The sequence below is a fragment of the Pantoea sp. LS15 genome, assembly GCF_012241585.1.
Taxonomy (GTDB): domain Bacteria; phylum Pseudomonadota; class Gammaproteobacteria; order Enterobacterales; family Enterobacteriaceae; genus Enterobacter.
Window position 1 is genome coordinate 115,344 of sequence record NZ_JAAVXA010000005.1, and the last position, 56,599, is coordinate 171,942.

The window sequence follows — 56,599 nt, forward strand, 5'->3', positions numbered from 1 at the left end:
TTTTGGTAATTTCCTGTTCACGCTTGGTATTCATCAGTCGGTGGTCAATAGCGTGGTGCTGGAGCCGTTCCTGCTGATCAACACCAACGAGAACATGCTGGCCTTTGCTAACGGTCAGCCAATACCACACATCATCAATAACATCTTCGTGCCGACGTTTGGCATGGTGGGCGGCACGGGTAGTACCATTTCCCTGTTGATAGCAATTTTTATCTTCTCGCGCCAAAAATCGGCGAAGCAGGTGGCGCGCCTGTCGCTGGCACCTGGCTTGTTCAACATCAACGAGCCGGTCATTTTTGGCTTGCCAATTGTGTTTAATTTGCCGTTGATGATCCCATTTGTACTTTTGCCTGCCATTGGCATCTACTTTGCCTGGCTCTGTACCACGCTGGGATTAATGTCGCGCTGTGTAGTGATGATCCCCTGGACAACGCCACCCATCCTGAGTGCCTGGCTGGCGACAGCAGGAGACTGGCGTGCGGTGGTGGTGCAGTTGGCAATCATTGTTTTTGGTGTATTCTTCTACCTGCCTTTCCTCAAAATTGCAGAGAGAGTGGCGCTGAAAAACAGCGGGATAGAAAACTAGCAGAAAGGAAGGACGATGGCGGCGAAGTACATCACCATAGCGCGGGAAATTAAGAAACGCATTATCAGCCAGCAATACGCCGCCAATGAACCGCTGCCGGATCAGTTTGCGCTGGCGGCGGAGTTCAACTCCAGCCGGATGACCATCCAGCAGGCGATGCGGCAGTTGATCGTGGAAGGACTTGTCTATACCCGCCAGGGACAGGGGACGTTTATTCGCAAAAATTTCCTTCAGCTTTCGCAGTGGGATCTCTCTGGCAGTGACTACTTTGGGGCGACTAAAACGTGGGAACAACTGGGAACGGTGACCAGCCAGGTGGTGCACTTTGAGCTGCGTTTCCCGAACGAGAAAGAGCAGGCATCGCTGATGATTAACGCCGATGCGCCTGTCTATGACTTTATTCGTTTACGTTTGCTCAACGGAGAACCCATGTCGCTGGATTCAACGGTGATGCCAATGAACCTGGTCCCCGGCCTGACGAAAAGCCATCTTGAGGGCTCGGTATTTCAGTACGTCCAGGAGACGTTGGGGCTGAAAATTATGGGGTCGTACCGGATTGTGCGGGCGTTAAAACCGAATGCGCTGGACAGACAACATCTGGTCTGCGAGCAGACCGACCCTGTGCTGGAAGTGGAGCAGGTTATTTATCTGGAGGATGGCACACCACTAGAGTATGCCCACTGTCACTATCGTTACGATCATGGTGGGATCGTCATCGTGAATAACGGGTAAAAAAAAGCGGGCAACGAGGCCCGCTTTTTTAATGTTTCTCTATTAGTTCAAACGCACCGGCATACCAGAGCGGTTCTGAACGGCCTGGTCAACAATCGTCGTCTCTACGTCCGGTTGAGAGGTCACTGACTGCACTGCGCTGTTCAGCGTAACCGGTACGATTTCGTTATTGTTGATCTGATCTTCGCTGGTGGACAGCGGGTTGTGCACTTCAATGTAACGGCTGCCATCTGGCTCAGACGTGGCTTTCACCGGTTCGTTGATGAACTGCACGCGCGTGCCGACCGGTACGTTTTCGAACAAGAATTTGATGTCTTCGTTACGCAGACGCACACAACCGTGGCTGACGCGCAGGCCGATACCGAAGTTAGCGTTGGTACCGTGGATCGCGTACAGACGGCCAATGTACAGTGCGTACAGACCCATTGGGTTATCCGGGCCTGCCGGAACAACGGCTGGCAGCGGTTCGCCCGCAGCGATGTATTCCGCATGCATTTTGGCAGTAGGCGTCCAGGTTGGGCCTGCTTTCTTACGTTCAACTTTGGTGGTCCAGTTCAGCGGGGTGTCTTTGCCCAGCTGGCCGATACCAATCGGCAGCACGATTACGGTGTTGGTGCCTTTCGGGTAGTAATACAGACGCATTTCCGCGCTGTTAATCACGATACCTTCATGAACGGTATCCGGCAGGATCAGTTGCTGTGGAATATTCAGCACGGTACCTGCTTTCGGCAGATACGGGTCAACGCCCGGGTTCGCTTCCAGCATGTTGGACAGGCCCAACTGGTACTGTGCAGCGAAATACTCCAGTGGCTGAGAGTTACCTTCCGGCACCGTCACCACCTGGTTTTGACCCACCAGACGGCTACCGTCGGTTGGCAGCGGATAAGTCACCGCAGACGCGGTCTTACAAAAACCTACTACGGCTAACGCCGCCGCAAAAAGCGTTGTTAATTTCATGTTCATGTTATGCGAGGTATCTGAGCCACTCTGGCGATTAGTTGAATAAGTCTGAATTCGATGGGAGCGCATTATATGTGCATTCCCGCTAACAGGGAATTCAGATGTGTACGAAATCACACTTTTTTCGATTTTGTTAAAGTTTAGTGGATTGCGGCAACAGGGGATCTCAATTCGGAATTGTGGCATAATGCCGTGTTTATCACACTTTTCGCAGGAATCTCTCCGTGTTAGTTACCAGCAACGTCACTATGCAGTTTGGCAGTAAGCCGCTGTTCGAAAACATTTCCGTCAAATTTGGCGGCGGCAACCGTTACGGCCTGATTGGTGCCAACGGTAGCGGTAAATCCACCTTTATGAAAATTCTCGGCGGTGACCTGGAGCCGACGCTCGGCAACGTATCGCTCGATCCTAATGAGCGCATCGGTAAGCTACGTCAGGATCAGTTCGCCTTCGAAGAATTCACTGTGCTCGACACGGTGATCATGGGACACGCGGAGCTGTGGGAAGTAAAACAAGAGCGCGACCGTATTTACGCGCTGGCCGAGATGAGCGAAGAAGACGGCTATAAAGTGGCCGAACTGGAAACGCAATACGGTGAGATGGACGGTTACTCTGCGGAAGCGCGTGCAGGGGAATTGCTGCTTGGCGTCGGCATTCCGGTAGAACAACACTACGGCCCGATGAGCGAAGTCGCGCCTGGCTGGAAACTGCGTGTGCTGCTGGCTCAGGCGCTGTTCTCCAACCCGGACATCCTGCTGCTCGATGAACCGACGAACAACCTGGACATCGACACCATCCGCTGGCTGGAACAGACGTTGAACGATCGCGACAGCACCATGATCATCATTTCGCACGACCGTCACTTCCTGAATATGGTGTGTACGCACATGGCGGATCTGGATTACGGTGAGCTGCGCGTTTATCCGGGCAACTACGATGAATACATGACGGCTGCAACCCAGGCGCGTGAACGTCTGCTGGCCGATAACGCCAAGAAGAAAGCGCAAATTGCTGACCTGCAGTCCTTCGTCAGCCGCTTTAGCGCTAACGCCTCTAAATCCCGTCAGGCGACCTCGCGTGCGCGCCAGATCGATAAAATTAAGCTGGAAGAAGTCAAAGCGTCCAGCCGTCAGAACCCATTCATTCGTTTCGAGCAGGATAAGAAACTGTTCCGTAACGCACTGGAAGTGGAAGCCCTTACTAAAGGTTTCGATGAAGGCCCGTTGTTCAAAAACTTCAATTTACTGCTGGAAGTGGGTGAGAAAATTGCCATTCTGGGTGCTAACGGCGTGGGTAAATCCACCATGCTCAAAACGCTGGTCGGCGAACTGCAGCCAGATAACGGTACGGTTAAATGGTCTGAAAACGCCCAGATTGGTTACTATGCACAGGACCACGAATACGAGTTCGAAAACGACCTGACCGTCTTTGACTGGATGAGCCAGTGGAAGCAGGAAGGCGACGACGAGCAGGCGGTGCGCAGTATTCTGGGGCGTCTGCTGTTCAGCCAGGACGACATCAAAAAGCCAGCTAAAGTGCTCTCCGGTGGTGAGAAGGGCCGTATGCTGTTCGGCAAGCTGATGATGGAAAAACCAAATATCCTGGTGATGGACGAACCAACCAACCACCTGGATATGGAATCTATCGAATCACTGAACATGGCGCTGGAGATGTATCAGGGCACTCTGATCTTCGTCTCTCACGACCGTGAGTTCGTCAGCTCGCTGGCGACCCGCGTGATTGAAATTACGCCAGAGCGCGTGGTGGACTTCACCGGAAACTACGAAGACTACCTGCGCAGTAAAGGTATCGACGGCTAAAAAAAGCCCGGTGGCGCTACGCTTACCGGGCCTACGTTCTATTCCCTCTCCCGGTGGGAGAGGGTTAGGGTGAGGGCATCAGGCTGCACTACACCACCCACTCACTCCCTTCAATACCATTCACCCGCAGCGTACGTTTTTCCCCCGCCGGTAATGACACCTTCAGCGCTTTCCACGCCGGACGATAGTCCCCTCGCGCATTGATCTTCAGGTTGACGGTTGCGGCGTCACACACCATTTCCCATTCCACCCACAGCGCATTGCCGTTCTGGTAACCCCAGCTTTCGCCGTCATCTTCAAACAGCAGACCAGTGCTGGTACCAACGCCTTTTACCGGGAACAGCTTCAGCTCGCGGGTGTCGTCTTTCTCAGCATTCACATGGCTGATGCGTTCACTGATCGGCAGACCGGCCCCGGCGCGCACCAACAGAGGGAGTTTTTCCAGCGGGGCGTCGAGGTCGATCCATTGTCCACCGGAGAACCACGCGTGGGTGTAAAAGTCATACCAGCCCGTTTCATTATCCGGCAGCCAGACGCGACGTTCGCGTTGACCGGCTTCGACCACGCTTGCGACCAGGATGTCGCGGCCCAGCAGGAACTCATCGCACTCTTCAAAGGTTTGCGCATCGTGTTCGTGGTCGAGGAACGTCGGGCGCAGCATCGGCTCGTCGTCAGCATGCGCCAGCCAGAGCAGAGTGTAGAGATACGGCAGCAGACGATAACGCAGCTCAATGGCGCTACGAATGGCTGGCGTGACGCCGGGATACATCCACGGCTCGTTAACGGTATGGTCGTCATTCCACGAGTGAATGGTAAAACGTGGATGCATCACGCCGTTTTGTACCCAGCGGACAAACAGTTCGGCATCCGGTTTATCGCCGGAGAAACCGCCCACGTCGTGACCGACGTTAAACAGCCCGGACAAACTCATCCCCAGGCCCATGCGAATATTAAAGCGTAGGGTGTCCCAGTTGGTGCGGTTATCGCCACTCCAGGTCTGAACGTAACGCTGCATCCCTGCACAGCCGGAACGAGAGATCAGATACGGACGTTTTTCCGGAGCAAAGCGCTGCTGCGCTTCCAGCGAAGCGCGCATCATCAAAAGCGGCATCACCGGGCGAATATGCTTGATGGCAATCTCTTTACCGAAACCATAACAGCGGGCTTCACCATCCCATACCTCATACTCGTTATTGTCGTTCCAGGTGGAGTCGATGCCCATTTCCAGCAGTTGCGTGGTCACGCCTTCCTGCCACCATTGCACCGTCTGCGGGTTGGTAAAATCGAGATGAGAACCTTCATCATCCCAGAAGCTGGAACGTTCGGGGGTATCGGTTTCTGAATCGCGAATGAACAGGCCGCTTTCCGCCACTTCGTTATAGCGCGGATGATCCTGCAGCAGGCACGGCTTGATGTTCGCGGCAAGTTTCAGCCCCGCGTCGTGGAATGCCTGGCTCATTACCTTTGGCTGCGGCACCTTGTCGTAGTTCCAGTTAAAGACGTAACGTTTGCCGTTGATCGAGGTATAGCCCGACGAGAGCTGGAACGAGTCGCATGGAATGGCGTGCTCTTCGCACAGGCGAATGAAGTTCATCAGTTGGTTCTGCGCGTCCGGTGCGTCGGTATAGTGCATGGTCGAGCCGCTGTATCCGAGGCTCCACTTCGGCCCGAACAACGTTTTCCCGGTCAGGCGTACAAACGCTTTGGTGACGTCCAGAACGCGTTTACCGGTGAAGATGTAGTAATCAATATCGCCCGCTTCCGCCTGCCAGCGGCGGTAGGCGGTGTGGTAGTTATCAATTTCGTTACCCAGATCCAGCCAGCAGCTGCTCAGGTTGTCGTAGAACAGACCATAGCTCACATCATCACGGCGGGCGATGGTGAACGGGATGTGCTTGTAGAGCGGGTCAGTGCTGGCCGCGTTATAACCCATTGCGTCGAGATTGCGCATCTCATAGCGCTTGCCGTTACGCTGTAAATCACCGGCTTTTTCACCCAGGCCGTAAAAGCGCTCGTCCTTACGACGGCTCAGGTAGTGGGCCACGCCATCGCCGTGGGCATTCAGCAGGTAAGCGCTGGTCGGACGGTCATTGACCAGCGGTTGCCATTCACCTGCGTCGTTACGGTAGTGCCATTCGAGCCACAGCGGCTGGTGTACGGTCACGCGAAGCTGTTCGGTTGCCACGGTTAACGTTTTATCCTGCTGCGTCAGCGTCCAGGCAGGACAAGTGAAACCGCTTAAATCATCGCGACGGCGACCTTCCCACGGCACGTCTTGCTCCGGGGCGATGCTCCAGGTGCGGTCCAGCGCCAGTTCGCCTTTGCGTTTGATCAGCACGCGGAACAGGTTCTCTTCCAGCACATACAGGCACAGGCGGTGCTGGTTATCGACCAGCAGTTCCAGATGGTTTGCCGACTGTGTATCAATGGTCCAGTTTTTCAGGGTTTTCATAATCACTACATCCACTATCAGGCGCGCTTGGCGCGACGTTCAGCAATAAATGCTACCAGGAAGACAGCGCCAATCAGGTCAAAGAAGCCCATGGCAATAAACAGTGGGTTAAAGCCGATTTTGTCGGCAGTCACACCAATCAAAAGTGAGAACAGGAAACTGGCGATCCATGCCGCCGAGCCACGCATGCCGTTGACGGTTGCCATCTGGCCCTTATCAAACGATTCCACCACCAGGGCGCTCAGCATGCAGGAGATGATCTGGTGCCCGAAGCCACCGATGGAGATCAGCACAATAGTGATATATGGGTCGCGGGTAATGGCGACGATGCCCAAAGAGATCATCAGGAACGCGCCCGTCACGGAGCTTGCGACCACCGAGTTAACGCGAGAGCAGCCGAACAGGCGGGTATACAGACGCGTCAGGTAACCACTCGCCACGCTGCCGAGATCCGCAGCGAGGAACGGTAACCAGGCAAACATCGCAATCTGCTTCAGGTCCATACCGTGCTCTTTGGCGAGGTACAGCGGTACCCAGAAACTCAGTACTGCCCAGGCAGGTTCTGCCATAAAGGCCGGGATGGCGATGCCGTAGAAACGTTTGTTCTTCGAGACGGTTTTCAGCGCGGTCAGGAAGGGCAGTTTCACCGCAGGCGGTTCGTTATCCTGCTTGATAAACGCCAGCTCTTCTTTGCTCAGGTTCGGGTGCTGTTCCGGGTTGTAGTAGAACGCCCACCAGAGGATCACCCACAGCAGCGCCAGCACGCCGGTAAACATAAACGCGCCCTGCCAGCCGAACGAGGCGTGCGCAAAGTAGATAATAGGCGGAGCCAGCATCGCGCCGATGGAGAAGCCCACACCCGCCCAGCCGGCGGCCACAGGACGCTCTGATTTCGGGAACCATTCGCCGATGGTTTTGGCGTTCGCCGGGGTAGCGGCGGCTTCTGAGGCCCCCATAAAGAAGCGCAGAATAGCCAGGTGCAGCCAGCTTCCGGCACCTGCATGGAAAATACACATCAGCGCCCAGATCCCGGCGCAGACCATAAAGCCAATCTTCAGGCCGATGACGTCAATCAACCAGCCGCACAGAGGCTGGAAAATGGTGTAGGCAATCTGGAATGCTCCCACGATCCAGGAGTATTGCTCGGTGGTGATCCCGAGGCTCTCTTTCAGTTCCGGGGCGAGGATCCCTAATGAGTTTCGGGTGATGTAGTTAACAGTGACGCCAAGTAAGAACAGCACCAGCACGTACCAGCGCAGGTTCTTGATGACGCGACGGGTTTTGCTTGCCGCAACAGTGTTATTGATGTCCTGACTCATTTTACTCTCCACAAGACGGACGGTAAGGGGACGGAGGTTCAGGTGTCACACAGTTTTTTATGGCTTTGATTTCTATCCGGTTATACTGCTTCAATTGGTATACAACTAGTATGGAAGTTGTGTGACAAGTTCACCTTAAGGGAGAAAATGAGTAGGCAATAGTGGATTTTGTGCAAAATTTCTCATAACTGACCTGAACCCTCTGGCATGATGGCTTTTATGTCAGTTATTGCCTGATAGATACGCTATGAAAATTTTTTCATTTCGCAAATGGAGCCAGATCACAAAATGGACAAAAGGCTAAAAATCACCGAAATCGCCGCCCGAACGCAGCTCTCAATCAGCACTGTATCGCGTGTGCTGGCGGGAAAAGCGAATACCAGCGAAAAAGCGCGTGCAAAGGTGCTGGCGTGCGCGCGAGAGCTGGGGGTGATGGACGGCATGGCGGCAGGGCGTCTGCTGCTTAACAGCCTGGTGGTTTTTGCCCCCCAACGGGCGTTTGACGAGCGGTCCGACATCTTTTACTACCGTGTGATCCAGAGTGTAGGTAAAGGACTGGCATCCCACGAAGTGCGGTTACGCTACTGTGCGCTGGAAGAGAACGACAGCGACGCGCAACTTTTTCTGGCACGGATGAACGAACCGGATACCCAGGCAGTCATTTTGCTCGGTATCGACGATCCGCATATCCACGATCTGGCGGTGGATGTGGGTAAACCCTGCATGCTGATTAACTGTCGTGACCGCCATATGCGTCTGCCAGCCGTCGCGCCGGATCATCGCGCCATTGGCGAGCGGGCGGCGGAATATCTGTTCGAGATGGGACACCGTGAGGTGATGAACGTGCTGTGTCTGCGACGCTACACCATGGAGCAGCGCCTGTCAGGGATCCGCGATGCGTGGCTGTCCCATAACCTGAAGTTCAGCGATAAACATGACCTGCTGGTGGTGCCCAGCTTCAGCGCACGCGAAACGGAACAGCTGGTCAGCAACTGGCTCGACGAAATGCAGGGGAAGGATTTACCTACCGCGTTTTTGGTGGGCGGCGACTTTATGGCGGCGGGCACCATCAGCGCGCTGCAAAACCACGGTCTTCGCGTGCCGCAGGACGTGTCGGTGATGAGTATCGACGGGTTTAATCTGGCGGCGATTCAGGATGTTCCTCTGACGGCCGTGCATGTCCCCCGTGATGAACTGGGAACGGAGGCGGTACATATGCTGCAGCAGCGGCTGATGCGCCCGGATGCGCCGGTAGGAACATTGCTGCTTAACGGCACGCTGACCGTGCGGGAATCGGTACGGCGGATACGTCAGGGAAAACGACGCACCGCCGTTGAGCGGGAAGGGCTATACGACAGTTAAACCATGCCCAGTGCACGCTTGCCGTGGATGTTGAGATCATTCACGGTAAAGCGGTCCTGCCAGCTTTTTTCATAATCTTCACGCGGGAAATCACCCGGCGACGCGCCGGTTTCCAGCGCTTGCTTGACCTTCTTCGCATAGGCGAGATTTTTCTCGCACATCGGCGCGGCAGGAATGTACATCACATTGCCCCAGCCCTGCTGATTTTCCACGGGTGCGACGGAGTGAATAACATCACAGTGCCACCATACGGAATCGCCTGCTTCCAGCGCCGGGATACTGGTTAACGCTTCGATTAACAGTGGGTGCCATTTTTCGGAAATCGGCAGTACACGCCCTGGTGCGACGCCGCACAGTTCGTCTTCCGGCACGTCATCCAGCAGCGGACGCAGCAGAATGTAAGCCATCGCTTCCGGGATCGGCACCACGTGCAGTAACCCCTGGCCCGGGATCATGTCCGACAGTGCCGTCCAGCCCTGGAAGGTGCGGAACACCGAACATTTGGTGGTGTTATCGACAGTGTACTCTTCCACTTCGGTGCGGTGCGCGGCGTTCCATGGATCATATTTATCGACGTTGCCGTCGAAGACACGGGCAAACACCTGCTGATAAGCCGGTAACAGCCAGCGCTCCAGCGCGCCGGAGTCGGTATGTGCGCCCAGTCCTTTTGAGGTGGTTCCCGGTGGACGACGACGAATACGATCCGGATAAATTACGCTCACGTCCGGGTCGAACCAGGTTTTACCGTTGCTCTCGAATGTCCATAAACGGTTCAGGAACGACTGCACCTGTGCCATCTCTTCACTCTGACGCGCCTGCATTTGTGCCTGCGACCAGTAGATCGGGTAAATTTCCGGGCGAGAGGCCGTTAAGGTGCCGAAGAAGTTATCGCCCGGGCCTTTATATACCTCGTCAAACTTGTTGAGATCGAGGTAGTCGAGCATCGACTGATCCCACGCCAGCGCTTGCTCGCGCGGGAAGTGGTTCTTAATGACTGCGCAGCCACGACGTTTAACGGCTTCGCGCTGTTCAGCACTGATCGTGCCGTTTTTTACATCGGCAAACGGGATCACCGGCCAGACGGTTTCGCCTTTGTTTTTCAGCGCGTTGATTTCCGCCACGCGGGTGGCAATTTTATCACTGAGCTTGTTGAACACCGCCTGCACGTCACCGATCTGCGCGCGTAACTCACGTTTTAACTGACGGATTGCCGCTTTGTGATCTGCTGGCAAAGTTTCACTGGTAAAGGTCATAACTGCCTCGCATCTTTCATTCGAAAGTAAAAATATCTACAAGTGATACTTTAAGTTAAAAATAAGTTAATGCAAGTTTAAAAACTTGACGTGTGCCACAGGATGGAAAAGAAGGGAAAAGCCGGAGCAAAGCCCCGGCGAGGAGAGGATTACGCGTCGAAAGGGGAATGCTCGTCGAGCACCGCCTGAATGACATTCAGTGCGCCCTGATGATTGTTATCGTCGGTGCTGTAGCGGCTGATCTCTTTGATGCTTTCTGCCGCGTTGCCCATCGCAAAGGAATATTTCACCAGTTTCAGCATTTCGGCATCGTTACCGCTGTCGCCAATAGCCACACACTCCTGCGGGGAGATCTTCCAGCGCTTCAACAGACGGCTAATGCCGTTGGCTTTGTGCAGGCCAGGGATAATCAAATCAACGAAACCAAAGCCGCTGGTGACGGGCTTCATGATGCCATCCAGCGACACATGCAGTTTGTCGATAAGATTCGGGATATCGCTGTCCGGCAGGTTCAGGGAGAACTTAAACAGCACGTCGTCGATTTCGTGGTAATCACTGATGCGTTTTAAACGGTGATAGTGTTTTGACATCAGTGCCACGAAGGCCTCCGGAGCCTGGTCGCTGACGTATGCACTTTCAAGGCCGCAGGCTACAAAATTCAGCCCTTTGTCTTTCAGCAGTTCGCCAATAACGATTTGCGATTCGTGACGCGTCAGCTCGCCATGGAAAATCTGCTCGCCGTGGTCGAACACCAGTGCGCCGTTTTCGGCCACAAAGGAGATCTGATCTTTCAGCTCCGGAAAGAAGGAGATGAGCTGGTAATACTGGTTGCCGCTGGCGACAACGAATTCAATATCTCGGGCTTTAAGCTGTTCAAACTGCGCCTGGAAGCGGTCACGATCGTACTGCTTGGCATCATTAAGGAAAGTTCCGTCCATATCGGTGACGATAACTTTTACGGTCATACATTGCGCTCCTGGATCACTGCGTTTGAAACATTCTAATAACAAGGTGACGGAGAGCACAAATTTAATTTCGAATGAAAGTAAAAAGCCGGGTGGTGGCTACGCCTTACCCGGCCTACGGGGAGACAATGTAGGCCCGGTAAGCGCAGCGCCACCGGGCGTTTTTTTACAGCGTATGTTCAGTTCGCGCAATAATATCGTCCTGCGCATCCGGCGACAGGGCGGTAAAGAACGCCGAGTAGCCTGCCACGCGTACGACCAGGTCACGATACTGGTCAGGATGTTTCTTCGCTTCCAGCAGCGTTTCACGCGAGACGATGTTGTACTGAATATGCCAGCCTTTATGCACCTCAAAGAAGGTGCGCAGCAGCACCATCAGCTTCTGGCGATCGCTGTCGTTTTCCAGCGTCGACGGGTTCAGCTTCTGGTTTAACAGCACGCCACCGAGAATCGCTTCCGTCGGCAGTTTACCCACGGAGCCGATCACCGCCGTCGGGCCAAGGTGGTCCGTACCGGAGGCCGGGCTTGCCCCTTCCGCCAGCGGGGTGTGCGCCTTACGTCCGTCCGGGGTCGCCATCGTTGCCGCACCAAACGGCACGTTTGCGGAGATGGACGACGTACCTGCGTAATAATTACCACCAATCGGGCCGCGACCATAGCGCGGGTTGTGGTACTGCTTCAGCTCTTCAATGTAGGTCTGATAGGCACGCGTCAGCAGCATGTCCACGCTGTCGTCGTCGTTGCCGTACTTCGGCGCACCGTTGATGAGACGCTGTCGCAGCTGCTCGTGGGTCAGCCCGTCGAAATCATCTGCCAGGGCGGCGGCAAGCTGCTGCTGACCAATCGTACCCTGCTCGAAGACCAGTTTCTTCACCGCCGCCAGGCTGTTGCCGAGGTTGGCGATCCCCACCTGCAGACCCGAAACCCAGTCGTATTTCGCGCCGCCTTGCTTGATGCTTTTCGCGCGCTCGATGCAGTCGTCCACCAGAGCCGAGCAGAGAATGTCGTGAACATTTTCTTCCAGCATCGTATCCACCACATACTCAATCTCAATAGATTTACGGGTGTAGTAGCGGATCTGGCTATCCCAGGCCGCCATCACTTCTTCGAAGTTATCGAAATTACCGGCAGAGAGCGCCTTCTCCTGCGGCAGGAAGACTTTGCCGCTGGTGGCATCGCGCCCGCCTTCCAGCGCGGCGAGCATCACGCGGGCAAAGTTAATGAAACTCATGCCGGTGCAGCGATAACCCCACTTGCCGCCCACCGCGGTTTCGATACAGCCGATTGCCGCATAGTCATACGCATCGTCTTTTTCCACGCCGAGCTTGATGAATTCCGGGATCACGATTTCATCGTTATTAAACGCGGGCATACCGAAGCCGCAGCGGATCACTTGTACGCAAGCGTCGAGGAAGTCGTTGCTCATACCCGCGTGGTAACGCACGCTCAGGTTTGGCTGGGTCGAGCGCAGACGACCGCAGGATTCCAGAATGGCGTAGGAGAGCGGGTTCACGGCATCCATTGGCTCGCCGTTCACCAGTTTCTGACCACCGATAGTGACGTTCTGGTACAGCGGGCTGCCGGCAGAGGCTTTAGAGTGCGAGCCGGAGCGGATCTTGTTCACTTCCAGCAATTTCAGCCAGCAGCTGTGGAGCAGTTCGATGGCGTGTTCGCGGTCAAGGCTCTGGCCCAGCTCCACGTCGCGACGGTAGTAAGGATAGAGATACTGGTCCATACGCGCGAAGGAGACGGAGTGACCGTTGGATTCAATCTGCAGGATCAGCTGAATGAAGTAGCACAACTGCAGCGCCTGCCAGAAGGTTTTTGGCGGCTCGTGAGCAATCACGTCACAGTTTTCCGCCATCGCCAGCAGTTCGTCGCGGCGGCTTTCGCGGGTTTCAGTCGCGGCCATTTCACGCGCCAGATTGGCAAAGCGCGTAATGTGCTGGCTTACCGCTTCCAGCACGATATCAATCGCCTTCAGGAACTGGTCACCGTGCAGGTCTTCCAGCACCGTCAGGTTGATACGCGAGCGGCGCTCAGCCACTTTGGCACGCAGACCATCAAGACCTTTCTCCAGTACCAGCGGGAAGTTAACAGCCAGGTGTGCATCACCTGACGTCATGTTGCCTTCCGCCTTGATAATGCCCGTTTCCAGCAAACCTTTTTGCTCGTCGGTGAACATACCGTAGCAGCGATCCTGCACCGTCTGGCCGCGCCACCACGGGCAGATCTCATGCAGCACGCGTTTGTTCTCTTCGCTTACCGCAAAGCCCGCGCCCGGGCGGTCTGCCAAATCGTCGATCTCTTTTTCAATCCAGGAGACGGTATATTCCGGGAAGATCGGCGCGGCGCGCACTTCGCTTGCCTGATTACCGATGATCAGCTCATCGTGTTTGATCCAGATGGTACGTTCAGCCAGGTGATGTGCCAGCGCCAGGGCGCGACGCACCGGGATCGGTTTGTCCATATGCTGCTGGTACATCTCGGTGTAATGCTGTGCGCGCTCGGTACAGACCGGCGGCTTCACAATATGCACCAGGGCCATTTTATGCGCTTTAATGCGCTCGCTGAGGGTGTTGAGATTCAGGGTGGTCATAAGTTTATCCTCGTAAGGTCGCGGTTAACCCTTTCTGGCAGGCGTACTGCTGCGCGAAGTCCAGCAGGGCAGGGTTATCCAGCGGTTTGTCAGGGGCAGAGTAAGGTTGGCCGAGCAGGGTGTATTTGTTCATGCCCAGCGTGTGATACGGCAGGAAATGGATATCATCGACACCGAGTTCGTCGGCGGCGAAGTTGGTAATGGCGGTAATAGAGGCTTCATCGGCGTTGAAGCCCTGAATTAGCGGCACACGAATGGTCATTTTTTTCCCGGCAGCCGCGAGGCGCTTCAGGTTATCCAGGATCCGTTTGGCTGACCCATCCGTCCATTGTTTGAATACCTCGCTATCCACATGCTTAAGGTCGGCGAGGAACAGATCGACATACGGTAATGACGGCTCGATATAGTGCCACGGCACGTGAAGGCAGGTTTCAACGGCGGTGTGGATACCCTGTTCGTGGCTGGCCTTAAACAGGGCATGCGCCAGTTGCGGGTTCATAAATGGCTCGCCGCCGGAGAGGGTGATCCCGCCGCCGCTGCGATCATAAAATGGTTTATCGCGCAGCACGGTTGCCATAATGTCTGCGACCTGCTTTTCTTCACCACACACGGTTAGAGCCTGTGTAGGGCAACAGTCGGTGAGGGCATTAAGCGTCTCTTCACTCAGCTTCTCGCGGTGGATGACCAGGCCATTCAGCGCACGTTCGATACAACCCGGGGCCGCCTGTTGACACAGATCGCAGCCGTCCAGACACAGGCGCGCATCAAACAGCACATCCCGGGTGCGGGCGCGGCTTTCCGGGTTCTGGCACCAGCGACAGCCCAGCGAGCAGCCTTTCAGGAACACCACGGTACGAATACCGGGGCCATCGTGGGTGGAGTAACGCTGAATATTGAAGATCATGTTTTCGCCTCTCGTATTGCATATGAAGATTAAATTACTTTCGAATGAAAGTTATCTTGATGCAGGTCAACTACTGAGCAGGTTTTGCTGTGATAGGGTAAGTGCAGGCTAATTTTGAGGGTTACATCATGGAACTTTATCTCGACACATCTGACGTTGCGGCAGTCAAAAAACTGGCGCGTATCTTCCCACTGGCGGGCGTGACCACGAATCCAAGTATTGTTGCGGCGGGTAAAACGCCGCTGGATGTTTTGCTCCCGGAACTGCATGACGCACTGGGTGGGAAGGGGCGTCTGTTTGCACAAGTCATGGCAACGACCGCAGACGGGATGGTTGAGGATGCACGTAAGCTACGTGCCATTATTAATGATCTGGTCGTGAAAGTACCGGTGACGGCGGAAGGGCTGGCGGCAATCAAAATGCTGAAAGCGGAAGGGATCCCGACGCTGGGTACGGCGGTGTACGGCGCTGCGCAGGGGATGCTGTCCGCACTGGCGGGGGCTGAATATGTGGCCCCTTACGTTAACCGCGTGGATGCGCAGGGCGGGGACGGGATCCAGACGGTTGTGGAATTACAGCAGTTGCTGACGCTGCACGCACCGCAGTCAAAGGTGCTGGCCGCGAGCTTTAAAACGCCGCGTCAGGCGCTGGACTGTCTGCTGGCAGGCTGCGAGTCCATCACGCTGCCGCTGGATGTGGCGCAGCAGTTTATTACGTCTCCGGCCGTGGATGCGGCGATTGTGAAGTTTGAGCAGGACTGGCAGGGGGCGTTTGGCCGGACGTCTATCTGATTCTGTTGCCGGGTGGCGCTTACGCTTACCCGGCCTATGTTTTATTTGCTACAAACCTCACACCCCGGATTGCGCATCAGCTTCATCTCGCGAAACTGACAGGTCATCGCATCATACATCACGATTTTCCCTGCCGCAGGCGTGCCGTAGTGCGTCAGCACTTTGATCGCTTCCATTGCCTGCAATGACCCGATAACACCAACTAACGGTGCCATCACACCCGCTTCGACGCAGGTTAGCGCGTTCTCGCCAAACAAACGGCTCAGGCAACGGTAGCAGGGTTCCCCTTCCGCGTAGGTGAAGACGCTGATTTGCCCCTCCATGCGGATCGCCGCGCCGGAAACCAGAGGGGTTTTATGGGCAAAACAGCCCGCGTTTAGCTGGTTACGGACGGCGACGTTATCAGTGCAGTCCAGCACGAGGTCGTGCCGGGCAATCTGCGCGGAGAGCGCGTCGTCATCCAGCATGGCGTCAATTAGGGTAAACTGAACGTGGGGGTTGATGCGCGCCAGCGCCGTGCGGGCAGATTCCACTTTTGACTGGTCAATTGTCGCATCGCTGTGCAGCGTCTGGCGCTGCAGGTTGGACACCGATACGGTATCGAAATCCAGAAGCGTCATCCTGCCCACGCCTGCCGCCGCAAGATATTGCGCAGCGGCGCAGCCCAGACCGCCAAGACCGACGACCAGCACACTGGCCGCCTTGAGCGCTTCCTGGCCCTCGAAATCAAAACCACGCAGTACAATCTGGCGGTTGTAGCGCATCATCTCCTGGTCGGTCAGTTCCACCGTCATCTTAGCCTCCGAACAGGTGGTTAAAGCTCTCAACCTCAACCCATTCACCGGCTTCCACATTGCCACGTTCGCGTTCCAGCACGACAAAGCAGTTGCCCTGACTGAAGGAACTGAAGATATGCGAACCCTGGTGTCCGGTGGTGCTCACTTCCAGTTCGCCATCCGCGTTGCGCGCCAGAATACCGCGCTGGAAATCGAGACGACCCGGTGATTTTTTCAGGCGCGTGGCGGCACGTACGCGCTGGCGTACCGGTAGCGGGCTGGCGTGGTTGCCTGAAAGTTTTGCCAGCAGCGGGATCACCAACTGGTAGAAAGTCAGTGCGGCAGAGACCGGGTTACCCGGCAGGCCGCAGAACCAGCTGTGCTTGAGCTTGCCAAACGCGAACGGTTTGCCCGGTTTGATAGCCAGTTTCCAGAAGGCGATTTCACCCAGCTCTTCAAGAATGGTTTTGGTGTAATCCGCTTCGCCCACGGAGACGCCGCCGGAGCTGATGACCACATCAGCGGATTTGTCCGCCTCGATAAACGCCGCACGCAGTTTTTCCGGGTCATCAGGAATGATACCGAGGTTAATCACCTCGCAGCCCAGTTGCTCAAGCATCAGGTGTACCGCCAGACGGTTGGTGTCATAAATCTGGCCGTCCTGCAGCGGCTGGCCCGGAAGCTGCAGCTCGTCACCAGTGGAGAATACAGCGACGCGCACCTTGCGAACGACGTCGATTTCCGCGATGCCGAGTGATGCCAGTATGGGCAGCTCGCCCACGGTCAATTTCTGCCCCGCAGCAAAGACTGTCGCGCCGAGTGTGATGTCTTCCCCTGTGCGGCGGATGTTCTGACCCGCTTTAACGCCAGCGGTAAAGCGCACACCGTCGTCCGTCTGTTCAGTCTCTTCCTGCATCACTACCGCCTCGCAGCCTGCCGGAACAGGTGCTCCGGTCATGATGCGTACGCAGGTGCCCGCAGGCCATTCACCGCTAAACGGCTGACCCGCAAAGGCTTTACCCGCCACTGGCAGAGCCTGACCTGTCTGAATATCCGCCAGGCGCACCGCGTAACCGTCCATCGCGGAGTTATCGAACCCCGGCACGTTAAGCGGAGAGACGATATCGCGAGCGGCAATACGGCCAAAACAGCGCACGAGGGGCAGCGTCTCAACGTCATGCAGCGGGGAAAGTCGGTCAAGCATCTGCGTGAGTGCCGTCTCAAGCGGCATCAGTCCGGCGGTAAAATCCATGGTGGGCTCCAGCACAGTAACAACGAAAGCGCTCATTATGGCAGAAAAGTGCGGCTAACTGTATGACCCGATGGGTGTACGCTTTACATCACAGTTACGTCTTTCTATATTCAAAAATCATCTGAAGTTTCATCGACGATAATGATATTTATAGAAAAAGCCGCAAATCAGGCTAACGGGTGATGCGAATGGGTAATGCGGTAATCGCAATTCATGGCGGCGCCGGGGCAATCACCCGTGCACAACTCAGCCCTGAACAGGAAAAGCGTTATATTGACGCGCTGTACTCCATTGTGGAAACGGGCCAGAAAATGCTGGAAGCGGGCGAAAGCGCGCTGGATGTGGTCACCGAGGCGGTTCGTCTGCTGGAAGAGTGCCCGTTATTTAACGCGGGGATCGGTTCAGTCTTTACCCGGGATGAAACGCACGAACTGGATGCCTGCGTGATGGACGGTATTACCCTGAAAGCAGGGGCCGTGGCAGGTGTCAGCCATCTACGGAACCCGGTGCTGGCGGCGCGTCTGGTCATGGAAGAGAGTCCGCATGTGCTGCTGACGGGCGCAGGAGCGGAAAAATTTGCCCGTGAACACGGAATGGAATCTGTTTCTCCTGACCTGTTTTCAACGCCGGAGCGTTATCAGCAACTGCTGGAAGCCCGTTCGGCGGGCATGACGCAGCTTGACCATACTGCACCGCTCGATGAAACCACCAAAATGGGCACGGTCGGCGCGGTGGCACTCGATAAAGCCGGGAACCTCGCGGCAGCCACCTCCACGGGTGGGATGACCAACAAATTGCCTGGACGTGTCGGAGACAGTCCATTGCCCGGTGCCGGCTGCTATGCCAATAACGCGACGGCGGCCGTGTCGTGCACGGGAACCGGAGAAGTGTTTATTCGCGCGCTTGCAGCCTATGACATCACCGCGCTGATGGATTACGGTGGTTTGAGTCTGGCTGAGGCCTGCGAGCGGGTAGTCATGGAAAAACTGCCTGCGCTCGGCGGCGTCGGTGGGCTCATTGCGGTGGATCATGAGGGGAATGTGGCATTGCCGTTCAACAGCGAAGGCATGTACCGCGCATGGGGATATGCCGGTGATGAACCCAGTACCGGGATCTATCGTGAATAAGGGGGCAACACGTGCCGCACAGTGAAGAGCTGGACAACCGCGAAGTGCTGGCTGTCCATCAACTGAATATTGCGTTTCAGGAAGAGCGGCAGTTCATCCCCGCAGTACAGAATTTATCGTTCTCGCTCAGGCGCGGCGAAACGCTGGCGATTGTCGGTGAATCCGGTTCCGGAAAATCGGTCACCGCGCTGGCATTGATGCGCCTGCTGGAACAGACAGGTGGGCAAATCAGCAGCGAGAAAATGCTCCTGCGCCGTCGCAACCGCCAGGTGATAGATTTAAACACGCTGAGCGCCGCCCAGATGCAGGGCGTGCGCGGGGCAGATATTGCGATGATCTTTCAGGAGCCGATGACCTCCCTGAACCCGGTCTTCCCGGTCGGGGAGCAGATTGCCGAATCCATCCGGTTACATCAGGGGTTGAGCGGCGATGAAGCACTCAAAGAAGCCAGACGGATGCTGGAACTGGTGCGCATTCCGGAGGCGAAAGCCATTCTGGCACGTTATCCGCATCAACTTTCAGGCGGCATGCGCCAGAGGGTGATGATTGCGATGGCGCTCTCCTGTCGCCCGGCAGTGCTGATCGCCGATGAACCGACCACGGCACTGGACGTGACGATCCAGGCGCAGATCCTGCAGCTCATCAAGGTACTGCAGCAGGAGATGGAAATGGGGGTGATTTTCATCACCCACGATATGGGCGTGGTCGCCGATATTGCCGATCGCGTTCTGGTGATGCACAAGGGCAACGCGGTGGAAACCGGTACGGTTGAGCAAATCTTCCACGCGCCCGTTCACCCTTACACCAAAGCGCTGCTGGCGGCGGTTCCGCGTCTTGGGGCCATGAACGGCAGTGATTTACCGCGCCGCTTCCCGTTGATTTCCCCTGAAGCGACAGGGCCGGAAGTGGAGGAACGCGAGCAGGACACAGTGGTGCCAGGCAAACCTATTCTGGAGGTGCGCAATCTGGTCACCCGTTTTCCGCTGCGCAGCGGCATTCTTAATCGCGTGAAGCGCGAAGTGCATGCGGTGGAAAACGTCAGTTTTGATTTATGGCCAGGCGAAACGCTGGCGCTGGTGGGAGAGTCCGGTTGCGGGAAATCCACTACCGGGCGCGCGTTGCTCCGGCTGGTGGAATCTCAGGAAGGTAGCATTACCTTTAACGGCGAACGCATTGATACGTTGCCAGACAGTAAGCTGCAGACGATAAGGCGGGACATCCAGTTTATATTCCAGGATCCGTATGCCTCCCTCGATCCACGTCATACGGTGGGGTACTCGATTATGGAGCCGCTGCGCGTACATAACCTGCTCGATGGCGACGCGGCACAGCGTCGCGTGGCCTGGCTGCTGGAGCGCGTCGGTCTGAAGCCGGAACATGCCTGGCGTTATCCGCACGAGTTTTCCGGCGGTCAGCGGCAACGTATTTGTATTGCCCGTGCGCTGGCGTTAAACCCAAAAGTGGTGATTGCCGATGAGTCCGTCTCGGCGCTGGATGTCTCTATCCGTGCGCAAATCATCAATTTATTGCTCGATTTACAGCGAGATATGGGCATCGCTTTCCTGTTTATCTCACACGATATGGCGGTGGTCGAACGCATCAGCCATCGCGTGGCGGTGATGTTGATGGGGCAAATCGTGGAGATTGGTCCGCGAAGGGCGGTGTTCGAGAACCCACAACATCCGTACACGCGCAAGCTCATTGCTGCTGTACCGGTTGCCGATCCGGCGCATCGTCACGGCCAGCGTGTGCTGCTGCAGGATGAAATGCCGGGCAATATTCGTAAACGCGGCGAGGCCGTAGAGCGAGTCACGCTGCGTGAAGTCGGTCCGGGCCATTTTGTGGCCCCCCCGCGTCAGGACAACGCCTTTTCGCGGCTATAACTTTCAACAGGCAGGAGAACACAATGGTTAAATTTGTCGCGCGTAGATGGGTGTTAGCTGCGAGCGTGACGGCAGCCCTGGCTGCTGGCCCCGCGTTCGCTGCCAAAGATGTGGTGGTGGCCGTCGGCTCCAATTTCACCACGCTTGATCCGTATGATGCCAACGACACGCTCTCTCAGGCGGTGGCGAAATCGTTCTATCAGGGTCTCTTTGGTCTGGATAAAGAGATGAAGCTCAAAAACGTTCTGGCTGAAGGGTACACCGTATCCGACGACGGGCTGGTGTATACCATTACGCTCAGAACCGGCGTGAAATTCCAGGATGGTACAGATTTCAATGCGGAGGCGGTAAAGGTTAACCTCGACCGCGCCAGTAATCCGGAAAATAGCCTCAAGCGCTACAACCTGTATAAAAACATCGCCAGCACCGAGGTGGTCAACCCGACAACGGTAAAAATCACCCTGAAAGAGCCGTTCTCTGCGTTTATCAACATCCTGGCGCATCCGGCGACGGTAATGATTTCCCCTGCCGCACTGAAAAAATACGGTAAAGAGATCGGCTTCCATCCGGTAGGGACCGGCCCGTACGAACTGCTCACCTGGAACCAGACCGATTTTGTGAAGGTGAAAAAATTCGCTGGATACTGGCAGCAGGGGTTGCCGAAGCTGGACACCATTACCTGGCGCCCGGTGGTGGACAACAACACCCGCGCGGCGATGCTGCAAACCGGCGAGGCGCAGTTTGCTTTCCCGATCCCGTATGAGCAGGCCGCCATTTTGCAGAAAAACAGTAAGCTGGAGCTGGTGGCCAGCCCGTCCATCATGCAGCGCTACATCAGTATGAACGTAACGCAAAAGCCGTTCGATAACCCGAAGGTACGTGAGGCCATCAACTATGCCATTAACCGTCAGGCGCTGGTGAAAGTCGCTTTTTCCGGCTATGCCATTCCGGCGACCGGCGTGCTGCCACCGGCTATCGCGTATGCGCAAAGCTATCAGCCGTGGCCGTACGATCCGGCCAAAGCGCGCGAGCTGCTGAAAGAGGCGGGTTTCCCGAATGGGTTTAGCACCACGCTGTGGTCGTCGCACAACCACAGTACCGCACAGAAGGTGCTGCAGTTCACCCAGCAGCAACTGGCACAGGTCGGGATTAAGGTGCAGGTTACCGCGATGGATGCCGGACAGCGTGCGGCTGAAGTGGAAGGTAAAGGGCAAAAAGAGAGCGGCGTGCGGATGTTCTACACCGGCTGGACGGCCTCGACCGGTGAAGCCGACTGGGCGTTATCACCGTTGTTCGCTTCGCAGAACTGGCCGCCAACCCTGTTCAATACCGCGTTCTACAGTAACCCGCAGGTGGACAAAGACCTGGCCGATGCACTGAAAACCACCAAACCAGATGAGAAAGCGCGTCTCTACAAAGACGCTCAGGATATTATCTGGACAGAGTCACCGTGGGTGCCGCTGGTGGTCGAGAAACTGGTGTCAGCCCATAACAAAGCGTTGACCGGTTTCTACATCATGCCGGACACCGGCTTTAGCTTTGACGATGCGGATATAAAATAACACTCATGCTGAATTATGTTTGTAAACGCTTGCTGGGGCTTATCCCGACGCTGCTGATTGTGGCGGTGCTGGTGTTTTTGTTTGTCCATATGCTGCCGGGCGATCCGGCGCGTCTGGTTGCGGGGCCTGAAGCGGATGCCACCGTCATTGACCTGGTGCGTAAACAGTTGGGTCTCGACCAGCCTATGTATATGCAGTTTCTTCATTATATCTGCAACGTTCTGCAGGGCGACTTTGGCACCTCGATGGTGTCGCGCCGCCCGGTGTCGGAAGAGATTGCCAGCCGTTTTATGCCAACATTCTGGTTAACGATTGCCAGTATGAGCTGGGCGGTACTGTTTGGGCTGGGTGCCGGAATTGTCGCGGCCGTCTGGCGCAACCGCTGGCCGGATAAGCTCGGTATGGCGCTGGCCGTGACCGGTATCTCTTTCCCTGCGTTCGCGCTGGGGATGCTGTTGATGCAGATCTTCTCGGTCGAACTGGGCTGGTTACCAACCGTCGGAGCGGATACCTGGCAGCACTATATTCTGCCCTCAATGACGCTGGGGGCTGCTGTTGCGGCGGTGATGGCCCGCTTTACTCGCGCCTCGTTCGTAGACGTGCTTAGCGAAGATTATATCCGCACCGCGCGGGCGAAAGGGGTGAGCGAGAAGTGGGTCGTTCTCAAGCACGGGTTCCGCAATGCGATGATCCCGGTGGTGACGATGATGGGGCTACAGTTTGGCTTCCTGTTGGGCGGTTCTATTGTGGTGGAAAAGGTCTTCAACTGGCCGGGGCTGGGACGCCTTCTTGTCGATTCGGTCGAGATGCGAGACTACCCGGTGATTCAGGCGGAGGTCCTGCTTTTTTCGCTGGAGTTTATTCTTATCAACTTAGTGGTGGACGTGCTCTACGCCGCCATTAACCCGGCCATCAGGTATAAGTGAGATGCGATTGTTGAACTGGCGACGTCAGGCCGTTTTAAACGCTATGCCGGGGCTCAAACCGGATCATATCCGCACGCCATGGTCTGAATTCTGGCGACGTTTTCGCCGTCAGCCGGTTGCCATGACCGCGGGGTTATTTGTGCTGCTGCTCATTGTCCTGGCGATCGTTGCGCCGTGGATAGCGCCCTTTGATGCGGAAAACTATTTTGATTACGACCGGCTGAACGACGGTCCCTCCATGTTGCACTGGTTTGGGGTGGATTCGCTGGGGCGTGATATCTTTAGCCGCGTGCTGGTTGGAGCGCAGATCTCGCTCGCCGCCGGGGTCTTCGCGGTGCTGATTGGCGCAGCGACAGGGACGGTGCTGGGGCTTATCGCCGGATATTACGAAGGCTGGTGGGATCGCATCATTATGCGTATCTGCGATGTGTTGTTTGCCTTCCCAGGTATTCTGCTGGCGATTGCGGTGGTGGCGATCATGGGCAGTGGCATGGCGAACGTGATCGTTGCGGTTGCGGTCTTCTCCATTCCGGCGTTTGCCCGCCTGGTGCGCGGCAACACGCTGGTGCTGAAACGGCAGACGTTTATTGAGTCGGCGCGCAGCATGGGAGCCAGCGACGCCACGATCCTGTTTAGCCACATTCTGCCGGGGACGGTGTCGTCGATCGTGGTCTATTTCACCATGCGTATTGGCGTGTCGATTATCTCGGCGGCCAGCCTGTCGTTTCTGGGATTAGGGGCGCAGCCACCGACGCCGGAGTGGGGCGCGATGCTGAATGAGGCGAGAGCAGACATGGTGATCGCGCCGCACGTGGCGATCTTCCCGAGTCTGGCGATTTTTCTGACCGTGCTGGCGTTTAACCTGCTGGGTGATGGTCTGCGTGATGCGCTGGATCCGAGGATTAAGGGATAGCGCAGAGGAATGTGCCGGGTGGCGGCTACGCCTTACCCGGCTTACAACAAAGGAGTGGGGAGATTAAACCCGGCTACCCCACAGGTCATACTCGTCGGCGTTTTCAACTTTCACGCGAATAATATCACCCGGTTTAACGTTGGTTTCACCGTTCAGGTATACCGCACCGTCGATTTCAGGGGCATCCGCCATGCTGCGACCAATGGCGCCTTCTTCATCAACTTCGTCAACGATGACCATAATCTCGCGGCCCACTTTTTCCTGCAGACGTTCAGCAGAGATCTGCTGTTGCAGCTGCATGAAGCGGTTCCAGCGCTCTTCTTTTACCTCTTCCGGCACCTGATCCGCCAGCTCATTGGCGGTTGCGCCTTCTACCGGGCTGTACTTGAAGCAACCTACGCGGTCCAGACGCGCTTCTTTCAGGAAGTCGAGCAGCATCTGGAAGTCTTCTTCGGTTTCACCCGGGAAGCCGACGATAAAGGTGGAACGCAGGGTCAGTTCCGGGCAGATTTCACGCCACTGCTTGATGCGTGCCAGCTGGCGATCAACAGAGCCAGGACGTTTCATCAGCTTCAGAATGCGCGGGCTGGCGTGCTGCAGTGGGATATCCAGATACGGCAGAATTTTGCCTTCCGCCATCAGCGGGATCACGTCATCAACGTGCGGGTAAGGGTAGACGTAATGCAGACGTGTCCAGATACCCAGTTTAGAAAGTTGTTCACACAGGCCCACCATGCTGGTTTTCACTGGTTCACCGTTGTGGAAACCGGAGCGGTGCTTGACATCCACACCGTAGGCAGAAGTATCCTGGGAGATGACCAGCAACTCCTTCACGCCCGCGTCAGCCAGACGTTTCGCTTCCGCCAGCACTTCACCAATTGGACGGCTTACCAGATCGCCACGCATGGACGGGATGATGCAGAAGGTGCAGCGGTGGTTGCAGCCTTCAGAAATTTTCAGGTACGCGTAGTGGCGTGGGGTCAGCTTCACACCCTGTTCTGGCACCAGGCTCAGGAACGGGTTGTGCTTTGGTTTTGGCACGTAGTGATGAACATGTTCCAGCACCTGCTCGTAGCTGTGCGGGCCGGTGATCTCAAGCACTTTCGGGTGCACTTCGCGGATCTGATCCTCTTTCGCGCCCAGGCAGCCGGTCACAATCACTTTGCCGTTTTCAGTCAGGGCTTCACCGATGGCTTCCAGTGACTCCTGAACCGCGCTGTCGATAAACCCGCAGGTATTAACGATCACCATATCGGCGTTGTCGTAGCTTGGCACCACGTCATAGCCCTCGGTGCGCAGTTCGGTCAGGATACGTTCGGAATCCACCAGGTTTTTCGGGCAGCCCAGGGAGACAAAGCCGATTTTCGGCTGGCGCGTAACATTGCTCATAGGTTAAAAATTCATCAATTATGGAGTTATCAGGGCGGGATTTTACAGCGTATCGCGGGGGATTTATACACTCTTTGCAAGGCTGATGCGGTTGGCGGGTGTTGTAACATTGTAAATGATGTTAATCAGTTATGTTTTATTGATCTGAGGCATTAAACTGTACAAAAAATAACCTTATTCTGAATGTGCAAAATGGCTGACAGAGGAGGAAAGAGAATGTCCGTTGACAGACTGAAACGCGATCTGCTGAACAAGCTGATCAACGCCCGAATCGACCTGGCCGCGTACCTGCAGTTGAGGAAGGCAAAAGGGTATATGTCAGTCAGCGAAAGCGAACATCTGCGTGATAATCTGTTTGAACTATGTAATTTCATGCGTGAAAAAGCACCGACCCTGAAAGCGGAATACTGCGAAAGTGAGCTGATAGCGCTCCGTCGCGCCGCTGAGGTGCTCTCCATTGCAGGGGTGTGCCTGATGAACGGACGCCACGACTGCCCGAATTTTATCGCTGTTAACGCGGAGAAGCTTGAAAACTGCCTGACAACGCTCTCTCTTTGCATCATGTGTCTGAACGAGCACGAGAAGCTCGAACAGTACTGAATCGGGGGGAGGCAACTCCCCCTTCTGATTAAGCTTTTGTAAAAGTGATAACGTGCCTGGGCGTTATGGCTAACCTTTAAGCCATATGCCGATAAAGGAGCGCGTTATGCCTCGAACCACGCTCATTTTCCTGCCCGCGTTGTTATTATCATTTTCTCTTCTTGCCGCACCGGTCGCGGTCAACGTCGAGGTGTTGCAAAACAGACTCGATCACCCCTGGTCTCTGGCGTTTCTGCCGGATAATAAAGGGCTGCTGGTGACCCTCAGGGGAGGTCAACTCAAACACTGGCAGGCCGGGACCGGGCTTTCCGCTCCGATTGTCGGCGTGCCGAAGGTATGGGCGAACGGTCAGGGAGGATTGCTGGACGTGGCTCTCGCCCCGGATTTTGAAAAGTCGCGCCGCGTCTGGCTAAGCTTCGCCGAAGCCGGGGAGGACGGCAAAGCCGGAACGTCGGTGGGCTATGGTCGCCTGAGCGACGATCTTTCAAGTATTGACGGTTTCCAGGTGGTGTTCCGCCAGATGCCGAAACTCTCTACCGGTAACCATTTTGGTGGGCGACTGGTGTTCGATGGTAAAGGTTATCTCTTTATTGGGCTCGGCGAGAACAACCAGCGACCGACGGCGCAGGAACTGGATAAACTGCAGGGCAAAGTGGTGCGCCTGACGGAAGACGGTAAAGTGCCTGCGGATAACCCGTTCGTGAACACCTCTGGCGCACGGCCTGAAATCTGGTCCTACGGCATTCGTAACCCGCAGGGGATGGCGATGAATCCCTGGAGCGACACGCTGTGGCTTAACGAGCATGGTCCGCGCGGCGGAGATGAAATCAATATCCCGGAGAGAGGGAAAAACTACGGTTGGCCGCTGGCGACGCACGGTATCAACTACAGTGGCCTGAAAATCCCGGAAGCTAAAGGTGAGCACGTTGAGGGAACCGAAAAACCGCTGTTTGTCTGGAAAGTCTCACCCGCCGTGAGCGGTATGGCGTTCTACAACAGCGACGTCTTTCCGCAGTGGAAAAACAAACTGTTTATCGGCGCACTGAAGGAAAAGGACGTTATTGTGCTGAGCGTGAGCGGCAATAAAGTAACGGAAGACGGGCGGATTTTGGGCGACCGGGATCAGCGTATCCGTGATGTGAGGGTGGGACCGGATGGGGCTCTGTATGTCCTGACCGATGAGACGGACGGGCAACTACTGAGAGTCAGCCCGTCCGGAACGTAATCAGGTTACCGGGATCATCACGACGTTACGGTATGCCGGACGATCGCTAAGCTGTTTTAACCAGCGCTCAAGGTGAGGGCGCGGCGTCCACTTCAGGCCCATGTTGGTCAGGTTCCAGACGAACGGCGCGACGGCAATATCGCCTGTGCCAAATGCGTCACCGGAGAACCATTTGTGCTTCGCCAGTTCGTCATCCATCATGGCAAACAGGTTTTCACAGGCATCCTGTGCGGCATGGATGGCGGGATAGTCACGTTCGGCTTCTGGTGTTCTGATCAGTCCCATCAGGATCACGCGATGGGTTGGCGAAAGCGTCTGATTCGCCCAGTCCATCCACTTTTCACCCTGAGCACGACGAGCCGGGTTTTCTACCCACAGACGGCCCTGGCCGTACTGGGCCGCAAGGTAACGCACAATCGTGTTGGACTCCCAAAGCGTCGCGTCTGTTTCATCATCGCGCAGCAGCGGCACCAGGCCGTTCGGGTTCATGGCCAGATAGTCGGCCTCTTTGTTCACACCAAACGACAACCCAGCCATGATTTGATTGAACGGTAAATCCAGCTCCTCCAGTGTCCAGAGCACTTTCTTAACATTGGTCGAATTGTTCCTGCCCCACAGCGTAATCATATTTACTCCCGATGAGATGTGAATCCGAGTCAGCTTTTTGCCATGGTGAGATAAACCTAACAATTACGCAACAGAAGACAAAAAAATCGCCTGAATCAAAGCGTATCTGAATGTTATTGCATAAACTTTAATAACTTTACCCTCGTTGGGTTTCTTTAACGGTTTTAGTGCGCTATTACTCATCGCTTCTTGCGACACGGTGATGTGACGTAATTTTTGAATGGACACTCGGGTGGCATTTATGACGCGAAAAATGACTTCTCTGCGCAGCCTTGCGACAGGCTCTGCGCTCCTTTTCCTGTTTGCACCAACTCTCTACGCAGCTGAGCAGGCTGCGCCAGAAGCGCCGCCAGTGGACGCGCGCGCCTGGATCCTGATGGACTACTCCAGCGGTAAAGTGCTGGCGGAAGGCAATGCAGATGAGAAACTCGATCCAGCCAGTCTGACCAAAATCATGACCAGCTATGTGGTCGGCCAGGCGTTAAAAGCAGGCAAGATCAAGCTTGACGATATGGTCACCATCGGGAAGGACGCCTGGGCGACTGGCAACCCGGCGCTGCGGGGCTCATCAGTGATGTTCCTGAAACCTGGCGATCAGGTTTCCGTTTCTGATTTGAATAAAGGGGTGATTATCCAGTCCGGTAACGACGCCTGTATCGCACTGGCGGATTATGTCGCCGGCAGTCAGGATTCATTTATCGGCCTGATGAATGGCTATGCGCAAAAGCTGGGCCTGACCAACACCACCTTTAAAACCGTTCACGGTCTTGATTCGCCGGGCCAGTTCAGTACCGCCCGTGATATGGCGCTGTTGGGTAAAGCGCTGATCCACGACGTGCCGGATGAATACGCTATCCATAAAGAGAAAGAGTTTACCTTCAATAAAATTCGTCAGCCGAACCGCAACCGTCTGCTGTGGAGCAGTAACGTCAACGTTGACGGGATGAAGACAGGTACCACTGCTGGGGCGGGATACAACCTGGTGGCCTCCGCAACCCAGGGTGACATGCGTTTGATCTCGGTGGTACTGGGGACTAAAACCGACCGTATCCGTTTTAACGAATCAGAAAAATTACTGACCTGGGGTTTCCGCTTCTTTGAAACGGTGACGCCGATTAAACCGGATGCCACCTTCGTCAGCCAGCGTGTCTGGTTTGGTGATAAGAACGAAGTGAACCTGGGGGCCGGTGAGGCTGGGTCAGTGACCATCCCACGCGGTCAGCTTAAAAACCTGAAAGCCAGCTATACCCTGACCGATCCGCAGCTCACCGCGCCGCTGAAAAAAGGCCAGGTGGTCGGGACGATTGATTTCCAGCTTAATGGCAAGTCGATTGAACAGCGTCCGCTGATTGTGATGGAAGCAGTCGAAGAGGGTGGCTTCTTCAGCCGGATGTGGGATTTCGTATTAATGAAATTCCATAGCTGGTTTGGCAGTTGGTTTAGCTAAGTTTTTTGCCGGGTGGCGCTGCGCTTACCCGGCACAACCTCAATACATCAACTTCACCTGCTGCGCCTTCGCATACGCAACATACTCTTCATCCGGACGGCAATCGCTGACGATAACATCGAACTGTGCCAGCTCTCCCATCCGTGCCGGACGCACCTTGCCAAACTTGCTGTGATCCACCACCAGCACATGATACTGCGCGGCGCTTAATGCCCAGTGTTTCACCGGCAGTTCTTCCAGGTTAAAACAGGTCGCCCCCTGACGGGTACTGACGCCCGCTGCGGAGTAAAACGCGATATCCGGGCACAAATTGCTGAGCGTATCCTGAAGATTGAGCGGTTTAAAAATGGCGTTACTGGCGTGGAACTCACCGCCGCAGAGGATCACCCGACACTCGGGTTTCTCCTGAAGCGCCAGAAAGGTGTTCAGCGAATAACACACAGCAGTGAAAGGAATACTGCTGTCGATGGCTTCGATTATCCACGGTGTTGTCGTGCCACAGTCAAAAAACAGCGTCTGATGCGGCTGTACCAGTGAGGCCGCAAGCCGGGCGGCTTTACGTTTTTCTTCAACCAGGCGCGTTTTTTGATCGCTAATCAGGTAGTGGCTGGCACTGCGTGGCTCCAGCACAATATACCCGCCCAGTAGCACGACGGGTGCACTGTCGCTGTTCAGATCACGACGAATGGTCATCTCTGAAACGCCGAGGAGGGTGGCGGCTTCCTTAAGATGAAGCTTATCACTGCGCTTCAGCGCCTGTAGCAGCTGAGCAATGCGGTCATCGCGTCGTGTTTCCATAGATCCTCGGCGTGGAAAAAGTGAACCCCCGCAGGGCGGGGGTCCAAGTGTAACCTGTTGGGCCAGGGTTAGTCACGTACCCAGCCTTTGCGGATCGGGATAGCAAAGAGGATACGATAGAGTTGGGAGACCCCGTGGTAGAGCACCTGACCAAAGAGGCTCCACAGGATCGCTGCACTTACGCAACCAATCAGCCCCACCAGGAAACCGCCAACCATATCCAGCGGCCAGTGTACGCCCAGGTAAACACGCGACCAGGCGATAGCTGCCGCCACCACCATTAGTACCGCACCAGACCACAGGCGGTGCCAGAACAAAAACGCCAGTGCAAACGTGAAAATCACCGTGCCGTGGTCGCTCGGGAAGGAGTCATCAGGCGCATGATGCAGGAAGGTATAGCCAGCGTGGGCAACAAAAGGACGATCGTGCGGGAACAGATGACCCAGTGCAAAACTCATCAGTACGCTTACCGCAAGGGCCATCGCAACTTTGATAACTAACTGGCGCTGCGCGACGACCTGATTGCGCGGGCCCCATAACCAGAGGATTACGGCCAGCACAGGAACGATACTGATCAGATCTTTGGCAAAAAAAGTGGCGATATCAATCATCCACTCCGGTGATGCCGGGGTGGCGTTGATCAGATAAAACAGTCCATAGTTCAATTGCTCTAACATAACGTCGTTACTCTTTAGCAAACCGGGTGGAAACAAGGCCATAGACCACCACCTGGGAAAACCAAACCCACCACCCAGCCCACAGGTTGTGAGATAAGAAATGTGCGCCGCGCATCACCTGGCCATAACCCATCACCAGACCTAACACCACACCAAGTACGACAAAGGACCAGGCCAGACGTGGACGCTCGCGCCAGAAGGCAAAAAACAGGCCCATGACCATAAAGCCACTGGACGCGTGACCGCCGGGGAAACAACGCCCGGGACCGCTGTCTGCAGGGACAGAACTGAACAGGGGATAAGCAACTGCCTTTCCGCCGTATTCCACCAGATCCCACGGGCAACTGTGATGGCTTACACTTTTCAGTACGCCAACCACCAGCGCGCCAAGTCCCATCAACAACGCAGCCGTGACCAGTCTTGTGTTACGCGTGTAAGCGCCGTAAAACAGCGCCACGGCACCTAAGGCGATGGCAATATACTTCGCAATGCGGTGGTTCAGCAGATCCAGCAGATGGTCTTTCTGCAGTGGAAAACTCTGTGTCGCCGCGTCGTACCAAAAGCCGGTCACCCATTTGTCGAGCGTTTCATCGCGGGATAACCACGTAAACAGCACGGCAAGGGCTATCAGGACCAGAAGCTGGTAACCATAAAAGCGGGCCGGTAAGCGGTAAAGTTGTTTTGTCTTATTTGTCTGTAAGTTAGATAATTCTGAACGGCTGGAGGTGAGTGCCATAATCTGGGGTCGTTGACGAATAATGGGGCTATCATAAATCTGTCAACTTAAGGAAACCTTAAACGAAGACGATATGTGCCTTATTTCTGTTTATCCTCGATAAATCACTATCTCGGGCTGGGGCATTTCATTACACTCGTCGCGATTTTGTCATTAAAAAGAGATTGCATGTTAAACCGTTCTTCTTCTGCAGCGCGTCTGGGTCGTCAGGCGTTGCTTTTTCCTCTGTGTCTGGTGCTCTACGAATTCTCTACCTATATCGGCAACGATATGATCCAGCCCGGTATGCTGGCCGTTGTGGAACAGTACAACGCGGGAATTGAATGGGTGCCGACCTCCATGACCGCCTATCTGGCCGGCGGTATGTTTTTACAGTGGCTGTTAGGCCCACTGTCGGATCGTATTGGTCGCCGTCCGGTGATGCTGACCGGCGTGGTGTGGTTTATCGTGACCTGTCTTGCCACGCTTCTGGCGCAAAACATTGAACAATTTACCCTGCTGCGTTTCCTGCAGGGGGTGAGTCTGTGCTTTATCGGTGCCGTGGGGTATGCCGCCATTCAGGAGTCGTTTGAAGAGGCGGTGTGTATCAAGATCACCGCCCTGATGGCGAATGTGGCGTTGATCGCCCCGTTGCTCGGCCCGCTGGTGGGGGCCGCGTGGGTGCACGTTGCGCCGTGGGAAGGGATGTTTGTGCTCTTTGCTGTTTTCGCCGCCATCGCGTTCTTTGGCCTGCATCGTGCGATGCCGGAAACCGCCACCCGCATCGGCGAGAAACTTTCGCTCAAAGAGCTGGGCCGGGATTACAAAGAAGTGCTCAGGAATGGCCGCTTTGTTGCGGGTGCGCTGGCGACGGGGTTCGTCAGTCTGCCGCTGCTGGCGTGGATTGCGCAGTCTCCGGTCATTATCATCAGCGGTGAAAAGCTCAGCAGCTACGAGTATGGTCTGCTGCAGGTGCCGATTTTCGGCGCGTTGATAATCGGTAACCTGGTGCTGGCACGTCTGACGTCACGCCGCACCGTGCGTTCGCTGATTATTATGGGCGGCTGGCCGATTGCGGCGGGGCTGATTGTCGCGGCGGTCGCGACCGTGGTGTCATCTCATGCGTATCTGTGGATGACCGCAGGGTTAAGCATTTATGCGTTCGGGATTGGTGTGGCGAATGCCGGGCTGGTACGCCTGACGCTGTTTGCCAGCGAGATGAGTAAAGGTACGGTGTCCGCGGCGATGGGGATGTTGCAGATGCTGATTTTTACCGTCGGTATCGAAGTGAGCAAGCATGCTTACGCGATGGGCGGCAACGGACTGTTCAGCCTGTTTAACCTCGCCAACGGCGCGCTATGGGTTGGACTGATGGTGGTGTTCCTGAAAGACAAACGCGTCGGAAACGCCCTGCAGCCTTAAGTCTAATTCCCTCTCCCGTATGGGAGAGGGTTAGGGGGAGGGTACCAGACAGCACGGTATCAATTAAACGGTGCCTCCCCGTTCAACACCTTCTCAATCACGTTTAAAACACCTTCCTCGTTATTATGCGGCGCTTCAAAGCGCGCCACCGCTTTAATATGCGGTCTGGCATTTGCCATCGCAAAGCTGAACCCGGACTGGCGCAACATCTCCACGTCATTACCGCTATCACCAAAGGCCAGCACTTCACAGTCGTCTATGCCCCAGCGCTTTTGCAGTATCCGCAGACCATTGGCTTTATGTACGCCTGGGATGATCAGGTCTATGCTGCCGTGCCCGGTCGTGACGGGCACCATGATGTCACTCAGTTTTTCATGCAGCAGTGCCTGTATACGCGGGATTTCATCGTCAGAAACGTTAAGCCCGAACTTGAAGAAAATATCGTTCAGGTTGTCGAAATCACTCACCATTTCGAGGCGGTGGTAGTATTTCGCCGCGATCTCCTTAAAGCCCTCGTCATAGCATTTCAGCGTATACGCGCTGCTTTTCCCGCAGGCGATGATCTCAATGCCCGGAACGTCGTTTAAGACGTTCGCGACGGTCTCGAAATGGGCTTTCGACAGTTCACCGTTAAAGACATCTTCCCCTTCGCTCACGACCCAGCCACCATTTTCGGCGACAAATGCAATTTCATGGGCAATCTCCGGGAAAAAGGAGATCAACTGGTAGTACTGGTTGCCGCTGGCGACCGCGAAGCGAATACCTTGCGCCTTCATACGTGCATACTGGGCCAGAAAACGCGGGCGATTATAGGTTTTTGCATCACTCAGGAAAGTGCCATCCATGTCGACGGCGATCAGTTTAACGCTCATATCCCTTCTCCAGTGTCGTTTGATTCGTTTCCGGCTTTGCCACCGCACGCGCCACCAGCGCTGCGATGATGACCAGCCCTAACACCACCAGCATGGCGCTGCGCAGCCCGTAGTGCTCGCCGAGGAAACCAAGCAGTGGTGGCCCGACCAGGAAAGCGAGGTAGCCCGTGGTCGCCACCACGCTGACGCGTGTTGGCGCATCCGGGCCGGTATCGCTGGCGGCCGAAATGGTTAGCGGGAAGCCGAGTGATGCACCCAGACCCCAGAGGATCACCGACACGCCGGCAATCCAGTCCACATCCACAAAGATGATCATCGCAATCCCCAGCCCTCCGAGCAGAGCACTGGCGCGAACCACCGCCACGCGGCTGTAGCGATCGATAAACCAGCCGCCGGTAAAGCGCCCTACGGTCATGCCCAGCGTAAATCCGGCGTAGATCAGCGAGCCGGAGGTCGGGCTAAAGCCGTGGCCGTCCACCATCAGCAGCGGCAGCCAGTCGTTGGCGGAACCTTCCGCGAAAGCCATCGCCAACACCACCACGCCGATCAGCATCAGCTGAATATCGCGGTAGAAAGGAAGCCCTTTTTCCGCCGAATGTTGTTCATCCGAGGAGTTCTTACCTGTGCCGTCAGGGATTGCCCGGATACCGGTCAAAATCGGAATAATACAAACCAGTGCTGCCAGCAGGATATGCAGATTGGCTGTGACGCCAAATGCCGTCAGTGCCATCCCCACGCCCGCACCGGCCAGCGTGCCAAGGCTGTAAAAGCCATGCATCATTGGCAGCACGGTTTTGTTCATTTCACGCTCGACCGTTGCCCCTTCAACGTTAATGGCGACCTCCGCCGAACCGAAACTGCCGCCAAATATTGTCAGCCCCAGGGCAAACAGAACCGGTGAGGCAAACCATAGCGCAACGCTCAGTACCCCCATCCCGAACACAGCGCAGCACATGGTGGTGCGGATCACCGCCCGTGTACCAAAGCGCTTCACCAGCCACGCTGAGCAAAGAATGCCGCTCATAGAGCCTATAGACAGACCGAACAGCACAATGCCCATCTCGGCCGTAGAAACGGACAAAATATCGCGAATGGCGGGGGTACGCGTGGCCCAGGAAGCCATCAGCAGACCGGGAATAAAGAAGAACATGAACAGCGCCCACAGGCGTAGCTGCAGAGTTCGACGAGGGGAGGCGAGAGTCATTGAGATTAGCACCGGAAGTACAACAATAGCGACAACACTAGCAAGTTTGTGTACATTTGTACATAAACTACGTGAGGAATTTATGACCAGACCACCGAACGATCCTCATCGCCGGGAGAAGATCCTGCAGGCGACGCTGGACACCATCGCTGAGCACGGTATCCATGCCGTCACGCACCGCAAAATCGCGTCCTGTGCAGGTGTGCCGCTAGGGTCGATGACCTACTATTTCGAGGGTATGGAGTCGCTGCTGGAGGAGGCTTTCACGTGGTTTACCCGGCAGATGTCGCAACAGTACCGGGATTTCTTCGCCGGTGTCACCGGGCCTGAAATGGCGTGTGAAGCCATCACCACGCTGATCCACAGTTCGCAGGTGACGACGCCGCACAACATGGCGCTGATGTATCAACTCTACGCCTTTATGCACCGCAGCACGGCGCTCAAAACGGTGATGCAGGACTGGATGAAGATGAGCCAGACTACGCTTGAGCAGTGGTTTGACCCGGTCACCACTCGCGCACTGGATGCGTTTATCGAAGGGATGACGCTGCACTTTGTCACCGACCGGGCACCGTTAACCCGCGAAGAGATCCGGGCAATGGTGGGAAGAATTGCGGGCGAGGGCGGATGCTAGGTTACGCCTGCGGTCATATTAACGGTGGTTCCCGTGATGGCGCTTGCCGCATCTGAGGCCAGAAATGTAATCGTGTCGGCCACCTGCGCCAGCGTTGGCAGGCGATGCGTCAGGGTACTTTGCGCGGCACCACCGAGAAACTGCTCGACCGTAATCCCCATCTCCTGTGCCTTAGCGGCGAAAATGGCACCGACATACGAACCTGCCTGCATCGCGTCGGCTACCGCGTGAGAGCGCACGCACACGACGCGAATATTTTTAACGCCCAGTTCTGCGGCAAGCGCCCGGGTAAACGCTTCTGTTCCCGCGCAGCCAACGATATGCCCCAGGTGCCCGGAGATCGCCATATTCGCGGCGGGCGCGACGATGGTAATCAGGGTTCCGCCATGTTCGCCGCCCATGCGGGGCGCAACGGCTTTGGCGATGTTAAAGTACGCGGTCAGGAAGGGATCAAAACCCTGCCTGAATTCGCTAAGAGTTAACGCGTCGAGGCGTTTGCCCTGATCGTGCATAAAGCCTGTGGCGTTGACGACAATATCAATATGGACAAGCTCAGGAAGCTGCGCGGACTCATCCAGCGCATCGAAAATAAATGTGCTGGCAGACCCGCCTGCGGCACGAATGCTATTGGCAACATGTTCCAGCCTGGTAGGTGTGCGTGCAGCGAGGTGAACCTCAACCCCCTCACGCGCCAGAGCATCTGCCACAGCGCTGCCAATGGCGCCGCTGCCACCGAAGATGACAGCGATTTTGTTTTTAAAGCCCATACCCGCATACCCTCACCAGACCTGACCCTCAAAAGTATGAGCCGGGTTTCGGCTGATGCAACTCAACCGGTAGGTGGGGTATGCCGCATGCAAGCCTTACTGCGCCATTATCAATAGGTTACTTTTGCGAGATTTTTTTCCCGCTGGCATTCACGACGGCTTCGCCATCCTCTTTCGTAAATGCCCCTTTTTGCGCGTCAGGCAGGATGTCGAGGACGACTTCAGAAGGGCGGCACAGGCGAGTGCCCAGCGGCGTCACGACGATCGGACGGTTAATCAGGATCGGGTATTGCAGCATGAAGTCGAGCAGCTGTTCGTCGGTGAATTTATCTTCGGCCAGGTCGAGCTGTTCATAGGGTTCCACGTTTTTACGCAGCAGATCCCGTACAGAAATTCCCATATCCGCAATCAGAGTAGTCAGCGTGTCGCGCGATGGCGGGGTTTCCAGATACAGAATAATCTCTGGCTCCGTGCCGCTGTTGCGGATCATCTCGAGCGTATTGCGCGAGGTGCCGCAGGCTGGGTTGTGGTAAATGGTGATGTGGGTCATATCAGTGGCTCATTACAGTGTGAAGGAGAGACGTAGCGCCAGCGCGGCGAGCGTCACAAACAGGACCGGTAACGTCATTATGATACCCGTCCGGAAATAGTAGCCCCAGGTAATCGTCATGTTTTTCTGCGCCAGTACATGAAGCCAGAGCAGGGTCGCCAGGCTGCCGATAGGTGTGATTTTCGGCCCCAGGTCGCAACCAATCACGTTGGCGTAAATCATCGCGTCCTTAATCAATCCTGTTGCCGTACTGCCATCAATCGAGAGCGCGCCAATCAGCACCGTGGGCATATTGTTCATTATGGATGACAGGAACGCAGTGATGAACCCGGTTCCCAGCGTGGTGGCCCACAGCCCGTGTCCGGCCAGGCTATTCAGTACGCCTGTGAGATAGTCCGTCAGCCCGGCATTGCGCAGGCCATACACCACCAGATACATCCCCAGCGAGAAGATGACGATCTGCCACGGTGCGCCGCGCAGCACTTTTCCGGTGTTTATCGCATGTCCGCGTTTTGCGACAGCGAATAAAATCAGCGCGCCGACGGTCGCAATGGCGCTGACCGGAATACCGAGAGGTTCAAGTACGAAGAAACCGACAAGCAGAAGCAGCAGGACGATCCAGCCCGTTCTGAACGTCGGGAGATCGGTAATAGCGCGTGCCGGCTCCCGAAGTTTCGACAGGTCATATTCCGGGGGAATTTCCTTGCGAAAGAACAGATGCAGCATCACCAGCGTGGCGGCAATCGCGGCGATATCAACCGGGATCATCACCGAGGCATATTCGCTGAACCCCAGCGTGAAGAAATCGGCTGACACAATGTTGACCAGGTTAGAGACAATCAGCGGCAGGCTGGCGGTATCGGCGATAAACCCTGCCGCCATCACAAACGCCAGCGTTGCCTGCTTGCTGAACCCCAGCGCCAGCAGCATAGCAATCACGATAGGTGTCAGGATCAGCGCCGCACCGTCATTGGCAAACAGCGCCGCAACCGCCGCGCCCAGCAGCACGATATACGTAAAAAGTAATCTCCCCCGGCCATTTCCCCAGCGGGCAACGTGCAACGCAGCCCATTCGAAAAAGCCAGACTCATCCAGCAGCAGGCTGATGATAATGACGGCGATAAACGTGGCCGTCGCATTCCAGACAATATTCCAGACCACCGGAATATCATTAATGTGGATCACACCGCTGACCAGCGCCAGCACGGCACCAATGGTCGCGCTCCAGCCGATACTCAGCCCCCTTGGCTGCCAGATAACCAGTACCAGCGTAAACAGAAAAATTGCCCCTGCCAGAAACATTGCTTACTCCATCATATCTGTTTTTGTGAATGTGTATTGATTAACACGAACCCGTAAGTCTGTTTTTCAGTTTTTCACGCGTCTCTTCCCGCAGGCAGTTCCAGCTGTTGTCGATAATGGTTGCCGCCCATGCAGGCACGTGAGGGGATAAACGGTAATGGATCCATTTCCCTTCCCGGCGATCGATAACCAGCCCGGACTCGCGGAGCAACGCCATATGGCGGGAGACTTTCGGCTGCGACTCGGTGGTCGCGGAGCAGAGATCGCAAACGCACAGCTCGCCCGCTTCACGGAGCAGCATGATGATGGAGAGCCGCGTTTCGTCGGAGAGGGTTTTGAAGAGTTGGAGCGGGTGGAGCATGGTTAAACCTTCGGATAGTTAATACATATTCGTTTAATCATATGTATTTGGTGTGAGGAATGGAAGAGGGGAAAACCAGGCTGGCTGTTAAACTGAAAAATATCGTCTGGAATCGCTAATTACCTTTGGTTATTCTTTGCGCGGGTTTGGACCACTACGGATTAGATATGGTCTACTTCCTCGTTGAACAACAGCTAGAGCCTTACCTTGTGTTCATCGAAGGGCACCCTATTGATTGCAAAGGAATACAGAATGAAATTTGTAAAATCGTTAATGTCCCACGCAATTGAGGGAACCATCACTTTTCTGGCTGTGATTTTTGCTATGGGTTCTTTTTTTTGGTTTGAAAACACCTGGATGAAGTTGGCCGGATGTATTGGGGCATTAATCGTTGGTTATGTGCTTTCATATGGAGCGGAAAAAATTAGAGGTGGGTGAGTTTTAGTTGGTTCATCCCGGACTAGATCTGGCTTTAACCCCTTTAACGGGCTGAAACAGAATGGTTGAACTTCAGGCAACAAAAAACCCATCAACCTTGAACCAAAACGGCGGGGTTGATGGGCTCCACAAATTGGGGACATCAAAGAAAAGCAGTGGCACTAGTTATGACTGCCCCCAGATCAAAAAGTTCTGCGCATAACGAAAATTTTTTCTTTATGCGCAAACTTAGGAGTTATCCGAGTCCAGGCCAGATGATAATGATCAGCGTACCTGCCAGCGTCAGCAGTACGTTGGCGATAGCGTAAGTGCCTGCATAGCCCAGTGCCGGGATGTTGCTGCGCGCGGTGTCACTGATAATTTCCATGGCTGGCGCACAGGTACGAGCACCCATCATGGCTCCGAAGAGCAGGGCGCGGTTCATGCGTAGCACGTAGGCGCCGAACAGGAAACAGATCACTACCGGCACCAGGCTGACGATGAGTCCGGAAACTAACATTTGCCAGCCAACGGCACCCAGGCTGTGGCCAATGCCGCTACCCGCGCTTAAACCGACACCCGCCATAAAGACCATCAGGCCGAACTCTTTCACCATATTCAGCGCGCCCTGCGGAATGTAGCCGAAGGTCGGATGGTTCGCTCGCAGGAAGCCCAGCATGATCCCGGCGAACAGCAAACCGGCGGCGTTACCGATGCCGAAGCTAAAGTTGCTGAACTGGAAGGTGATCATCCCAATCATGAGGCCAACGATAAAGAAGGCGCAGAACGCCAGCAGGTCGGTGACCTGGCTGTGAATGGAGATAAAGCCGATGCGGTCAGCAACGGTTTTCACGCGGCGGGCGTCGCCGCTGACCTGCAAAACGTCACCTTTATTGAGTACGACGTTGTCGTCGATAGGCATCTCAATCTGGCTGCGGATCACGCGGTTAAGGAAGCAACCGTGGTCGGTCAGCTTCAGTTGCGCCAGACGACGGCCGACGGCGTTATGGTTTTTCACCACAATCTCTTCGGTGACGATACGCATGTCGAGCAGATCGCGGTCGAACACCTCTTTGCCGTTACGGAAGCTTGGGTCAAGACGGGCGTGGGCATCCGGGTAACCCACCAGCGCGATATCATCTCCCATCTGCAGCACCGCATCGCCGTCCGGGTTCGCCAGAATGCCGTTGCGACGAATGCGTTCGATATAGCAACCGGTCTGGCGGTATATACCCAGCTCGCGAAGATTTTTCCCGTCAGCCCATGCAACAAGCTCTGGCCCGACGCGATACGCGCGGATCACCGGGAGATAGACTTTACGTTTGGTGTCGGTATCCAGACCGCGCTCGCGGGCGATTTGCTGGGCACTGGTCTGCAGATCCTGGTGTTGCAGTTTCGGCAGGTAGCGCGCGCCCACAATCAGGCTCACAAGACCGATCAGATAAGTCAGGGCATAGCCCAGGCTCAGGTGGTCGAGGGCGGTAGAGAGTTGTGCACCAGCCATGCCAGAATGGCGCAGGGTATCACCTGCACCGACAAGCACTGGCGTAGAGGTCATCGAACCTGCCAGCATACCGGCCGTTAACCCGATATCCCAGCCAAACAGTTTACCCAGCCCTAACGCAATCAGCAGTGCGCTACCGACCATGACCAGCGCCAGCATCAGATAATTTTTGCCGTCGCGGAAGAAAATTGAAAAAAAGTTGGGACCCGCTTCCACACCAACACAAAAAATAAACAGCATAAAACCTAAGTTGAGCGCGTCCGTGTTAATGCTGAAATGCTGCTGACCTAATATTAATGATACGACTAAAACGCCAATGGAATTACCAAGTTGAACCGACCCCAGGCGCAATTTACCCAGGCAAAGGCCCAGCGCGAGTACAACAAATAATAACAGGATGTAATTCCCATTTAACAAGTCTGCGACGTTTATATTCACGGAGGCTAACTTCTTGTTTACCAGTAAGTTGTTGAATAAAAGGGCTTTTTGGGCTACTGTTTTCTGGGTCAGGGAAAGGCGTTAACGCTCCCTGTTTCCTGCTTTATTCCCTAAAACATTAGCTGGCGTGTAGTTTAATCGTATTAGCTACTGACAGCTACTGATTATCGCATCACCCTGTGCGTACTTTGGCAAGGATTGCCGCATTGCTTTATCTGACTGGGCGTCTACCCGACGAATGTGTATTTGATAGAGATAAGTCAGGAGGATAGTTTGAACATTAAACGAAACTGGGCGGGGGTGATCAGCTGCTTTTTGCTGTTCACCGTCGTGTGCATGTCGCTCGCTTTTAATGTGAAAGGGGCATTCAGGGCGTCGGGTCATCCGGAGCTGGGTTTACTCTTTTTCACTCTGCCGGGCGCGGCCGCCAGCTTTCTCTCCCGTAAAGGGGAGGTGGTGAAACCGCTATTGGGTGCAATGCTTGCAGCACCGCTGTGTCTGCTGCTGATGCGCTTGCTGTTTGTTCCCGTGAGAAGTTTCTGGCAGGAGCTGGCGTGGTTGCTGAGCGGTGTGTTCTGGTGCGCCCTGGGCGCGTTGTGCTATCTGTTTGTGCGCAGTCTGATACACCGACGGCACACCAAATAAAAACGCCCTCAAGGTGAGGGCGTTCAGGTATTACTGCTCAGCAAACAGGCCAAGATGCTCTTTGGCGTAAGCTTCAAAATCTGTGCAACCACCGATGTGTTTCTGATCGAGGAAGATCTGCGGTACGGTTTCAACCGGCTTACCGACGGTTTTTTCCAGATCGGCTTTCGTGATGCCTTCCGCGTGGATATCAACGTAGCGGAAGTTGAAATCATCGCGCTCTGCGGTCAGTTTCTCAGCCAGCTCTTTCGCGCGCACACAGTATGGGCACCCTGGACGACCAAAAATTACTGCAAACATTTCTCTCTCCTCAAAAAACAAGCCTGACGGCGAATGACACATATAGTGCCCGATAACCTGCCGCCATTAAAGAAGGTTTCGCCTGTCGCTTTGATACAGTCAGGCTATGTTTCGCCAATTACACTGCACTAATCATTGCCTATACTGGCTGCCATGTGAATTAAGCAAGACAAAGAGAGACAATATGACGCCAACCATAGACCTGCTCACATCCCATCGTTCGATCCGCCACTTTACCGATGAGCCGATTACCGAGGCGCAGCGCGAAGCCATTATTAACAGCGCAAGGGCGACCTCCAGCTCCAGCTTCCTGCAGTGCAGCTCTATTATCCGTATTACTGACCCGGCCATGCGGGAACAACTGGTCACGCTTACGGGCGGACAGAAGCATGTGGCCCAGGCGGCGGAGTTCTGGGTGTTCTGCGCCGACTTTAACCGCCATCTGCAAATCTGCCCTGAAGCCGAACTGGGGCTGGCAGAACAGCTGCTGCTGGGTGTGGTGGATACTGCTCTGATGGCACAAAACGCCTTTACGGCGGCGGAATCGCTGGGATTAGGCGGCGTGTATATCGGCGGCTTGCGTAACAATATCGAAAGCGTCACTGAACTGCTGAAGCTGCCAAAACATGTTCTGCCGTTGTTTGGCCTGTGCCTCGGATGGCCAGCGGATAACCCGGATCTGAAGCCGCGTATTCCTGCCGCCATGCTAGTACATGAAAATCACTATCAACCTGTCGATCAGGATGTCCTGGCGCAATACGATGAAGAACTGGCGAACTACTATATGACGCGCGGCAGCAATAACCGCCGCGATACCTGGAGTGACCATATTCGTCGTACCATCATTAAAGAAAATCGCCCGTTTATTCTCGATTATCTGCACAAACAGGGCTGGGCGACGCGATAGTCCATTCCTCCTGCGCCTGCCTGCGTATATGATATGCAGGCTTTTTCCATGTCTTTAGAGAGGTGCAGGGTGAAAATTGCCATTTTGTCCCGGGATGGAACGCTCTATTCATGTAAACGTCTGCGAGAAGCAGCGGCAAAACGCGGGCATCAGGTCGAGATCCTCGACCCAATGTCCTGCTATATGAACATTGATCCGGCTGCCTCGTCGATTCACTACAAAGGCCGCAAGTTGCCGCACTTTGATGCCGTGATCCCTCGCATCGGCTCCCAGATAACCTATTACGGCACCGCCGCGCTGCGCCAGTTTGAAATGCTGGGCAGCTATCCGCTCAATGAATCCGTCGCCATTTCCCGCGCCCGCGATAAGCTGCGCTCGTTACAGCTGCTCGCCCGCCAGGGGATCGATCTCCCTGTCACGGGGATTGCCCATTCACCGGACGACACCAGCGACCTGATCGATATGGTGGGCGGCGCACCTTTAGTGATCAAACTGGTGGAAGGTACGCAGGGCATTGGCGTGGTGCTGGCGGAAACACGTCAGGCGGCAGAAAGCGTCATTGATGCTTTCCGGGGGCTGAATGCCCACATTTTGGTGCAGGAATACATCAAAGAGGCCAAAGGTCGCGACATTCGTTGCTTCGTGGTGGGGAACGAGGTGGTAGCGGCCATAGAGCGCCAGGCAAAAGAGGGCGACTTCCGCTCTAACCTGCACCGTGGCGGTGTGGCGAGGGTGGCGGATATCAGCGAGCGCGAGCGGGAAATTGCGGTGAAAGCGGCACAAACCCTGGGGCTGGACGTGGCGGGGGTAGACCTTCTGCGGGCAACGCGTGGTCCGCTGGTCATGGAAGTGAATGCCTCGCCGGGGCTGGAAGGCGTGGAAAAAACCACAGGGGTCGATATTGCGGGTAAAATGATCTCATGGATCGAACGTCATGCGACGCCGGGCTACTGTCTGAAAACAGGCGGGTGAATGGTATTGATCGCACTTTTTGCGTACCCTATGCGAAGTTTTTATTAAAGAGGCTGCACAGCGATGGATTTACAGGTCGTTCCAACACTGGATACGTTACGTCAATGGCTTGATGATGCCGGAATTACGTTCTTCGAATGCGATTCCTGTCAGGCGCTGCATCTGCCTCATATGCAGAATTTCGATGGCATTTTCGATGCCAAAATCGATCTCATTAACGACGTGATTCTTTTCTCGGCGCTGGCCGAAGTGAAGCCGTCTGCGCTGCTGGCGCTGGCCTCCGACCTGTCGGCCATCAATGCCAGTTCTTTGACCGTGAAAGCATTTCTCGATATACAGGATGATAATCTGCCAAAACTGGTCGTTTGCCAGTCTTTATTCTCCGGTGCAGGGCTCTCGTTCAAACAGTTCTCCTGGTTTATGCGCTTGAGTGAAGAGCAAATTTCCATGGTAATGATGGAAGCCAATGCACATCATCTGCTGTATAGCGCGGAAGATGATGCAGAGAATAATGATGCATCTCCCAATTTTCTTCACTAAGCCTGTCTGACTTTTGCGCAGTCGCTGCCATAGCGGCTGCAGAAGGCCATTTTTTCTGCTGCTTTTAACCTTTCCTTAAAGAATTATTCACCTCCCGGAAGGCCGTTTCGGCTTATCACATAGACATAACCTGCATAAAAAATTGATAAAAGGCGTTTTTTCGTCTGGGCTATAGCCGGAGACACGGGCTACAGTTATTCTTGCGATGCTTAAAAAAGCGAGCGGATGCTGCCGGGTAAAGAGGTTTCTTTTTATTTTAGGCAGAGCGACAAACTATGCATGATTTTTGCATATATCCAGATTGCACAGTTTTAGTTCGTTTGTTAACGAGCTTTCAGAAGGAATAACACTATGATCGCCTTGAATAAAAAATGGTTATCGGGTCTGGTTGCGGGTGCTCTGATGGCCGTCTCTGCCGGCACGCTCGCTGCGGAACAAAAAACGCTGCATGTTTATAACTGGTCTGATTATATTGCGCCGGACACGGTCGCCAATTTTGAAAAAGAGACCGGCATTAAAGTGGTCTACGACGTCTTCGATTCCAACGAAGTGCTGGAAGGAAAACTGATGGCGGGAAGTACCGGTTTTGACCTGGTGGTACCTTCCGCAAGCTTCCTGGAGCGTCAGCTGACGGCAGGTGTTTTCCAGCCGCTGGACAAGAGCAAGTTACCAAACTGGAAAAACCTTGACCCGGAAGTGCTGAAGCTGGTTGCGAAGCACGACCCTGATAATAAATATGCCATGCCTTATCTGTGGGCGACCACCGGTATCGGCTACAACGTCGATAAAGTCAAAGCGGCGCTGGGCCCGGACGTCAAGCTGGACAGCTGGGACGTGGTGCTGAAGCCGGAAAACCTTGAGAAACTGAAAAGTTGCGGCGTCTCCTTCCTCGATGCGCCGGAAGAGATTTTCGCCACCGTGCTGAACTACCTGGGCAAAGATCCAAACAGCAACAAGGCTAACGACTACACCGGCCCGGCGACCGATCTGCTGCTGAAGCTACGTCCGAATATCCGTTACTTCCACTCTTCACAGTACATTAACGACCTGGCTAACGGCGACATCTGCGTCGCGATTGGCTGGGCGGGCGATGTGTGGCAGGCGGCGAACCGTGCGAAAGAGGCGAAAAACGGCGTGAACGTTTCCTATTTCATTCCGAAAGAGGGAGCACTGGCGTTCTTTGACGTCTTCGCGATGCCTGCAGATGCGAAAAACAAAGACGAAGCCTATCAGTTCCTTAATTACCTGATGCGTCCTGAAGTGATTGCCCATATCAGTGACCACGTCTACTACGCGAACGGTAACAAGGCCTCCGTGCCACTGGTTAGCGAAGAGATCCGCAAAAACCCGGCTATCTATCCGCCAGCGGATGTGTTCGCCAAGCTGTTCACCCTGAAAGTTCAGGATCCAAAAATTGACCGCGTACGTACCCGTGCGTGGACCAAGGTGAAAAGCGGTAAATAATTATCCGCGAGTTGTAGGCCGGGCAAGCCCAGCGCCCCCGGCAACAGGTGCACCGTTATGGTGCGCCTGCACCATGATTTGATTTCTGCCGGAGAGCACCCCGTGAATGACGCGATCCCCCGCCCGCAGGCGAAAGTCCGTAAAGCGCTGACCCCGCTTCTTGAAATTCGTAACCTCACCAAATCTTTCGATGGCCAGCATGCCGTGGACGACGTCAATCTGACGATCTACAAAGGTGAAATTTTTGCCCTCCTGGGGGCATCTGGCTGCGGTAAGTCGACCTTGCTGCGTATGCTGGCCGGTTTTGAACAGCCCACTGCCGGGCAGATTGTGCTGGATGGCGTGGATCTCTCCAGTGTGCCGCCGTACCAGCGTCCGATTAACATGATGTTCCAGTCCTACGCGTTGTTCCCGCACATGACGGTGGAACAGAACATCGCCTTTGGCCTGAAGCAGGACAAACTGCCGAAAGCCGAAATTACCGCGCGTGTGGCCGAGATGCTGAGCCTGGTGCACATGCAGGAGTTCGCGAAGCGTAAACCGCACCAGCTCTCTGGCGGTCAGCGTCAGCGCGTGGCCCTGGCCCGCAGCCTGGCAAAACGCCCGAAATTATTGCTGCTCGATGAGCCAATGGGTGCCCTGGATAAAAAACTGCGCGACCGTATGCAGCTCGAAGTGGTAGATATCCTCGAACGTGTGGGGGTGACCTGCGTGATGGTGACTCACGACCAGGAAGAGGCGATGACCATGGCCGGGCGAATCGCCATCATGAACCGCGGGAAGTTCGTACAGATTGGCGAACCAGAAGAGATTTATGAGCACCCGACTACTCGCTACAGCGCGGAGTTCATTGGCTCGGTCAACGTCTTCGAAGGGCTGCTGAAAGACCGCCAGGAAGATGGACTGGTCATTGAATCACCGGGGCTGCAACACCCGCTTAAGGTCGATCCGGATAACTCGGTGGTGGATAACGTGCCGGTTTACGTCGCGCTGCGCCCGGAGAAAATCATGCTCTGTGAGGATCCGCCTGCGGATGGCTATAACTTTGCCGTGGGTGAAGTGGTGCATATTGCCTACCTTGGCGATCTTTCCATCTACCACGTGCGTCTGAAAAGCGGACAGATGCTCAGCGCTCAGTTGCAGAACGAACATCGCTATCGCAAGGGGCAGCCGACCTGGGGTGACGAAGTGCGCCTGTGCTGGGATGCTGACAGTTGCGTTGTGCTGACGGTATAAGGAGCGGCCCATGAGTACATTAGAACCTCCAGCCCGCGCAGAAAAACCAGGTGGTTTTGCGAACTGGCTGGCGCGCATGCAGATGAACCACGGTCGCAAGTTGGTGATCGCCATGCCATACGTGTGGCTGATCCTGCTGTTCCTGCTGCCATTCCTGATTGTTTTCAAGATCAGCCTCGCAGAAATGGCGCGGGCGATCCCTCCGTATACCGATCTGTGGGAGTGGGCTGACGGACAGCTCACGCTGACGCTTAATCTCGGCAACTTCCTGCAGTTGACTGACGATCCGCTCTATTTCGAAGCGTATTTACAGTCGTTACAGGTGGCGGCGATTTCGACGATCTGCTGTCTGGTGATGGGTTACCCGCTGGCGTGGGCCGTGGCGCACAGTAAGCCGTCGACGCGTAACATTTTACTGTTGCTGGTGATCCTGCCGTCGTGGACCTCGTTCCTGATCCGCGTTTACGCCTGGATGGGGATCCTCAAAAACAACGGTGTGCTGAATAATTTCCTGATGTGGCTCGGGGTTATCGATCAGCCGCTGACGATCCTGCACACCAACCTCGCGGTCTACATTGGCATTGTTTACGCCTATCTGCCGTTTATGGTGCTGCCGATTTATACGGCGCTGACGCGTATTGATTACTCACTGGTGGAAGCGTCGCTTGATCTCGGCGCGCGCCCGTTGAAGACCTTCTTCAGTGTGATCGTCCCGCTGACCAAAGGCGGGATTATTGCCGGGTCGATGCTGGTCTTTATTCCGGCGGTGGGGGAGTTTGTGATCCCGGAACTGCTCGGCGGGCCGGACAGCATCATGATTGGTCGCGTGCTGTGGCAAGAGTTCTTTAATAACCGTGACTGGCCAGTGGCGTCTGCGGTGGCAATTGTGATGTTACTCCTGCTGATCGTGCCGATCATGTGGTTCCATAAGCACCAGCAGAAACAGATGGGAGACCACGGATGAACAACTTACCGGTAGTGCGCTCCCCGTGGCGAATTGCGATCCTGGTGATTGGCTTTACCTTCCTGTACGCACCCATGTTGATGCTGGTGATCTACTCGTTCAACAGCTCCAAACTGGTGACGGTCTGGGCGGGCTGGTCAACGCGCTGGTACAGCGAGTTGTTCCACGATGATGCGATGATGAGCGCAGTGGGGCTGAGCCTGACGATTGCTGCGCTGGCCGCAACCATGGCGTCGGTGCTGGGGACCATCGCTGCACTGGTGATGGTTCGTTTCGGCCGTTTTCGCGGTTCGAATGGCTTTGCTTTTATGATCACCGCCCCGCTGGTTATGCCGGACGTGATCACCGGTCTGGCGTTGCTGCTGCTGTTCGTGGCGCTGGCGCATGCTATCGGCTGGCCGGCGGATCGCGGGATGCTCACCATCTGGCTGGCGCACGTCACTTTCTGTACCGCATACGTGGCGGTGGTGATCTCCTCGCGTCTGCGCGAGCTGGATCGCTCCATTGAAGAGGCAGCGATGGATCTTGGTGCGACGCCGCTGAAGGTCTTTTTCATCATCACCCTGCCGATGATCATGCCAGCGGTGATCTCGGGCTGGTTGCTGGCGTTTACCCTGTCGCTCGACGATCTGGTTATCGCCAGCTTTGTTTCCGGCCCGGGGGCGACGACGCTGCCGATGCTGGTCTTCTCCAGCGTGCGCATGGGGGTCAACCCGGAAATCAACGCCCTGGCCTCGATTATTCTCGGTGTGGTCGGAATTGTCGGATTTATCGCCTGGTATTTGATGGCGCGCGCGGAAAAACAGCGTGTGCGTGATATCCAGCGTGCAAGACGCGGCTGAAGGATTTAAAATTTCCAGTGATGTGCCGCGTACGACGCGGCACTGTTTTTCAGGGAAGTAAAACATTGGGATTATTAAAAAAATCACGTCTTACGCACGCTCGTCCTAACGTTCCTGCGCTGGTTCAGGTGGCGGCGCTCGCCATTATTATGATCCGCTGCCTGGATGTGCTGATGATTCTGAATACCCTGGGCGCGCGCGGCATTGGTGAATTTATTCACCGCAGTGTGCAGACGTGGAATCTGACGCTGGTCTTTTTGAGCAGCCTGGTGCTGGTGTTTATCGAGATCTACTGCGCCTTTTCGCTGGTGAAAGGGCGTAACTGGGCACGCTGGGTCTATCTGCTGACGCAGGTGACCGCCGCCAGCTATCTGTGGGCCGCCTCGCTGGGCTATGGCTACCCGGAGCTGTTCAGCATTGCCGGTGAATCCAAACGCGAGATCCTGCGCGCGCTGTTTATGCAAAAACTGCCGGACATACTGGTGCTCTTTTTACTCTTCGTTCCAGCCTCCAGTCGGCGGTTCTTCCGTCTGCAATAATGTGTATAATCGCAGCCCTCGTGATTTTTAAGGTCTTCATATGCAGTGCGCACTCTATGACGCCGGTCGCTGTCGCTCCTGTCAGTGGATAGAACAACCGGTCTCTCAACAACTCACCGCCAAAATGGCCGACCTGCAACAGCTGCTGGCTGAACATGCGGTGGGCGAGTGGTGCGCACCCGTCGGCGGCCCGGAGCAGGGGTTTCGTAATAAAGCCAAAATGGTGGTCAGCGGCAGCGTTGAAAAACCGCTGCTGGGAATGTTGCATCGCGATGGCACACCAGAAGACTTAACTGACTGCCCGCTTTACCCCACCTCATTTGAGCCCGTCTTTGCGGCACTCAAACCGTTTATTGCGCGGGCCGGGTTAACGCCTTACAACGTCGCCCGCAAGCGCGGCGAGCTGAAATACCTTCTGCTGACGGAAAGCCAGATTGACGGCGGCATGATTCTGCGTTTCGTTCTGCGTTCCGAAACCAAGCTGGAGCAGCTTCGCGCGGCGCTGCCGTGGTTGCAGGAACAGCTTCCGCAGCTTAAGGTCATTACGGCAAATATTCAGCCGGTGCATATGGCGATCATGGAAGGGGAAAAAGAGGTCTTCTTCACCGAACAGCATGCGCTGGCGGAGAATTTCAATGGTGTGCCACTGTGGATCCGTCCGCAGAGTTTCTTCCAGACTAACCCTGTCGTGGCGAGCGCCCTGTATGCAACCGCCCGCGACTGGGTTCGGGCGCTGAACATCAACCATATGTGGGATCTGTTCTGTGGTGTGGGAGGATTTGGTCTGCACTGCGCCACGCCTGAGATGCAGCTTACAGGGATTGAGATCTCTGCTGAAGCGATTGCCTGCGCCAGACAGTCCGCTGCTGAGCTGGGGTTAACGAATCTGCACTTCCAGGCGCTGGACTCTACGCAGTTCGCGACCGGACAGGGTAACGTGCCAGAGCTGGTACTGGTGAATCCGCCGCGCCGTGGCATCGGACAAGCGCTATGCGACTACCTGAGCCAGATGGCACCGGATTACATCGTTTATTCAAGCTGCAACGCGCAGACGATGGCGAAAGACATTGCGCATTTGCCGGGTTACCGCATTGAGCGCGTACAGCTTTTCGATATGTTCCCGCACACTGCGCATTATGAAGTGTTGACGCTACTCGTTAAACAATAAGCGAAGCAGCCGGAGGGCGGGTGCCTCCGGCTGCGATGAGACTTACTGGCTCATGGCGTCTTTTTTACCCATCTCATCCTTTTTCATATTGTCCATTTTGCCCATTTTGTCTTTCCCCATGTGATCCTTCTTCATGGCGTCTTTGCACATGTCGCCCTTACACATTTTATCGTGTGGCTGGGACATGTTGTCTTTTGCCATCGTCTCTTTGCTCATGGAGTCTGCTGCCTGCACATTTGCCATAAACAGAGCTGAAAGCACGGTTGCTGCAATAATCATTTTTTTCATGGTATTTCCTCGTCGTTACGTTGTTGTATTAACTGCCACCAAACCAGTTGTAACCCTGGTCTTCCCAGTAACCGCCGGGGAAGCGATTGGTGATTTCAATGACCTGAATATGCTTCGGGTTTTTGTACCCCAGCTTGGTCGGGATACGGAGTTTCATGGGATAACCGTACTCAGGAGGGAGGATTTGGTTATCCCAGGTCAGGGCGAGCAGCGTTTGCGGGTGCAACGCGGTCGCCATATCAATGCTGGTGTAGTAATCATCCGCACAGCGGAAGCTGATGTATTTGGCGCGGGTATCGGCACCGATCACCTGCAGAAAATGGCGGAAGGGGATACCACCCCAGCGGCCAATGGCACTCCACCCTTCGACGCAAATATGGCGTGTGATCTGGTTTACCTGTTGCATACGATACAACTCAGGCAGGGACCAACTGCGGGTGTCTCGCACCAGGCCACGAATGGCGAGTTGATAATCCCGACCATCGATCTGCGGAATTTGGTCGCGATCGTAAAAGGCGTTAAACGGGAAAGGTCGGGTGATGTCGCTTTCGGCATACTCCGGTGCCAGATGACGGTCGCTGAACAGGAACCCCTGAACACGATCGTTAAAGCGCGACATTCGTGAAAGTGCAGTTTCAACACTGTCGTTGTCGCTCAGGTCACACCCTGTAAGTAGCATAATCCCGCCTAACGTCAGCCCCTGTTTAAGGAAGTTACGTCGCTGTGCGTTTACGGATTTTTCTGCGTCTTTCACCAGATATTCCGCGTCGCGGGAAGAGAGAAAGGTTGGCTTTTTCATGAGATACCCTTAGCGACCGCGCAACATTGCCAGTAATGTTTTAGGAACGAGCAGCACCATAATCAGGTGGATCACGACAAACACGACAATGAAGGACATACAAAAGAAGTGGATGTAACGCGCGGCGTCATAACCTCCTAGCAGTTCACGTAAAAGCGGAAACTGAACGGATTTCCAGATAACCAGCCCGGAAAGCACAAGCATTACCCCCGTCAGGATGGCCAGTAAGTAGGCCAGTTTTTGCACCATGTTGTAGTGGCTGAGATCGGCATGCTGCAGTTTTCCCCGCAGGGCCAGCGCTATATCCTTCAGTAACCCCTTAACAGATAACGGGAAAAAGGTGCGTGCAAAGCGCCCGGTGACAATACCTAACGTGCAGTAGATCAGGCCGTTAATACCTAAAACCCACATCATGGTGAAGTGCCACTGCAGGGCACCGCCCAGCCAGCCTCCTAACGTGAAAGAGGACGGAAAAGTGAATGGAAACAACGGCGAGGCGTTATAAATGCGCCATCCGCTGAATATCATGCCAGCCATAGCGAGGGCATTAATCCAGTGGCACACCCTGACCCAAAGGGGATGAATAACAGCTGTTGGCAGAGACATGGTGACCTCGTTTTTCCATTGCGTGGTCAAATCCTAAGGTAAATTCGGTCACCACATCCTCACGGAAGTTTAAATAAAATGTGATAACTCCGGCGGGCGTTATTAGGTAAGCTCAACTGTAATGAAACGGCGTGGATGTGGGTCATGAGTAACGCAAAGAAAATATTGCTGGTGGAAGACGATAGCGATATCGCCACCTTCCTGAGCCTGAACTTAAAAGATGAAGGTTTCGAGATTGTGCACGAAGCCGATGGCGAACGTGCTCTGCTTCAACTGGAAAAGCAGAACTGGGATGCCGTGATCCTCGATCTGATGCTGCCTGGCGTGGACGGGCTGGAGATCTGTCGCCGTATCCGTCAGATGACCCGCTATCTGCCTGTCATTATCATCAGCGCTCGTACCAGCGAGACGCACCGGGTGCTGGGGCTTGAGATGGGGGCTGACGACTATCTGCCCAAACCATTCTCCGTTCTGGAGTTGATTGCTCGGGTTAAGGCGCTCTTTCGACGTCAGGAGGCGATGGGGCAAAATCTTCGTCTGGAGGCGGGCATTATTCGTTGCCACAGCATGGAGATTGACCCACTGGCACGTGAGGTTCGCCTGCGGGGGGAAACCATCGACTTAACTCCGCGTGAGTTTGATTTGCTCTACTGGTTTGCCCGTCATCCGGGCGAGGTATTCTCCCGTTTATCGTTGCTGGATCATGTCTGGGGTTACCAGCATGAAGGGTACGAGCACACGGTAAATACGCACATTAACCGTCTGCGCGTCAAAATTGAAAAAGATGCCGCAGAGCCAGATATCATCCTGACTGTGTGGGGGAAAGGGTACAAATTTGCCGTCGAAAAAGCGGAGCCCCACGCATGATAAGCCACTTAACGTTAAGCCAGCGCCTGTCACTTCTTTTTAGCGCCACGCTTGTTTTATGCATGTTCGTGGCATGTGGCGTACAGCTTTATAGCAGTAAGCAGTATGGTGATGCCATGGTGCAGCGTCTGTCTGCGGGGTTGGCACAGCAGATAGTGAGCAGTGAACCGCTTCTGGATAACCAGGGTAAAGCAAACACTGAGAATCTCAAATCGCTGTTTGATCGCCTGATGACGCTTAATCCCAGCGTTGAACTCTACGTGGTGTCGCCTCAGGGACATATTGTGGCAGACGCGGCACCGGTCGGGCACATGAAGCGTCAAACGATCGATCTTACCCCGTTAAACAACTATTTATCCGGGGCCGCTTTTCCTGTATATGGCGATGATCCGAGAAGTCTGGATCAACGTAAGGTGTTCAGCGTGGCGCCGATCCTTCTTAACGGCACTCTCCACTCCTACTTGTATATCATTCTCCAGGGAGAAGACCTGAATGCACTGGCGAACACCGCGTGGCACAAGGCTTTGACCGACGCTATCGTTGGATCGTTTTTACTGGCATTACTCTTTGGCGCACTGGCCTGGTGGTTAGTCAAAAAATGGGTTACCCGCCCAGTAGAACAGTTAACCAGCGAGGTAAATGACCTTGAACAGGACAGCATCAGCGCCATAAAAAGTCTGGCCGCCCGGCCGATCAATCAGGCCCCTGAAAACGAAGTCGAACTGCTTCGTAACACCTTTATCGAGTTATCGCGCAAGATTGCTTCACAATGGGATCAACTGGCTGACAGCGACAGCCAGCGCAGGGAGTTTATCGCCAATATCTCTCACGATCTTCGCACGCCACTGACTTCGCTGCTGGGGTATCTCGAAACCCTATCGCTTAAGTCCGCCACGTTGAGTGCCGAGGAGCAGAATCAATACCTGGCTATCGCACTGCGTCAGGGACAGAAAGTGCGCCATCTCTCTCAACAACTGTTTGAACTGGCGCGCCTTGAGCATGGGGGGATTAAACCGCAGCGCGAACGTTTTGCCATGGCTGAATTGATTTCAGATGTGGCGCAAAAATTCGAACTGACCACACAGACAAGGCAGTTGCGAATGCATATAGACGTCCCTGGCCCGCTGCCGCTGGTGTATGCCGATGTGTCGATGATTGAGCGGGTGGTTACGAATTTGCTGGATAATGCCGTTCGCCATACCCCGGTAGGCGGCGAGATTTTGCTTAAGGTCTGGCAGGAGAATGGGCTTCTGCAGGTTGAGGTGGCGGACAGTGGCTCAGGCATCGAGCGTGCATTGCGTGACGATCTGTTTCAGCGTCCTTCTGCATTAAACCCGCAGGCATCGCGGGAGAATCGCGGCGGATTAGGCTTGCTGATTGTGAAGCGAATGCTGGAGCTGCACGGGGGAGGGATCAGGTTGATGGATTCGGTGAGTGGGGCGCGTTTCAGATTCTTTGTGCCGTTGTAAGAAATTGCCGGGTAAGGTGAAACCATCACCCGGCAAAAATGATTACTGCGGGAACCACTGATCGCTGATTTTCTGATAGGTGCCGTCCGCTTTAATTGCTTTCAGGGCACCGTTCAGTTTTTCCAGCAACGCTTTGTTATCCGGACGTACTGCAATACCCAGACCGGTACCGAAGTACTGTGGATCGGTCACTTTCTCGGTTGCGGTACCCAGCTGCGGGTTGGTTTTCAGCCACTCGTTCACCACGGCAGTGTCACCAAAGACACCATCAATACGGCCATTTTTCAGGTCGATAATCGCGTTCTGGTAGCTGTCATAGGCCACGGTTTTCACTTCAGGATGTTTGTCCTGCAGGTACTTCTGGTGCGTGGTCCCGTTTTCCATCCCAATGCGTTTGCCTTTCAGCTCGTCAAAGGATTTATAAGCGCCTTTCTTCGCAATCACCACCGCCGAGTTGGCGTAGTACGGGTCGGTGAAGGAAACCTGCTTGCTACGCTCTGGCGTGATGTCCATACCGGAGATCACCGCATCGTATTTTTTGAATTTCAGGGACGGGATCAGGCTGTCGAACGCATGGTTAGTGAAGGTACAGTCGGCCTGCATCTGTTTGCACAGTGCTTTCGCCAGATCTATATCGAAACCGACGATCTGATTGCTGGCATCCAGCGATTCAAATGGCGGATAAGTGGCAGAAACGCCGAAATTGATTTTATCTGCAGCTGTTGCGCCTGCGGCAAACGTTGCCAGTAATGCGGCCAGAACTAACTTTTTCATTGTAATACTCCCGTCTGTCTTATTTATGCGCCGTGTCTGCGGCCTGGATGTACAATGCCAGTTAATGAATTTGTATGCAATAAAAATGATTAAATATTGTATTTTGTCGTAAAAAAAAGCGGATAGCCCATCAGGTTACCCGCTCCATGAATATCGTTTTATGCATTCGCGCGGTTAATTTCTGCGCTCAAACGCCAGCGCTTTACGCTCAATCAGGCGCATCATCAGCGTCAACAGACCGTTAACCACCAGATACACCACGCCTGCGGCACCAAATACCATTACGTCATAGGTGCGTCCGTACAGCAGCTGTCCGTGACCCATCACTTCCATCAGGGTGATGGTGTAGGCCAGAGAAGTACTCTTGAACACCAGCACCACTTCGTTGGAGTAGGAGGAGAGCGCGCGCTTAAAGGCGTACGGCAGCAAAATCGCCAGCGTATCTTTCTTGCTCATGCCCAGCGCCCCACAGGACTGCCATTGCCCTTCCGGGATGGCGCGGATAGCCCCGTAGAACAGTTGGGTGGTGTAGGCCGCACTGTTCAGCGAAAGGGCAATCAGGGCACACAGCCACGGCTCAGAGAGCAGGTGCCAGATAACCGGATAGTCCTGCAGCGACGGGAACTGGCCCGGTCCGTAGTAAATCAGGAAGATCTGCACCAGCAATGGCGTACCGGTAAACAGGGTGATGTAGCCGCGCACAATCCACACCAGCACTGGCGTTTTTAGCGTCAGGATGATGGTAAAGATCAGCGCCAGGATCAGCGCGAAGATGATGGACGCCACGGTCAGCGTCAGGCTGGTATGCAGCCCTTTCATCAACTCGGGAAAATATTCAAGCATCAGCCTGGTCTCCGTTCAAAGCGCGTCGCACGCAGGTCAATACGCTTGAGGATGTACTGACTGAGCAACGTAATCACCAGGTAGATAGCTGCCGCCACGATGTACCAGGTAAACGGCTCCTGAGTACGGGTGGCGATGCTTTTGGTTTGCAGCATCAAATCATTTACGCTTATCAGGCTCACCAGAGCGGTATCTTTCAGCAGCACCAGCCACTGGTTACCCAACCCCGGCAGGGCATGACGCCA

General features: G+C 55.0%; 55 protein-coding genes and 1 pseudogene (2 of these 56 only partly in view). 28 read left to right on the forward strand and 28 right to left on the reverse strand.

Annotated features, from left to right (window positions below; all coding sequences use genetic code 11):
* Positions 1-586, forward strand: partial view of a PTS sugar transporter subunit IIC gene (locus tag HED65_RS10025; RefSeq protein ID WP_028019357.1) — the 3' end only. It extends 737 nt beyond the left edge of the window; only the last 586 of its 1,323 coding nucleotides appear in the window; its start codon lies beyond the left edge, outside the window; it ends in the stop codon at positions 584-586.
* A 15-nt stretch (positions 587-601) separates the two neighbouring features.
* Complete coding sequence (locus HED65_RS10030) at positions 602-1,318, forward strand: GntR family transcriptional regulator (protein WP_114978456.1); 717 nt, start codon at positions 602-604, stop codon at positions 1,316-1,318.
* Between the two features lie 42 nt (positions 1,319-1,360).
* On the opposite strand, the gene ldtB is transcribed toward HED65_RS10030, so the two are convergent.
* A complete protein-coding gene (gene ldtB, locus HED65_RS10035) occupies positions 1,361-2,281 on the reverse strand; it encodes a L,D-transpeptidase (protein ID WP_114978457.1) in 921 nt (306 codons plus the stop codon).
* Between the two features lie 221 nt (positions 2,282-2,502).
* On the opposite strand from ldtB, the gene HED65_RS10040 reads away from it, so the two are divergent.
* Complete coding sequence (locus HED65_RS10040) at positions 2,503-4,098, forward strand: ABC-F family ATPase (RefSeq protein WP_032656351.1); 1,596 nt, start codon at positions 2,503-2,505, stop codon at positions 4,096-4,098.
* 88 nt (positions 4,099-4,186) lie between these two features.
* On the opposite strand, the gene HED65_RS10045 is transcribed toward HED65_RS10040, so the two are convergent.
* Both HED65_RS10045 and HED65_RS10050 read right to left on the reverse strand, forming a co-directional pair.
* Complete coding sequence (locus HED65_RS10045) at positions 4,187-6,550, reverse strand: glycoside hydrolase family 31 protein (RefSeq protein WP_147279795.1); 2,364 nt, start codon at positions 6,548-6,550, stop codon at positions 4,187-4,189.
* Positions 6,551-6,567: 17 nt separating this feature from the next.
* Positions 6,568-7,869 carry an MFS transporter gene (locus HED65_RS10050; RefSeq protein ID WP_114978459.1) on the reverse strand — a complete coding sequence of 434 codons (1,302 nt, stop codon included), beginning with the start codon at positions 7,867-7,869 and terminating at the stop codon, positions 6,568-6,570.
* Between the two features lie 288 nt (positions 7,870-8,157).
* Here HED65_RS10050 and HED65_RS10055 point away from each other — a divergent pair, with 288 nt between their 5' ends.
* A complete protein-coding gene (locus HED65_RS10055) occupies positions 8,158-9,231 on the forward strand; it encodes a LacI family DNA-binding transcriptional regulator (protein WP_114978460.1) in 1,074 nt (357 codons plus the stop codon).
* Here HED65_RS10055 and HED65_RS10060 read toward each other — a convergent pair.
* The 4 genes from HED65_RS10060 to HED65_RS10075 all read right to left on the reverse strand — a co-directional run bounded on the left by HED65_RS10060 (position 9,228) and on the right by HED65_RS10075 (position 14,952).
* Positions 9,228-10,484: a DUF1479 domain-containing protein gene (locus HED65_RS10060; protein WP_114978461.1), complete on the reverse strand. Its 1,257-nt coding sequence runs from the start codon at positions 10,482-10,484 to the stop codon at positions 9,228-9,230. The two genes, HED65_RS10055 and HED65_RS10060, sit on opposite strands and share 4 nt — an antisense overlap.
* Positions 10,485-10,633: 149 nt before the next feature.
* Positions 10,634-11,449 carry a Cof-type HAD-IIB family hydrolase gene (locus HED65_RS10065; protein ID WP_114978462.1) on the reverse strand — a complete coding sequence of 272 codons (816 nt, stop codon included), beginning with the start codon at positions 11,447-11,449 and terminating at the stop codon, positions 10,634-10,636.
* 166 nt (positions 11,450-11,615) lie between these two features.
* Positions 11,616-14,048, reverse strand: coding sequence for a formate C-acetyltransferase/glycerol dehydratase family glycyl radical enzyme (locus HED65_RS10070; protein WP_114978463.1), 2,433 nt, complete (start codon positions 14,046-14,048; stop codon positions 11,616-11,618).
* A 4-nt stretch (positions 14,049-14,052) separates the two neighbouring features.
* Positions 14,053-14,952, reverse strand: coding sequence for a glycyl-radical enzyme activating protein (locus HED65_RS10075; protein ID WP_114978464.1), 900 nt, complete (start codon positions 14,950-14,952; stop codon positions 14,053-14,055).
* 128 nt (positions 14,953-15,080) lie between these two features.
* Between HED65_RS10075 and fsa the strand changes: the two genes are divergently transcribed.
* Complete coding sequence (gene fsa, locus HED65_RS10080; RefSeq protein ID WP_114978465.1) at positions 15,081-15,743, forward strand: fructose-6-phosphate aldolase; 663 nt, start codon at positions 15,081-15,083, stop codon at positions 15,741-15,743.
* A 41-nt stretch (positions 15,744-15,784) separates the two neighbouring features.
* Here the strand turns inward: fsa and moeB are convergent, their stop codons facing one another.
* Positions 15,785-16,537, reverse strand: a complete 753-nt coding sequence (gene moeB / locus HED65_RS10085; protein ID WP_114978466.1) for a molybdopterin-synthase adenylyltransferase MoeB — start codon at positions 16,535-16,537, stop codon at positions 15,785-15,787.
* 1 nt (position 16,538) lies between these two features.
* The gene (gene moeA / locus HED65_RS10090) at positions 16,539-17,771 is read right to left on the reverse strand and encodes a molybdopterin molybdotransferase MoeA (RefSeq protein ID WP_114978467.1); all 1,233 of its coding nucleotides are present in this window, start codon (positions 17,769-17,771) and stop codon (positions 16,539-16,541) included.
* Positions 17,772-17,959: 188 nt separating this feature from the next.
* On the opposite strand from moeA, the pseudogene iaaA reads away from it, so the two are divergent.
* The 5 genes and pseudogenes from iaaA (at position 17,960) to gsiD (ending at position 24,182) form a co-directional block, all read left to right on the forward strand.
* Positions 17,960-18,923, forward strand: a pseudogene (gene iaaA / locus HED65_RS10095) (beta-aspartyl-peptidase).
* A complete protein-coding gene (gene gsiA, locus HED65_RS10100; RefSeq protein WP_114978469.1) occupies positions 18,910-20,781 on the forward strand; it encodes a glutathione ABC transporter ATP-binding protein GsiA in 1,872 nt (623 codons plus the stop codon). Before iaaA ends, gsiA begins: the two are co-directional and overlap by 14 nt.
* 23 nt (positions 20,782-20,804) lie before the next feature.
* Positions 20,805-22,343, forward strand: a complete 1,539-nt coding sequence (gene gsiB / locus HED65_RS10105; RefSeq protein ID WP_114978470.1) for a glutathione ABC transporter substrate-binding protein GsiB — start codon at positions 20,805-20,807, stop codon at positions 22,341-22,343.
* Positions 22,344-22,348: 5 nt separating this feature from the next.
* On the forward strand, positions 22,349-23,269 hold the full coding sequence (gene gsiC / locus HED65_RS10110) for a glutathione ABC transporter permease GsiC (protein ID WP_114978471.1): 921 nt from the start codon (positions 22,349-22,351) through the stop codon (positions 23,267-23,269).
* Between the two features lies 1 nt (position 23,270).
* Positions 23,271-24,182: a glutathione ABC transporter permease GsiD gene (gene gsiD / locus HED65_RS10115; protein ID WP_114978472.1), complete on the forward strand. Its 912-nt coding sequence runs from the start codon at positions 23,271-23,273 to the stop codon at positions 24,180-24,182.
* 63 nt (positions 24,183-24,245) lie between these two features.
* Here gsiD and rimO read toward each other — a convergent pair whose 3' ends face one another.
* Positions 24,246-25,571 (reverse strand): 30S ribosomal protein S12 methylthiotransferase RimO, encoded by a 1,326-nt coding sequence (gene rimO, locus HED65_RS10120; protein ID WP_114978473.1) that lies wholly within the window; start codon positions 25,569-25,571, stop codon positions 24,246-24,248.
* 216 nt (positions 25,572-25,787) lie between these two features.
* Here rimO and bssR point away from each other — a divergent pair, with 216 nt between their 5' ends.
* Together bssR and HED65_RS10130 are read left to right on the forward strand one after the other, a co-directional pair.
* Positions 25,788-26,171 (forward strand): biofilm formation regulator BssR, encoded by a 384-nt coding sequence (gene bssR, locus HED65_RS10125; RefSeq protein ID WP_114978474.1) that lies wholly within the window; start codon positions 25,788-25,790, stop codon positions 26,169-26,171.
* A 106-nt stretch (positions 26,172-26,277) separates the two neighbouring features.
* Positions 26,278-27,396, forward strand: a complete 1,119-nt coding sequence (locus HED65_RS10130) for a PQQ-dependent sugar dehydrogenase (RefSeq protein ID WP_114978475.1) — start codon at positions 26,278-26,280, stop codon at positions 27,394-27,396.
* Here the strand turns inward: HED65_RS10130 and HED65_RS10135 are convergent, their stop codons facing one another.
* Complete coding sequence (locus tag HED65_RS10135) at positions 27,397-28,023, reverse strand: glutathione S-transferase family protein (RefSeq protein WP_028019335.1); 627 nt, start codon at positions 28,021-28,023, stop codon at positions 27,397-27,399.
* A 241-nt stretch (positions 28,024-28,264) separates the two neighbouring features.
* Between HED65_RS10135 and dacC the strand changes: the two genes are divergently transcribed.
* Positions 28,265-29,470 carry a serine-type D-Ala-D-Ala carboxypeptidase gene (gene dacC, locus HED65_RS10140; RefSeq protein WP_114978559.1) on the forward strand — a complete coding sequence of 402 codons (1,206 nt, stop codon included), beginning with the start codon at positions 28,265-28,267 and terminating at the stop codon, positions 29,468-29,470.
* 39 nt (positions 29,471-29,509) lie between these two features.
* Here dacC and deoR read toward each other — a convergent pair whose 3' ends face one another.
* The 3 genes from deoR to HED65_RS10155 all read right to left on the reverse strand — a co-directional run bounded on the left by deoR (position 29,510) and on the right by HED65_RS10155 (position 31,681).
* Entirely contained in the window at positions 29,510-30,268 is a 759-nt protein-coding gene (gene deoR / locus HED65_RS10145) for a DNA-binding transcriptional repressor DeoR (RefSeq protein ID WP_114978476.1), read from the reverse strand.
* Positions 30,269-30,336: 68 nt separating this feature from the next.
* On the reverse strand, positions 30,337-30,945 hold the full coding sequence (ybjG, locus tag HED65_RS10150; RefSeq protein ID WP_114978477.1) for an undecaprenyl-diphosphate phosphatase: 609 nt from the start codon (positions 30,943-30,945) through the stop codon (positions 30,337-30,339).
* Between the two features lie 7 nt (positions 30,946-30,952).
* The gene (locus tag HED65_RS10155) at positions 30,953-31,681 is read right to left on the reverse strand and encodes a phosphatase PAP2 family protein (RefSeq protein WP_114978478.1); all 729 of its coding nucleotides are present in this window, start codon (positions 31,679-31,681) and stop codon (positions 30,953-30,955) included.
* A 168-nt stretch (positions 31,682-31,849) separates the two neighbouring features.
* On the opposite strand from HED65_RS10155, the gene HED65_RS10160 reads away from it, so the two are divergent.
* Positions 31,850-33,082, forward strand: coding sequence for an MFS transporter (locus HED65_RS10160; RefSeq protein WP_114978479.1), 1,233 nt, complete (start codon positions 31,850-31,852; stop codon positions 33,080-33,082).
* A gap of 59 nt (positions 33,083-33,141) precedes the next feature.
* On the opposite strand, the gene HED65_RS10165 is transcribed toward HED65_RS10160, so the two are convergent.
* A complete protein-coding gene (locus HED65_RS10165) occupies positions 33,142-33,954 on the reverse strand; it encodes a Cof-type HAD-IIB family hydrolase (RefSeq protein ID WP_114978480.1) in 813 nt (270 codons plus the stop codon).
* A complete protein-coding gene (locus HED65_RS10170; protein ID WP_114978481.1) occupies positions 33,944-35,158 on the reverse strand; it encodes an MFS transporter in 1,215 nt (404 codons plus the stop codon). Before HED65_RS10170 ends, HED65_RS10165 begins: the two co-directional genes overlap by 11 nt.
* Before the next feature lie 82 nt (positions 35,159-35,240).
* Here HED65_RS10170 and HED65_RS10175 point away from each other — a divergent pair, with 82 nt between their 5' ends.
* Positions 35,241-35,792, forward strand: a complete 552-nt coding sequence (locus tag HED65_RS10175) for a TetR/AcrR family transcriptional regulator (RefSeq protein WP_114978482.1) — start codon at positions 35,241-35,243, stop codon at positions 35,790-35,792.
* On the opposite strand, the gene HED65_RS10180 is transcribed toward HED65_RS10175, so the two are convergent.
* From HED65_RS10180 to HED65_RS10195, 4 genes are all read right to left on the reverse strand, one after another.
* Entirely contained in the window at positions 35,789-36,559 is a 771-nt protein-coding gene (locus HED65_RS10180; protein WP_114978483.1) for an SDR family NAD(P)-dependent oxidoreductase, read from the reverse strand. The genes HED65_RS10175 and HED65_RS10180 overlap by 4 nt on opposite strands.
* Positions 36,560-36,677: 118 nt before the next feature.
* Positions 36,678-37,109, reverse strand: a complete 432-nt coding sequence (gene arsC, locus HED65_RS10185) for a glutaredoxin-dependent arsenate reductase (protein ID WP_114978484.1) — start codon at positions 37,107-37,109, stop codon at positions 36,678-36,680.
* Between the two features lie 12 nt (positions 37,110-37,121).
* Complete coding sequence (locus tag HED65_RS10190) at positions 37,122-38,411, reverse strand: arsenic transporter (protein WP_114978485.1); 1,290 nt, start codon at positions 38,409-38,411, stop codon at positions 37,122-37,124.
* Between the two features lie 40 nt (positions 38,412-38,451).
* The gene (locus tag HED65_RS10195) at positions 38,452-38,772 is read right to left on the reverse strand and encodes a metalloregulator ArsR/SmtB family transcription factor (protein WP_114978486.1); all 321 of its coding nucleotides are present in this window, start codon (positions 38,770-38,772) and stop codon (positions 38,452-38,454) included.
* A gap of 252 nt (positions 38,773-39,024) precedes the next feature.
* On the opposite strand from HED65_RS10195, the gene HED65_RS10200 reads away from it, so the two are divergent.
* Positions 39,025-39,210 (forward strand): hypothetical protein, encoded by a 186-nt coding sequence (locus HED65_RS10200; RefSeq protein WP_147279796.1) that lies wholly within the window; start codon positions 39,025-39,027, stop codon positions 39,208-39,210.
* 235 nt (positions 39,211-39,445) lie between these two features.
* Here the strand turns inward: HED65_RS10200 and HED65_RS10205 are convergent, their stop codons facing one another.
* Positions 39,446-41,131: an aspartate:alanine antiporter gene (locus HED65_RS10205; RefSeq protein WP_114978487.1), complete on the reverse strand. Its 1,686-nt coding sequence runs from the start codon at positions 41,129-41,131 to the stop codon at positions 39,446-39,448.
* 273 nt (positions 41,132-41,404) lie between these two features.
* Here HED65_RS10205 and HED65_RS10210 point away from each other — a divergent pair, with 273 nt between their 5' ends.
* Complete coding sequence (locus tag HED65_RS10210; RefSeq protein WP_028019314.1) at positions 41,405-41,776, forward strand: inner membrane protein YbjM; 372 nt, start codon at positions 41,405-41,407, stop codon at positions 41,774-41,776.
* Between the two features lie 30 nt (positions 41,777-41,806).
* Here HED65_RS10210 and HED65_RS10215 read toward each other — a convergent pair whose 3' ends face one another.
* Positions 41,807-42,076 (reverse strand): GrxA family glutaredoxin, encoded by a 270-nt coding sequence (locus tag HED65_RS10215; protein WP_014883149.1) that lies wholly within the window; start codon positions 42,074-42,076, stop codon positions 41,807-41,809.
* 184 nt (positions 42,077-42,260) lie between these two features.
* Between HED65_RS10215 and nfsA the strand changes: the two genes are divergently transcribed.
* The 9 genes from nfsA (at position 42,261) to rlmC (ending at position 50,708) form a co-directional block, all read left to right on the forward strand.
* Positions 42,261-42,983 carry a nitroreductase NfsA gene (gene nfsA / locus HED65_RS10220; RefSeq protein ID WP_028019313.1) on the forward strand — a complete coding sequence of 241 codons (723 nt, stop codon included), beginning with the start codon at positions 42,261-42,263 and terminating at the stop codon, positions 42,981-42,983.
* Positions 42,984-43,052: 69 nt separating this feature from the next.
* Positions 43,053-43,955, forward strand: coding sequence for a 30S ribosomal protein S6--L-glutamate ligase (gene rimK / locus HED65_RS10225; RefSeq protein ID WP_114978488.1), 903 nt, complete (start codon positions 43,053-43,055; stop codon positions 43,953-43,955).
* Between the two features lie 63 nt (positions 43,956-44,018).
* On the forward strand, positions 44,019-44,495 hold the full coding sequence (locus HED65_RS10230; protein ID WP_014169308.1) for a YbjN domain-containing protein: 477 nt from the start codon (positions 44,019-44,021) through the stop codon (positions 44,493-44,495).
* A 351-nt stretch (positions 44,496-44,846) separates the two neighbouring features.
* Complete coding sequence (potF, locus tag HED65_RS10235) at positions 44,847-45,959, forward strand: spermidine/putrescine ABC transporter substrate-binding protein PotF (RefSeq protein ID WP_114978489.1); 1,113 nt, start codon at positions 44,847-44,849, stop codon at positions 45,957-45,959.
* 102 nt (positions 45,960-46,061) lie between these two features.
* A complete protein-coding gene (gene potG / locus HED65_RS10240; protein ID WP_050482952.1) occupies positions 46,062-47,195 on the forward strand; it encodes a putrescine ABC transporter ATP-binding subunit PotG in 1,134 nt (377 codons plus the stop codon).
* Positions 47,196-47,205: 10 nt separating this feature from the next.
* Positions 47,206-48,159, forward strand: coding sequence for a putrescine ABC transporter permease PotH (gene potH, locus HED65_RS10245; protein ID WP_114978490.1), 954 nt, complete (start codon positions 47,206-47,208; stop codon positions 48,157-48,159).
* Positions 48,156-49,001 (forward strand): putrescine ABC transporter permease PotI, encoded by an 846-nt coding sequence (gene potI, locus HED65_RS10250; protein ID WP_023310934.1) that lies wholly within the window; start codon positions 48,156-48,158, stop codon positions 48,999-49,001. Before potH ends, potI begins: the two co-directional genes overlap by 4 nt.
* 20 nt (positions 49,002-49,021) lie before the next feature.
* A complete protein-coding gene (locus HED65_RS10255) occupies positions 49,022-49,540 on the forward strand; it encodes a YbjO family protein (protein WP_114978491.1) in 519 nt (172 codons plus the stop codon).
* Positions 49,541-49,580: 40 nt separating this feature from the next.
* Positions 49,581-50,708 (forward strand): 23S rRNA (uracil(747)-C(5))-methyltransferase RlmC, encoded by a 1,128-nt coding sequence (rlmC, locus tag HED65_RS10260; protein WP_114978492.1) that lies wholly within the window; start codon positions 49,581-49,583, stop codon positions 50,706-50,708.
* Between the two features lie 42 nt (positions 50,709-50,750).
* On the opposite strand, the gene HED65_RS10265 is transcribed toward rlmC, so the two are convergent.
* Genes HED65_RS10265 through HED65_RS10275 form a run of 3 tightly spaced genes read right to left on the reverse strand, consistent with a single transcriptional unit; the run spans position 50,751 to position 52,401 of the window.
* Positions 50,751-50,996 carry a pentapeptide MXKDX repeat protein gene (locus tag HED65_RS10265; protein ID WP_028019306.1) on the reverse strand — a complete coding sequence of 82 codons (246 nt, stop codon included), beginning with the start codon at positions 50,994-50,996 and terminating at the stop codon, positions 50,751-50,753.
* Positions 50,997-51,024: 28 nt separating this feature from the next.
* Complete coding sequence (locus tag HED65_RS10270) at positions 51,025-51,795, reverse strand: molybdopterin-dependent oxidoreductase (RefSeq protein ID WP_114978493.1); 771 nt, start codon at positions 51,793-51,795, stop codon at positions 51,025-51,027.
* Between the two features lie 9 nt (positions 51,796-51,804).
* The gene (locus HED65_RS10275; protein WP_114978494.1) at positions 51,805-52,401 is read right to left on the reverse strand and encodes a cytochrome b/b6 domain-containing protein; all 597 of its coding nucleotides are present in this window, start codon (positions 52,399-52,401) and stop codon (positions 51,805-51,807) included.
* 144 nt (positions 52,402-52,545) lie between these two features.
* Between HED65_RS10275 and HED65_RS10280 the strand changes: the two genes are divergently transcribed.
* On the forward strand, positions 52,546-53,268 hold the full coding sequence (locus HED65_RS10280; protein WP_114978495.1) for a winged helix-turn-helix domain-containing protein: 723 nt from the start codon (positions 52,546-52,548) through the stop codon (positions 53,266-53,268).
* Positions 53,265-54,737, forward strand: coding sequence for a sensor histidine kinase (locus tag HED65_RS10285; RefSeq protein WP_114978496.1), 1,473 nt, complete (start codon positions 53,265-53,267; stop codon positions 54,735-54,737). Before HED65_RS10280 ends, HED65_RS10285 begins: the two co-directional genes overlap by 4 nt.
* Positions 54,738-54,779: 42 nt before the next feature.
* Here HED65_RS10285 and artJ read toward each other — a convergent pair whose 3' ends face one another.
* The 3 genes from artJ to artQ all read right to left on the reverse strand — a co-directional run.
* Positions 54,780-55,511, reverse strand: a complete 732-nt coding sequence (artJ, locus tag HED65_RS10290; protein WP_114978497.1) for an arginine ABC transporter substrate-binding protein ArtJ — start codon at positions 55,509-55,511, stop codon at positions 54,780-54,782.
* 174 nt (positions 55,512-55,685) lie between these two features.
* The gene (artM, locus tag HED65_RS10295) at positions 55,686-56,354 is read right to left on the reverse strand and encodes an arginine ABC transporter permease ArtM (RefSeq protein ID WP_114978498.1); all 669 of its coding nucleotides are present in this window, start codon (positions 56,352-56,354) and stop codon (positions 55,686-55,688) included.
* A protein-coding gene (artQ, locus tag HED65_RS10300; RefSeq protein WP_114978499.1) for an arginine ABC transporter permease ArtQ crosses the window boundary here: on the reverse strand, positions 56,354-56,599 show its final stretch. The gene runs 471 nt beyond the window's last position; 246 of the gene's 717 nt are visible here — the last part of the coding sequence; its start codon lies off the right edge, out of view; it ends in the stop codon at positions 56,354-56,356. Before artQ ends, artM begins: the two co-directional genes overlap by 1 nt.

What these genes read in the sequence shown, in the direction of transcription:
- HED65_RS10230 (WP_014169308.1), top strand. Translation starts at nt 44,019, where the DNA reads ATGGATTTACAGGTCGTTCCAACACTGGATACGTTACGTCAATGGCTT.
- artJ (WP_114978497.1), bottom strand. Translation starts at nt 55,511, where the DNA reads ATGAAAAAGTTAGTTCTGGCCGCATTACTGGCAACGTTTGCCGCAGGC.
- bssR (WP_114978474.1), top strand. Translation starts at nt 25,788, where the DNA reads ATGTCCGTTGACAGACTGAAACGCGATCTGCTGAACAAGCTGATCAAC.
- HED65_RS10170 (WP_114978481.1), bottom strand. Translation starts at nt 35,158, where the DNA reads ATGACTCTCGCCTCCCCTCGTCGAACTCTGCAGCTACGCCTGTGGGCG.
- HED65_RS10270 (WP_114978493.1), bottom strand. Translation starts at nt 51,795, where the DNA reads ATGAAAAAGCCAACCTTTCTCTCTTCCCGCGACGCGGAATATCTGGTG.
- potI (WP_023310934.1), top strand. Translation starts at nt 48,156, where the DNA reads ATGAACAACTTACCGGTAGTGCGCTCCCCGTGGCGAATTGCGATCCTG.
- HED65_RS10190 (WP_114978485.1), bottom strand. Translation starts at nt 38,411, where the DNA reads ATGTTTCTGGCAGGGGCAATTTTTCTGTTTACGCTGGTACTGGTTATC.
- deoR (WP_114978476.1), bottom strand. Translation starts at nt 30,268, where the DNA reads ATGGAAACACGACGCGATGACCGCATTGCTCAGCTGCTACAGGCGCTG.
- HED65_RS10200 (WP_147279796.1), top strand. Translation starts at nt 39,025, where the DNA reads ATGAAATTTGTAAAATCGTTAATGTCCCACGCAATTGAGGGAACCATC.
- HED65_RS10160 (WP_114978479.1), top strand. Translation starts at nt 31,850, where the DNA reads ATGTTAAACCGTTCTTCTTCTGCAGCGCGTCTGGGTCGTCAGGCGTTG.
- rimO (WP_114978473.1), bottom strand. Translation starts at nt 25,571, where the DNA reads ATGAGCAATGTTACGCGCCAGCCGAAAATCGGCTTTGTCTCCCTGGGC.
- gsiD (WP_114978472.1), top strand. Translation starts at nt 23,271, where the DNA reads ATGCGATTGTTGAACTGGCGACGTCAGGCCGTTTTAAACGCTATGCCG.
- potF (WP_114978489.1), top strand. Translation starts at nt 44,847, where the DNA reads ATGATCGCCTTGAATAAAAAATGGTTATCGGGTCTGGTTGCGGGTGCT.
- HED65_RS10165 (WP_114978480.1), bottom strand. Translation starts at nt 33,954, where the DNA reads ATGAGCGTTAAACTGATCGCCGTCGACATGGATGGCACTTTCCTGAGT.
- HED65_RS10060 (WP_114978461.1), bottom strand. Translation starts at nt 10,484, where the DNA reads ATGACCTTTACCAGTGAAACTTTGCCAGCAGATCACAAAGCGGCAATC.
- HED65_RS10075 (WP_114978464.1), bottom strand. Translation starts at nt 14,952, where the DNA reads ATGATCTTCAATATTCAGCGTTACTCCACCCACGATGGCCCCGGTATT.
- HED65_RS10065 (WP_114978462.1), bottom strand. Translation starts at nt 11,449, where the DNA reads ATGACCGTAAAAGTTATCGTCACCGATATGGACGGAACTTTCCTTAAT.
- HED65_RS10275 (WP_114978494.1), bottom strand. Translation starts at nt 52,401, where the DNA reads ATGTCTCTGCCAACAGCTGTTATTCATCCCCTTTGGGTCAGGGTGTGC.
- HED65_RS10285 (WP_114978496.1), top strand. Translation starts at nt 53,265, where the DNA reads ATGATAAGCCACTTAACGTTAAGCCAGCGCCTGTCACTTCTTTTTAGC.
- HED65_RS10215 (WP_014883149.1), bottom strand. Translation starts at nt 42,076, where the DNA reads ATGTTTGCAGTAATTTTTGGTCGTCCAGGGTGCCCATACTGTGTGCGC.
- gsiC (WP_114978471.1), top strand. Translation starts at nt 22,349, where the DNA reads ATGCTGAATTATGTTTGTAAACGCTTGCTGGGGCTTATCCCGACGCTG.
- HED65_RS10055 (WP_114978460.1), top strand. Translation starts at nt 8,158, where the DNA reads ATGGACAAAAGGCTAAAAATCACCGAAATCGCCGCCCGAACGCAGCTC.
- ldtB (WP_114978457.1), bottom strand. Translation starts at nt 2,281, where the DNA reads ATGAACATGAAATTAACAACGCTTTTTGCGGCGGCGTTAGCCGTAGTA.
- artM (WP_114978498.1), bottom strand. Translation starts at nt 56,354, where the DNA reads ATGCTTGAATATTTTCCCGAGTTGATGAAAGGGCTGCATACCAGCCTG.
- gsiB (WP_114978470.1), top strand. Translation starts at nt 20,805, where the DNA reads ATGGTTAAATTTGTCGCGCGTAGATGGGTGTTAGCTGCGAGCGTGACG.
- HED65_RS10045 (WP_147279795.1), bottom strand. Translation starts at nt 6,550, where the DNA reads ATGAAAACCCTGAAAAACTGGACCATTGATACACAGTCGGCAAACCAT.
- nfsA (WP_028019313.1), top strand. Translation starts at nt 42,261, where the DNA reads ATGACGCCAACCATAGACCTGCTCACATCCCATCGTTCGATCCGCCAC.
- rlmC (WP_114978492.1), top strand. Translation starts at nt 49,581, where the DNA reads ATGCAGTGCGCACTCTATGACGCCGGTCGCTGTCGCTCCTGTCAGTGG.
- HED65_RS10265 (WP_028019306.1), bottom strand. Translation starts at nt 50,996, where the DNA reads ATGAAAAAAATGATTATTGCAGCAACCGTGCTTTCAGCTCTGTTTATG.
- HED65_RS10180 (WP_114978483.1), bottom strand. Translation starts at nt 36,559, where the DNA reads ATGGGCTTTAAAAACAAAATCGCTGTCATCTTCGGTGGCAGCGGCGCC.
- HED65_RS10155 (WP_114978478.1), bottom strand. Translation starts at nt 31,681, where the DNA reads ATGGCACTCACCTCCAGCCGTTCAGAATTATCTAACTTACAGACAAAT.
- arsC (WP_114978484.1), bottom strand. Translation starts at nt 37,109, where the DNA reads ATGACCCACATCACCATTTACCACAACCCAGCCTGCGGCACCTCGCGC.
- HED65_RS10175 (WP_114978482.1), top strand. Translation starts at nt 35,241, where the DNA reads ATGACCAGACCACCGAACGATCCTCATCGCCGGGAGAAGATCCTGCAG.
- fsa (WP_114978465.1), top strand. Translation starts at nt 15,081, where the DNA reads ATGGAACTTTATCTCGACACATCTGACGTTGCGGCAGTCAAAAAACTG.
- HED65_RS10255 (WP_114978491.1), top strand. Translation starts at nt 49,022, where the DNA reads ATGTGCCGCGTACGACGCGGCACTGTTTTTCAGGGAAGTAAAACATTG.
- potH (WP_114978490.1), top strand. Translation starts at nt 47,206, where the DNA reads ATGAGTACATTAGAACCTCCAGCCCGCGCAGAAAAACCAGGTGGTTTT.
- moeA (WP_114978467.1), bottom strand. Translation starts at nt 17,771, where the DNA reads ATGGATTTTACCGCCGGACTGATGCCGCTTGAGACGGCACTCACGCAG.
- HED65_RS10195 (WP_114978486.1), bottom strand. Translation starts at nt 38,772, where the DNA reads ATGCTCCACCCGCTCCAACTCTTCAAAACCCTCTCCGACGAAACGCGG.
- ybjG (WP_114978477.1), bottom strand. Translation starts at nt 30,945, where the DNA reads ATGTTAGAGCAATTGAACTATGGACTGTTTTATCTGATCAACGCCACC.
- HED65_RS10130 (WP_114978475.1), top strand. Translation starts at nt 26,278, where the DNA reads ATGCCTCGAACCACGCTCATTTTCCTGCCCGCGTTGTTATTATCATTT.
- dacC (WP_114978559.1), top strand. Translation starts at nt 28,265, where the DNA reads ATGACGCGAAAAATGACTTCTCTGCGCAGCCTTGCGACAGGCTCTGCG.
- moeB (WP_114978466.1), bottom strand. Translation starts at nt 16,537, where the DNA reads ATGACGGTGGAACTGACCGACCAGGAGATGATGCGCTACAACCGCCAG.
- HED65_RS10135 (WP_028019335.1), bottom strand. Translation starts at nt 28,023, where the DNA reads ATGATTACGCTGTGGGGCAGGAACAATTCGACCAATGTTAAGAAAGTG.
- HED65_RS10050 (WP_114978459.1), bottom strand. Translation starts at nt 7,869, where the DNA reads ATGAGTCAGGACATCAATAACACTGTTGCGGCAAGCAAAACCCGTCGC.
- HED65_RS10280 (WP_114978495.1), top strand. Translation starts at nt 52,546, where the DNA reads ATGAGTAACGCAAAGAAAATATTGCTGGTGGAAGACGATAGCGATATC.
- HED65_RS10030 (WP_114978456.1), top strand. Translation starts at nt 602, where the DNA reads ATGGCGGCGAAGTACATCACCATAGCGCGGGAAATTAAGAAACGCATT.
- HED65_RS10070 (WP_114978463.1), bottom strand. Translation starts at nt 14,048, where the DNA reads ATGACCACCCTGAATCTCAACACCCTCAGCGAGCGCATTAAAGCGCAT.